Here is a 57671-nt window from a genome sequence, read left to right on the forward strand (position 1 = left end):
CAAAAACAAATCCAAGCTCGTAAAATTTATATGGAGGAGCTTCGTCAATCTAGCATCAATGAAATTGACAAAATGGATGGTCGACAATTTGAAGAATACTTAAGTTCCTTATATGAATCACTCGGATACCAAACAGAAGTTACAAAAGGATCTGGTGACTTTGGAGCAGACTTAGTTTTAAAAAACAATAACGAAACAATCATTGTGCAAGCGAAACGCTACAGTAATAAAGTTAGCCTTCAAGCCGTTCAAGAAATCGTCGCAGCAAAAGGTTACTATATCGCTAATCATGCATGGGTTGTAACTAATAACTATTTCACAGAGCCAGCTCGTAAACTAGCAGCTGCTAATGATGTATTACTTATTGACCGTGATCTATTAATTAAACTAAGTGCACAAGTTAATCGTCAGAATACCCAAAATCAATCAAACATGGAGCAGATCAGCCAGTAAAAGCTGACTGTTCTTTTTGTTTAAAATGAAATTTTTATAATCGATATCCTGAGCCGAAGCCCAGGACTAATATTTATTCAGCAATCTTTTCTCCATCAACAATCTTTAATTGACCAGGAACAACTTCCGTTGTCCCATCCGGTTTAACGTTGTACTCTACACCTTCATGCGGTTCTGTATAAAATTCATCCAGTGACATTTGCGAAGGATCAATAATGATAGAAACATTTTCACCGGCATATGGATAAAGTTTATTAATTTTACCTTTCGCATCGCGCTTCACATTGAATTTAAGTACGGTTTTCTTACTATCACGTTGGATAGATACAAATTCCGCACCAATCGGTTCAACTTCACTTTCTACCACAGTTAAAACAATAATTGTTCCTGGCATCTTTAATAGATCATCGGCATGTGGAAGCTCATCACTTAATACATGGAACATCAAAACTTCCTTTTTATCGTCCTTTTGCATTTTCTTGAATAAAACGTTCAATTTTACGTTTGTCATAGTTCAAGCTCCTTTTGTATTAGATTGATATTAGAACTAAAGTTTTCCTGTTATTTCTGTACGTTTCTAGCCTTAGAAAGTCTTTCAGTCGCTTTTAGTCTTTGCTCTTCCGTCATAACTCGTAAATTCTTCATTGTTACTTGTTTTTCTTGAAGAATACCTTTAACAGCTGTTTGCCTTCCATCCTCTTCTTCTAAGGTTTGTAATTCACATAGCTTACTAAGTTTCCTAATATGTTTAGGTACAGTAGAGTAAACGTTCCACTCGCCTGTACTATTATCGAAAACCAATGTAGTTTCTTGTTCTTCACGGGAATATGTCATATTAAAAAGATCCTGCTTTCAGATAGTGTCTTGCTTGATAATAAAAGTGATAATATATCCAGTTACCACTGTACTTGTTATCTAAATACACAATTTCAAAACCATATCTCGCTTTAAATGTATTGAGTCTTCCAAGTAACGCTAACGGGCTGTATTTCGAACGATACTGACCTTTTAACATTTTTTCATAGCCTTTAGGGTCTTCCACAATTAAAGTGAATGGAATATCTTTCGAACGAATCAATTCATTTTCAAACGCTGTTTGTTTATCCTTTTGTAAGTTCCCTGTGATCTCATCCATGTGGGCTTTTCGTTCTACTCGGCTATCTAAGTAAATATCACGTGGTATTCCTAACTCTTCATTTTTAGGAATCATACAACCATAATCGCCCGTATCTAATTTTTGGATTTTTACTGGTATATCCTTTTGATTTAAATAATCAAGGATATGACCATTTACATTTTCACGAGTATCAATCACGACTGTGAGTGTTTTAAGGATTTTTTCTATTTCTTTATCTGTGTAATGGAAACGGATCATTCTCATGCTCCTTTCTTTGAATATGTAACCGCACGTTCATATATCTTTCTTGCCATTGCATTTGATTCATCATTTTCAAATTTACGATAATCGTCATACATGTCTGTCCATCCGTTCTTAGCAAGAACAATCGTCCAGTCATAGAACATTTGTAATGAATCGGCATCAGCAAGCAACCATTCATATAATTTTTGATTATGTTTCCACCCACAGAAATGATGAAATATCTTCATTAACGTGATTTTCTCCGCACTTTCATCTTTCCAAGATTTAAACCAATCATAAATAGCTTGATAGTTTTGTTCGGCTGCTTGCATAATTTCCGTTGGAATTAAATCTTGTTTTTTTATCGCAACTTGATTATCTTTTTTATCAAGATAGATATCCGCACCTGATTTCCAAATCGAACTTAAAATTAATAAAACCTGCAAATCTATCACCTCTGTTATCAAAAGTTACTTAGAAGTGTTACTAAAAAACACCGAAAATTAGCATGTGTTACTTTTTAGTAACCCCCTTGAACCTTAGAGCCCCAAGGGATTGAGGCACTCAGGTTACTTTTGTTACCTATTTTGAGCATTAAGCCCCCTAATAGAATACTTATATATATATTTATTTTTTGTTTATATATATTTTTAGTAACAAAAGTAACAAAAAGAATATATAAAGTACCTTGATCCCTTATGTACCAAGGGTTTTAAGTAATTTTAAATGGGTTACTTTTAGTAACACTTTTGCTATTTTCATCGTTTTTCAGTAACTTTTGCTGCTGAAAAGTATTTTTTCGGTCTGTTAAAGTAACACCTTTGACGTAATACTTATTTTTGCTACCACGTTCTCTTTTGAATCCTTGCGATTCTAAAATTCGGTAAAACGCTCTATTTTTTAATTGGTGCTCACCATTCCTGAAACACCAATTGGAATAAACTTCATATAATTCTTTCGCTTCAATTTGAACATCTTCTCTTTTAAAACAACACTCGAACATGAACGGACCGAGAATATCCATTTCATCTTTGTAATCACCTGTTGCTTTCATTACAATTGCTGGATCGTTTAGTCCCGACTTCTGCCACTTCAAGCAACCCTCAATCGCCCAGTTCAGAATGCCAGGCATTTCAAGGCTTATCTTCTCTGGTAATTTCTTATCGCGCTTTTCTTTTGGAAGCTGTAAGTTAAATGGAATTAAGCGAATACGTCTCCAAATACCTTCATCGACACCTTTAATTACTGGCTTATGATTTGTAGTAAAGAAGACTTTAAACTCTGGTATGAACTCAAAATATTCTTTTCTAAGGAAACGAGCCAACACTGGTTCACCACCTGTAATTTGCTTTACAAAAGCTTCTGAGAGTTGTTCACCCTCTTCACTCTCGATAGCCGATACAAAACGGGCTCCCACTAATCTAGCGATATCATTATTGGCTCCTGTTTCTTTCTTCTTAATGAAAGTATCTGATTTAGCTTGTTTACCGTATTCACCCATAAGGTCCTTAATGGTATTAATAAAGGTCGATTTTCCGTTGGAACCTCCACCAATCAAGAAGACCATTATTTGTTCCGTAATTTCTCCTGTTAGGGAGTAACCAATTAACCGCTGCATATACTCAACCAGTTCTTTATCGCCTTGGAAAATTTGATCTAAGAAATTAAGCCATTCTGGACATTTTGCATTTTCATCAAAGGAAATATTAGTGATTTTAGTTAAACCAAGTTCCCGATCATGCTGCTGTAGCTTTCCTGTTTTCAAATCAACAATGCCATTTTCAACATTGAATAAATATTTATATCTATCAAAATCCTCACGTTCTCCAGGAACCAACGGCATAAGGTCCTTGATACTGTTCATTCGGATATTTCTACGCTCACACATTCGCGCCCATTTCGTTTCCGCTTCATCTTCTGACTTATATAAGCTGCGAAGTACTTTTGCTGTAATTCTTTCAATCTCTTTTTTTGTATCCAACTTCCATCGTTTTCCGTCCCATATGTACCAACCAATGTCACTAACATATTTAATTACATGTCCATATTCATAAGCGATACGTTCAGCATTTCCTAGTTCAGTTAGACGGAATTTCTTTTTCGGCTTGTCCTCCACAGATTCGACCGCATCTTCATTAATGAAATCGAAAGAAAACTCTTCGAATTGTTGCTTATTATCTAAAATAGTTGTGGATGTCGAGGAAATAGCCATTGCAATCGTTCTTTCACCGTACGTTTCATTTGTATCGCTAAAATGAATAACATCCCATTTATCACGAATTAAGCTAGTCTCGCGGAACATTGAATCCATTCGAGTTGCTGATTTTCCAGTCCAAAATGCTAAATGGTTACATAATGAAAGGTCACTTGCTGAATGATCGTCATTTATTAAACTGCCATTGTATAATGAACGGATTTCATCACCGTTTTTACTTCTAAACATCCTTTCCCATAAAGCATCATTTGAAATTTTAATTTCATCTTTTTCAAATTCCGCTAGATTCACACGTCCTTGAATGTCGCTATCATCAAAATATTTTTCGAATACTTCAGCTAGTTCATCCGTTCTCTCATATACATCATTGGAATTCTCACGATTTCCCGTGAAGGTAAAAAAACGACCGTATGAGTAAATTTCCAAACCATGCTTTGTATTTTTTCGTCCAGTTCCTAAAACAGATTGTGGAAGGTTCCCTTTGATAATGATGTGAATCCCATTTCCTGATGGTGAAAACTCTGTATAGCTGTCTAATGTATCTATAATTTCTGTTGAAAAAGCATTTGTTTTTCCTTCTGCAACACACTTATCAATATCGATTCCGATGTAATTATCCTGCCTACTAAATACAAAGCCAATTCCGTCATAGTCACCTTCTAAATAGAACTTGACTGCTGTCGCAAACGTTGACCAGGTACTTCTATTATTTGCCTGAGCCATTTCACCAGTGACTTGATATGGAACTTTTGTTGGTTTGCCATTTCTTTTTTCCTTACGCCATAAGATCCATTGCGGAAGGGCTTTTAACTCAGTAGGAATTTCATTAAAATTGTATGGATTTTCTTTCATTGTGCCCTCCAATTAGCTTTTTAGGGTATAAAAAAGAGAAGTCGGCAAAACCAACCTCTCTATTTAGTTATTTAGAATGGTAAATCATCGTCACCGACAGTAACTGGTGCACTTGTTTGCATTGGCGGGTTCACCTTTGAAGCACTATAACTTGACACTTTCGGGAATACACGTCCATCATCTTTTTTATCATGTGTTATATAAACGTTTAAGTGTTTATTGAAAACATCTTTCGCCATTTGTGCAGGACTTTGTGGGCTATAATTTTCAGGCATACCACAAGCTAAGAAAAATGATTTAGCAATACCTCTAGCTATTGGATGCTCAAAAGTAAATGTTGTATATTGGACTTTTTGACCTTGATGATCTTGCGGAACATCTGAACGAATTTCAAAATCCACTGTTAATTTAGCTTTATTATTTTGCGTTAAACCTTCGACAGCATTTAATACAACCGCTTCATAATTTCCTACTTCAATTAATGAAAATCCTTTTACTTCTTCTACTTCATCCATTTTGAAAAATGACATATTAATCTCTCCCTATTCTGTGTTTTATTTTAGTTTGTTGATACCAATATTAATTCTTCCTGTACGCAACCTTGACGCGCATCTAAATGATTCTTAGCGTAAACACTTTGATCACCTTCTAAGATAAATCCTCGTGTACCGTCTGCTTTTTTAACTAATCGTCCAACAACATGAACAATTCCCATAATATGATTAACGATTTTATCCCGAATATCAGGAATGAATTGTGTGTATTGCTGACCATCATCATGAGTAATATTTCTCGTTGTTTCCCAAGCTGTGAAAATAACATTTGCATCTAATGAGTTAAATGTTTCTACTAACTTTAAAAGATGGTTATCTAGTAAAGCGTAATCCTTTAATTCAGGCATACCGCTTTTTGTATTTTCACCTTTTTTAAGCAACCATAACTTTTGGTAATGCGTTAAGTTATCGATAAAGATATTGTCGTATTTACCGATATTCGCTTTCGCGAGTGCATAAAACTGTAGGATGCTATCATGTGGATTTTCACCATCAATTTTAGCTACATCTACATTTTCATAACCGGATAATACTTGGCTTGTCCCATCAATATCCAGGACTAATGTTTTACCTGGAAACAATCCAGCAACCGTTGTTTTGCCGTTACCTGGCTTTGAATACATAATAATTTTTGCCTTTTTACTTTTAGTAATATCAGCACCGTTTTTAATTTCCATTTTGTTTACACCTCCACACTATATGTAATAGATTCAGGTTTAACCGTCACCCCCGGAACAATTTGACCTGTATCATCAATCACAACCTTTTCTCCACTGACTTCCACAATCTTGAGTGACTTTTTCAAGTCGGCCCATTTAACACTATTTTTGATGAATTCGGCTAGATCATTTTGAATGACATAATCTAAAAGCAATGCTTCATCACCCTTATCAGGAGTTTCCTTGCTCTTACGAGTTTTGGATTTACCATAAGGTGTACTAATAGTTTTCTGCTTTGGATCCTCTGCAAGTTGTTCCGCATGATAACGTTGGATATGACCTTCAAAGAATGAAACACTATTGTGGATGGGCTTCAATTCGCTTTGTTCCCATTCAGTAATGCGCTCACGTTCAACATTTGCTAGCGTTGTAACTTGCTTTTCTTGCGCTTTAAGTGCTGAAATTTTACGGAATGCCCAATTTAATTGATTAATATCCTTAATTTCAAACTGTTGCTCCGCATCTTGTAATTCATCAACTTCCGCTAATTCAATTGCTTGTAATGAGTTCATCTATAAAACCTCCAAATTTATTTTTCATTTCCTGTGCGCTATACAGCGAATAATATGTAAAACCGTTATTATCAAAAGAAACTTCAAAAGGATAATCCTTAGATACGCGACTTACTATCATAGGCTGCACTTCCGCTTCCTGTAGCAAGAATTCAAATACCTTGTGAGTTACATGTACTTGATTATCACGAACACTGATAATCCCTTTGTCATATGCATTGTGGATGGCTTGTACACTTTCAGTGATTGTTTTAATATCCATCAATAAAACGCTCCTTTACATGAATTCAATTCATGCTATAATGACTGTGAATTTTGTTTTTCTAAATCACCTGTTGGCGCAGGTGGTTTTCTTTTTATACAGCTCGAAAGCATTCAACATTTTGTTGATCAATTAAATATTCCGTTAGATTTTCTTTAAGTACTACATTTTGACCAAACATAAAATACGTATCATCCTGTTTAATTTCACAACCATAGAAATCTTCAATTGGATGATCAGGTTCCTTAATCGATTCCTTTTCATTAACGTCTTCCACAAAGATTGCATCAATATTGCTTACACTAATGTGGAATGGTACTTTATTAGCGGCACCTTCATATTCGACTGCTGTTAAAGAACCAAAATTATTTTTAAACGTTTTAAATTGTTCAGCTGTAAAACTTGCTGTAGCACCGGATTTAAAAACTACTGTTACCTCTTTCAATTAACTCACCTCCCTTCGTTCTGAAACCTTACGGTTCATTGCATAAATTCTTTTCTTTGCTTCTAATTCAGTAATAAGCAACATCGCTGGGTTATTTCTCATTTCCTCACACTGTTTTACAACTTCTGATGCTTTCATTAATTTACTCGCGGATAATACTCCGTTCATGATTGGTCACCTTCCTTATCTATTTTTTAAAAAGAGTATCAACCGTTGTTTTAAAATGTTTAGCAAGTATTTTTGCTTCAGTAAGGCTAAAATCTCGTTTGCCACATTCTTTTAAGTGATAGCTTTGCTTTGTTATACTTATCACTTTGGCTGCTACTTCCTGTGTCATGCGTTGTTCTCTACGAGCAATAAAAAGATTTTGATACATGTTTCATATCACCTCGGTTCGAAAATTATTAATAAATAATACGTAATATCTTATTAATCACTAATTTACGACAGCATTTTTCGACATTTTATTTTTTTAAAAAAAAGCGAGACTTCCCCTCTAAAAATACTACCTTTAAACGGTAGTACTGTTCAAAAAAAAATCATCATCATAGTTCCCATCGTTTATTATAGGTAATCTAATATAATCAGACGGAATTTTGTATACAATAGATGCTTTTTGCAAAATATGACCTGGAATAGCAGTTATACCTTGTTCATAATTCCGTAGGGTTTTTCCTGTAATATCTAATATTCCAGCTGCTTCATCTTGTCTTAATCCTGCATTTACTCTAGCAGCTTTTAATGTTATCTGAAACATCAAGTTACCTCCTTTCGATAATTTCTAAACTTAATATACTACCTTTAAACGGTACAGTCAATACCAAGCATTATAAAAATTACCTTTAAACGGTATTTTATGTCTTTACATAACTACCGAAAAACGGTAAAATACTATTATAAAGTGAGGTGAGACAAATGGATGCACAGGAAATGAAAGAAATTTTTGCAGCTAACTTAAAAAAATTTTTAGAACGTAATGGTATCACACAGACTTATCTAGCAAATGACATAAATATCCCTGAAACAACTGTTTCAAACTGGATTAAGGCTAATACTTATCCAAGACCAGATAAAATACAGTTATTAGCTGATTATTTTAAGATTAATCGTTCTGACTTAACTGAAGATAAACCCTCTAATTTATATGATGCTAATGTTCATCTGGTTAAGGTGCCGAAATTAGGAAAAATTGCATGTGGCCTACCTATATGTGCTGAGGAAAACTTTGAAGGGTATCGTTATGAAACATCTGATATTTTACCACAAGGAGAAATATATTATTTAGAAGCCAAAGGGAATTCAATGGAACCAACTATACCTAATGGGGCTTTTGTATTAATTAGAAAGCAAGATGATGTGGAAAACGGAGAAATTGCAGCAGTTCTTGTTAATGGAGATACTGAAGCTACTTTAAAAAGAGTAAAAAAGCAGGGCAATGTTGTAATTTTAATGCCAGATAACCCTTCATACGAACCAATAATTATCACTCCAAATGTACCGGCACGAATTATTGGGAAAGCAATACGCTTTACAAGAGATCTTTAAATTTCTAGCGCTAGCAATTTAACATCGAGAGAGTAGACGACGGTCTACTCTTTTACTACAAGAAAGGAGATTCTTATGACAATTTATAAAGATGAAAAAAGAGGAACTTATTACTTTATCGCGAGAATCCGACAGTTTGATGGCACTTTGAAACAAGTAAAACGACGTGGCTTTAAAACACAAGAAGAAGCACGAATTGCAGAAGCAAAAGCTCTCATTCAAACAGAATCTAATTCCAGCCTAACCTTTTCACAATTAGCCGAAGAATATTTTGAATGGTACTGCCAGAGGAGAAAACAGTCTTCTATAAACACTATTAAAAATATGATATATAATCACTTACTAAAGGAATTTGGAAAAATGAAGATAGATAAGATTACAGCAAAACATGTCATGAATTATCAAAATAAGATAATGCATGACTATTCAGCTGAAACTTTAAAAAAGATTCATAACGTACTTTCCGCTATATTTAATTTTGCAATTAAGTTCCACGGCTTAAATCGTAATCCAGCTCGAATTGCAGGAAATTTTGAAATTGAGTCTAATAAAAGAATGAACTTCTGGGAATTTGAAGAATTCAAAAGGTTTATCAGTGTTGTAGACGAATCGATATATATAGCCTTTTTTTCAACACTCTATTATAGTGGAGCTAGAAAAGGAGAACTTTTAGCTTTAACTTGGGAGGATGTTAATTTTGAAGAAAAAACAATTGATATCAATAAAACAAGCTATAATAAACATATTACTAAACCAAAAACGAAAGCATCCAACCGAATCATTATGTTACCTACTATCGTAATGGATCTACTAAAAGAAATAAAAAATAATGCTACATTAAAAGTTCCTTTGAAAAAGGATTATGTTGTGTTTGGTGAGTTTTATGATAGTATAGCAACTACCACATTAGCTAGAAAATATAAAATCTTTTTAGCGGTATCAGGAGTGAAAAAGATTGTACTTCATGAATTCAGGCACTCTCATGCATCTTACCTCATTAATAAAGGTGTAAGTCCGCTTGTCGTAGCCCAACGCTTAGGTCATTCAAATGTAGCAACAACTTTAAACACTTATAGTCACTTGTATCCATCCAAACAAGCAGAAGTAGTGGCATTTATGGAAGAAGATTTGTTATAATCGTTACCAAAGCGTTACCACAACCGTCTAAACGGTTGGTATTACTAGCTTGATGTATATGTCGCAAGTAAAAACCAAAAGAGCTTAGGACGTTTTTTCATAAAGTGAATACCTTCAAACAATTGCTTCTTAAATGTCATCTTCCTTTTTACCATTTTTTTCTTTGTATACGGAATACATAAGAAAAGGAAAAATGCTCCTGCAAAAGTTAACATATCTACTAACAAGATCCATTTCAAAGAAATGATCTCAATTAAAAAGCTAGCAGCTGCACCTGAAATAACTTGCGTTAATTGTCCTTGTATTTCCATTGTGCCACTTAAACTTTTATAATGCTCTGCTTGAAATATCTCTTGGTTGAACGCAAAAATTGTAGGATAAAATAATAGATAATAGAAAGAACCTGCTATATAAATAATAATGTAATGAATAGAATTATAAGATTGCCCAGCAAATCCCCATATAGCCATCATTCCTATAACGGCTATCCCGATACCTTCGTTACATAACAATAAAGATTTTCTTGAAAAACGATCTATACTTTGGCCAATAAATGGCGTTAATAAAAACATTATGAGAGTTGCAACGATAGAAACATAACCAAATGTCGTCTCTCCTCCACTTTCCTTAATCAATAGCCATGGAATCGTAATCATAACAATCCCAGAGCCAATAGCGGATAAACTATTGGCTCCTAGAATGTAATACAAGCGAGAATCATGATAAAGAGAGGACATATCACTCAACTCCTAATTGTTTTTTCACCTCTTTATATACACTCATATATGCTTTTAATTCTTTAACTAAATCATGAATTAATGGTTTTGCATCTTCTCCAAGTTCACCATCTTGCACATGTAATCCATCAAGTACTACTTGTTTTGGGATTGCATTTGCGTAAACGCCTCTAGCGACAGTGCGCATACTATTTAATGCATTTATTCCCCCTTTGCCGCCTCCAGCAACAGCTAACAAAGCGACAGGTTTATGGATGAATTCACTGCTACTTAAATAATCTAACGAGTTTTTCAATGCTCCACTCATCGCATTATGATATTCTGGTGTACATAGTACTACACCGTCTGCTGCTTTCACTAAAGCTTTTAATTTTTTTACTGCTTCTAATTCACGTTGTGATTCTTCCCCATTATATAAAGGCAATTCCGCTACTGCTAAATCGTATAACTCCCCTTCAAATTGATCTGCAATATATTTTGCCACCACTCGAGTTCTACCGAATTTTCTTGGTGTACCGTTAATAACGACTAGTTTCATAATTATTTCTCCCCTTTGTTTTCAAATTCTACCTTTATATTATCAGAAATTTCTATACAAAATACAGTAAAAAGAGGTAAAAGCTTTCATAAAATAGTATGAGAAATAAAAAAGAACTCATACTTTCGTATGAGTTTAACAAAATCAGTTTTTTTCACCTTTATGTTTAAGTGTAAGCATGCTTTCTTTAGCTTCAAAATGGTTATACGCTTTTTCAGCTAATTTTGTCCGTTCTTCTGGTAATTCTATATATTTCATTACGTTTTCTATAATTTTTTCGTATGGTGTAAATACAATTCCTGGCCACTCTATTTCGTCCTCTGGATTGCTATTTTCCGAAATAATAAATTTCTTGTTTGCAACTGCATGAGAAACTCGAGGCGTTTCAAGAATTCCTGATAAATAAAAATGAATATTTAATATAATTTTAGACCTTGCAATTAATTCATTTCTAGTAATTCCCCACGCATTATTTTTAAAAACAATATTTAAATTTGGGGCAACTACTTTTAATTGATCGAAAATGGCTTGCCGTCTCGGATTGAGTGCACCTATAAACAGGATATCAATATCTTCCGAAACCTCATCCTCAAATGCATCTTTCTTTATTTCTAAAGTTGGGGCGTAGTTCATTCCTACATGCTTAATCTCTTTTCCTACCCCTTTTTGTTTTAACCATTCTATATTTTGTTTACTATAATCCCAAATCTCCCTATCTTTTAATAATATTAAATAAAGCGGATGTGCATAAGGACTACCTTCATATAACTGTTCTAAATTATAAATAATTGCATCTTTCGGAAGGGCATTCGGATTAAATGCATATGTATGCGCTCCGAAAACAATCGTCTTCTTTGTATTTTCTAATATTGTTTCTGATAGAATAACTGTATTGCCATCTTGCTCCAATCGCCATTTCAAAGCTCGCGCAACATCTATGAAACTACCATACGTATTCGGGCATATATATAGACAATAATCATATTCTTTGTTCAAATAGGCTTCCATTAACCTTAAATTGTTTTTATATAAATCTACATCAGGATGTTGAACTAACAACTGATTCGCATATTTTTTTGCTACTTTATGCAATCCAGCATAATAGGCAGCTATGCATCTTTTTAATTCAACTCTTTCCCGATGTTCTTTCGATAAATCCATATCTAAGAGAAGATTTGCGATAAAATAAGCTTTTAAATGATCACGATTGTAATAATAATCTAGTAGTGGGATCAATTCTTCAGAAGTATTACCATGTACCGCTTCCCCTAGTTCAATCGCCCATCGTATTAATTCCATGATTACTCCACTACTCCTTTAATCCAAAATTTATTTAATAAAATTTCGTATTATTCTCTACCGTGCTCGATATATGCACCGGTAACTCTTCTTTTTTCGATTCAAGATACTTTTGTGATTGTGCACCTAAATGTTTTTTATGCGGTATATAGTATCCACTTATAGAAATTTCATAGTCAAATAAGTAATCATACACATGATAATCTACAAATAAGAGATCCTCTGTTGGAAAAGGAATTTCTTTCCCTTGTAGTGCATACATCAAAGCTATATTATTTTGAGATCGTAGTCGATGCAATCTTGCAAGCTGATATAATGGTTCGGCTCGAGTTGGTCTGTATTCCCATGCTTTTTGAAAATAAAAAATAGCTAACGCTAAATATTGTTCTTCTTGCTTCTTAGCATGTTCTTTTTCCTTATCATCCTTTACTTCATGCTGATTATTTGAAGAACGATTCGCTAGCTGTTCATAACAAAACCCTATTCGCAATAACGAATAGAATACCTCTTCAACCCAACCTCCCGCTTCTACTCTTTTCGTATACCATTTAATTGAATCTTCAAATTGATTTAAATGAAAATAAGTTTGAGCTAAATAAAATAAATATCTTATGTGCAAATCTGGAGTCGTTTCTGGATCATTTATCCCTTGTAACAACAATCTCTCATCTCTTTCAAATTTATCACTTTTACTTCCGCCATCCCCTGGATCATTAACGACGAGAGTATCTAACCTAGCTACTCTCGTATTGTAATCCGCTCCGACTTTAGAACGATCAATATCCCAGTACTCATGAGTAACACCTACAGATTTCCATGGTAAAGAAGCTTTTAAAAGACGCGTAAGCCAATATTTAATATGAATATCATATTGCAGTGTAAGATAATGATCTTCAGTTAAGCTACTTTTATCAAAATTTGGTTCAACTTCTAAAATCATGTCCGCATCAAGTATTAATAAATAATCTGCTTCTGGGTATGTTTTTTGAGCTAATGACACAGCTAAACTTCTGTTATAACCAAAGTTTTTAAATGGTTCATGATGAACCGTTCCTTGTATATTATTCTCTTCACACCATCTTTCAATAATTTCTGGTGTATTATCTGTCGATCCTGTATCACAAATAGAAACAAAATCTACGATTGATTTTGTTGCATTTAAACATCTTTCCATAATCCTTGATTCATTTTTTACAATCATACAAAGACATAGCTTCTTTTCTTTCCTTACATTATTCGCCTGCTCATTTCCCATTTTACCACCTCATATTTTATTAACACGCTCTACTCATATGTAACACCGTTGCTTAGCTACACTGATGACATAATCATCCTTTTACTATTTATGAGAACTTCATTTTATTTATTCTTATTTTTATGTTGAGACATCTTTGATACTTCACTTTCTATTTGATACAATCGGTACAAAATGAACATACAGTACTTAATATAGAACTCAGTACATTTCATAGTTTAAGAGGAGGTTTTTAAAACAAAAAAGAAACTTGTACATAAGCACAAGTTTCTTTTCAAAAACATTCCCTATTTCTTTACAACCTCATGTCCACCAAATTGATTACGAAGTGCTGAAACAACTTTTCCGTGGAACGTATCATCTTCTTGAGAACGGTAGCGCATAAATAATGACATAGCGATAACTGGTGCCGCCGCTTGAAGTTCAAGTGCAGTTTCAACAGTCCATTTCCCTTCTCCGGAAGAGTTCATTACACCTTTAATGCCATCAAGTTTTGGATCATCTGCAAATGCCTTTTCAGTTAAGTCCATTAACCAACCACGGATAACTGATCCATTTGCCCATACTTTTGCAACATCTTCATAATTGAAATCAAAATCACTTTTATCTAACACTTCAAATCCTTCAGCGATTGCTTGCATCATTCCATATTCAATACCGTTATGAACCATTTTTAAGAAATGACCACTTCCAACGCGGCCCGCATAAGAATAACCGTTTTCTACTGCTAAGTCTTTAAATAAAGGTTCTAATTGATCATAAATTTCTTTTTCTCCACCAACCATTAAGCACGCACCGTATCTAGCTCCTTCTACACCGCCTGATGTACCGATATCTACGTAATGTAAGCCAAAGCTTTTCGCCTCTTCAGCACGGCGCAACGTATCCTTATAGAATGAATTTCCACCTTCAATAACGATATCACCTTCCTCTAATAATGGATATACATCTTTTAGTACTGACTCAACAACTTCTCCTGCAGGTACCATTACCCAAATTGTTCGAGGTGCTTCTAGTTCAGCGATCATTTCTTTTAATGTATGACGTGCAGTAACCCCTAGTTTTCCTGCCTTTTCAACAAGCTCATTATTTACATCGTATACAACTACTTCATGCTTGTCTTCATGTAAGTGTTCAGCTAATGGAAATCCCATTTTTCCTAATCCAATTAAACCTAGTTTCATATTAATCAATCTCCCATTCTATACAAATATATTTAATAACGAAATTAGTCCAAGTGCTACAACAGATAGTATTGTCTCCATTGCAGTCCATGTTAATAATGTTTCTTTCACAGTCATTCCGAAATATTCTTTAATCATCCAAAATCCAGAATCGTTCACATGTGATAATATTAATGACCCTGCTCCTGTTGCAAGTGCCAGTAACTCTACATTCACTCCTGGTGTACTTACCGCAATCGGTGCCACTATTCCTGCTGCTGTCATCATGGAAACAGTAGCAGAGCCAGTCGCGATTCGAATAAGTGCAGCAATTCCCCACCCTAATACTATTGGTGAAATATGTGATTCTTTCGCCATCTCCGCAATTGTAGTTCCGATCCCAGAATCTAATAACACTTTATTAAAGGCACCGCCTGCACCGATAACTAACAGTATGTTTGCAATTGGGCCTAAACAATCATTTGTTAATTGTAATACTTTGTCTTTAGAAAATCCTTTTGCATAGCCAAGACTAAAGAAAGAATATATCGTTGCAATTAATAATGCGACTATTGGATCTCCAATAAAGTGCAATACTTGTGCAAATTGGCTTGTTTTATTTAATGCTACTTCCGCTATCGATGCACCTAGCATAAGAAATACTGGAAGTAAAATAGTAAACAATGTATTTCCGAAGCTAGGAAGTTCCTTCTTCTTATCTCTTTCAATAAATTGCTCCGCTATATCTAATGGTACTTCTTTATGTATACGAGCACCGATCCATTTCCCGTAAAGCGGACCTGAAATTATTGCAGTTGGAAGTCCGACAATTAATGCATATAAAATTGTCTTCCCTACATCTGCTTTAAATATCCCTACCGCTGCCATAGCTGCCGGGTGCGGTGGAACAAGTCCGTGTACAACCGAAAGGCCTGCTACTAGCGGAATACCGATTGTAATAAGTGATACCCCTGTTTCTAACGCAATTGTAAATACTAACGGAATTAATAGTACAAATCCAACTTGGAAAAATACCGGAATCCCTACTATAAATGCAACGAACATCATTGCCCAGTGAACACGTTTTTTCCCAAAACGTCCAATTAATGTGTTAGCAATTCGTTCAGCACCGCCAGACTCAGCCATCATTTTTCCAAGCATTGTTCCTAAAGCTAAAACAATCGCTAAAAACCCTAACGTATTACCAAGACCTAATTTAATAGAATCGATAATCCCCGGATGTTGTGGTGAAGTTCCAATTAAGGGCATCCCCATTGCTAGCCCAACTCCGATTGCTGTTAAAATTAACGCGACAAATGGATGCCATTTTACTACCGTAATTAGTAAAAGTAATATGACAACAGCCGCTAGTACGATCCCAACTACCATTTCTCCCAATCCCCCTATTGTTTACGTTGGAAAGCAGCTATACAATCAAATTCTTCTTTCAAACGATTGTAAAGTCGTTCATACATATAAAACATCTCTAAATATAAAGCCGTATTTTCTTTATTCGGTACATGGTGATGGACAATATCAATCCAATCCTTCACCTCTTCAAGAGAATCAATTTTCCCAATTGCATACAAAGCAAGTGCCGCTGCCCCAAGCGCAGATGCTTCATGACTTTCTGGAACAAGCAATTCTTTCCCCATCATGTCAGATAACATTTGTCTCCAAAATGCTGACTTTGCAAAGCCTCCTGAAACACGTATTTCAGAAAGTGGACCCGTACAATCACGAATGGCAAGTGCAACTGAATACACACTCATACAAACTCCTTCCATGACAGCCCGTATGAAATGTTCACGTTTATGCTGAAGGTTAATTCCAAAGAATGTACCACGAGCATTTGCATTCCAGTAGGGTGCACGTTCTCCAGATAGAAACGGTAAAAATAGCAATCCATCTGCTCCAGCTGGTACACTTTCTGCATACTTAATTAATAAATCATAAGGATCAATCCCAAGCTTCCTTGCAACTTCTTGCTCCGGACTACCGAATTCATCACGTAGCCATCTTAATAAAATCCCGCCATTATTCGTCGGTCCACCGATTACCCAGTGCTCATCTGTTAATGCGTAACAAAAAGTTCTTCCTTTTTCATCTGTATTAACACTTGATGAAATTGTTCGAACTGCTCCACTTGTTCCAATCGTAATTGCAGCTGAGCCAGGTGTGATAGCACCGACACCTACATTTGCAAGAACACCATCACTTGCACCAATAACAACCGGAGTATCCTCACTAATCCCCATCTTTTGTGCTAATTCCGGCTTCATTCCCGATAAAATATATGTAGTTGGTACAGGTGTTGATAATTGTTCTGATGACATATTTAACATAGTTAAAACATCTTCATCCCAGTTTAATGTTTCTAAATTAAATAACCCAGTAGCAGATGCGATTGAATAATCAACTACATAGCGTGAGAATAATTGATAAATGACATACTCTTTAATGGAAATAAATTTATGAGCAGTTCTGAATAAATCCGTTTCTTCTTCTTTCATCCACAGTAATTTAGAAAGTGGTGACATCGGATGAATTGGTGTACCAGTTCTTCTATAAATGTCATGACCATTCATTTGTTGCAATAGTTTTTCTGATTGTTTTGTGCTTCGATTATCTGCCCAAATGATAGAGCGCGTTAACGGCGCACCGTTTTCATCTACTACAATTAAGGCATGCATTGCTGTACTAATCCCGATAGAAGAAATATCTTCCGGTAACACATTACCCCTCTCAATGGCAACGCTTACAGTTTTGTATACAGCAGCACATATTACATCAGGATCTTGCTCCGCCCATCCGACGTTCGGTTGAATGATTGGATAATCAATTGCATGTGATGCAACGACTTTTCCTTTTTCAGTGAATACAACCGTCTTCGTACTTGTGGTACCGATGTCAATCCCGATTACTCTCCCCCTTGTTTCCATGCGAATCTTCCCTTCGTTTCTAGCAAAATAAAATCTAGTAAACCGTTTACATGAATTAGTATATAAAATATTTTTTCATAAATCAATAATAAAAAAGAAAATTTTTTTCGTGATTAAATGTAAATCTCTCTTTCCGTTTCACGTGCATGCTAATTTTTGCTTTGCTGTACGGTAAGTTTGAATTACATTCTTTTTACGTGCAATCTAACTTCCTCTCATTAACACCACATACATATTCCTTCAATATTTTCTACGCATTACAGGTTATGGGACATTAAACAAGAGTTGGAGAACTCTATTCACTACTACTACAAACGGATTAAAGCAAAATTAAAAGGCATGAGTCCGGTATCGAACCGGACTCATGCCCAAAAATCTACCTTTTAATATTTAAAGAGATTCACACCGACGATGATTTAAAAAAAGTGAATTATTTACAATCGCAATTACACTTGTGTTGTTTAAAATCGATTACCATACGGCCCTGAATCCTACCTTGTTCCATTTCTTCGAATACATCTTGTACTTCATCTAGTGGACAAGTTTGAACCACCGGCACTACTTTTCCTTCTGCACCGAACATAAATGCCTCCTCTAGATCCTTACGAGTACCAACAAGAGAACCAACTACTTCTATTCCGTCTAGTACAAGTCGTGGAATGTTTAAATCCATAGTTTCTACTGGTAAACCTACCGCCACTACTTTACCGCAAGCACGTACTGCATCAACTGCTGAATTGAAGGCTACTTTAGAAACTGCTGTTACTACAGCAGCATAAGCGCCACCAAACGCCTCTTGAACAATCTTATCAGCAGGACCTTGAGTAATTGGATTGATAGTCATATCGGCACCAACTTCTTTTGCTAAGGCTAATTTGTCGTCATTGATATCTACTGCAATTACCTTTGCACCAAATACATTCTTAGCATATTGGATTGCTAGGTTACCCAATCCACCACAACCATAGATTACGATAGGTTGACCAGGTTTAATGTCTGATACTTTAATAGCTTTATATGTAGTTACGCCTGCACATGTGATTGATGATGCTTGAGCAGGATCTAATCCTTCTGGTACCGTCACCGCATAGTCAGCTGTAACGATACATTGTTCAGCCATACCACCATCTACTGTATAACCAGCATTTTTAACTTCACGACAGAATGTTTCTCTACCAGTTACGCAATATTCACAACGTCCACAAGATTGGAACATCCATGCAATACTTACACGGTCACCAAGCTTAAGTGAAGTTACATCATCAGCAATTTCAGTAACAATACCTACACCTTCATGACCAAGGATGCGGCCATCTGTATTACCAAAATCATGATTCGCAACGTGTAAGTCAGTGTGGCAAACTCCACAATACTCTACATCTACTAACGCTTCGCCTGAACGTAACGGACGTAATTCTTTTTCAATAACTTCGATGTTTGCTTTGCTGTTTTTATTAACCACTACTGCTTTCATATGTGATCTCCCCTTTAGTGTTTTAGAGTTTTAATGAGTTCATCTCACAAATTCTGTCCTCACTGTTTTGGCTAATTATTGTACCAAATTTAAGTGTTCAATCATCATTACAGGTTCATCATAACATGGAATTCCACAAACATATTTTGAAATATTGAACAATATTTGAATTATTACATAAAGGTTTTTTATGTATTAAAAGGAAAAAATCGAAACTTTATTATATCTATATTTGAATTTATTAAGCTATTCTTTTGATTTTAAATGTGAAGTATATAGAGGTTAGAAAAAATGAATGGTTGTGAAGATGGGAGACTATAAGTAAAACGTTTTATACAATTTTTTTGTAGTTCATCTTGGAGTATTTACTTTTCTTAGCTTGATTGAGATGGGATATCACCAATAAAGTGAAACTTTAATCAGAGGGGGTTTTGTCCATCCCCCTCTGATTATTAGCCCTCACCAATCGGGCTTTTACGGGCAGTTAATCTCCTACTTAACTTCCTCGTATGTGCCTAATTTTGAGGCGGGAGTCTTACTGCCCGCAAATAGCGGGATAAAACTAATTGAAACGCTAAAGATGAACATGTTGCTTATTTCTACGGGCAAGTAGATCTTGAGGATATATCAACAAACTAAAAAGCTCTTCATTTGAAGAGCTTTTTATATTCGCTTCATTGAAATTGTTTCACGTATGCTTTGTAAATTTTGCAGTGTTTCCTCCTGTCGTTGCAACGACAAACCCACATACAAAGTATCTAATAAACTAAGCTGCGCTAATCGTGATGAACTTGCTTCTGTACGAAATTCAGTCTCACGCGTCGAAGTATATAACGTTATATGAGCAAGTTGGCTTAATGCCGATTTTTGATAGCTCGTAATCGCAATAATTTTGGCCCCTCTTGCTTTCGCTACTTCTAACGCTTCAAGTAAACCTTTATTACTGCCCGAATGAGAAATTGCAATGACCACTGCTTCTTTTGTTAGCAAGCCAGCTCCCATAATTTGAAAATGAGAATCCGTATGAGCAATACAAGAAATACCCGTTCTCATAAACTTATGATAAGCATCCATCGCAATAATACCCGAACCACCATTTCCATAAAACTCAATTCGTTTCGCTTCATTCAGCGCACTTACTGCCTGTTCCAACGCGTTATCGTTTAACAAATGTAATGTATCTTGCAGTCCTGTAATATGTGAATGAAAAACTTTTTTAGCAACAGTGACCATATTATCTTCTACCGATACTTCCTCATGAATATTTTGCATTGGGGTATGTACAATCTCACGAGCTAATGTAATTTTCAAGTCTTGGAACCCTTGAAAACCTAAGTGTTTGCATAAGCGGAATATCGTTGCTTCGGAACTATTCGTAACTTCCGCTAATTCCGTAATCGATTTATGTACAACATCTTGTGGATGTTTCAAAATATGTTCGGCAATACTTCGTAATTTCGGTGATAAACCATTTAACGAAGCCTGAATCTTTCCAATCCCACTTTTTGTACCAGGCATAGCGTATCTTCCCCTTCCATAGTAGCTTTATTGTACCTAATTATTGAAAGAAGAAAAACCTCTATTTGGCGCATCACTATACATTTTATTTGCTCCTATGTATTCTACCGTAACATATGACACAATTATTCATACTTATTTCTAGTTTTCCCCATGCTTTACTGCGTATAATGCAGCTTGTGTACGATCATCTACTTCCAATTTAGCCAATACGTTAGAAACGTGTGTTTTCACAGTTTGTTCTGTAATATGAAGCTCTGCTGCAATCTCCTTATTGCTCCTTCCTTTCGCAATTTCACGAAGTACTTCTTGCTCCCTTTTCGTTAATATGGAAAAAGGATTCTCTTTTTCTTTCTTGACTGCTGACCGTCCTAATAGTGCAGGTGTTACTTTCGGGTGAAAATTCGCATTTCCTTGATATACCGCAACAATTGACGCAACGAGTTGATCTGGCTGCACCTCTTTTAATTGATAACCATCTGCCCCAGCTTCTAATGCTGGTAAAACGTAATCTTGTTCTGAAAAACTACTGAGCATAAGAATTTTTATTGTCTCATCGTATTGCTTTATACGTTTTGTCGCTTCAATACCATCCATTTTCGGCATTGATAAATCCATTAATACTACATCTGGCCTTTCTGTTTGGACGAACGTTAATGCTTCTTCACCATTTTCTGCTTCCCCAATAATTTCAAATTCTTCTCTCGTCTTCAAAAAGAATACGAGTCCTCTTCGAACGATATGATGATCTTCTACAAGTAATAATTTAATTTTCACTGACGTTCTCCCTCTCAAACCGGTAATTGAATTTCTATCTTTGTCCCCTTTTCCGGTTCTGCTTTTATTCGAAAAATTCCCCTCATTAATTCAATTCGTTCTTTCATACTTTTCAAACCAAGTGCTGACTCTCTGACTTGATCCTGTATAAATCCTATTCCGTTATCTTCTATGTAAAAGTGCAGCTTATTATCTTCAATCCTTAAATGAACACATACTTTTTCACACGAAGCATGCTTTTTACAATTATGTAATGCCTCTTGGCTTATACGCCATAAAACTTCTTCTATTTCATCTTCAATTAAAACCATTCCATCAATTCGAACTTCCACTTGAATCCCTAACAGTTTTCCGTAATTTTGAATCGCTTCTGCTAAACCTTTCTCTAATCCTTCAGGCCTTAATTGCCAAATCAAAAGTGTCATCTCTTGTAATGCTTCCTGTGATAATTCTCCAATATAACTTAACATCTCTTGCAAGTCTCTATCCTTCGTCATATTTAGAGTCCCTTTCGCTGTTAGCATAATTGAAAATAACAATTGTTTAACGGAATCATGTAAATCACGAGCTAATCGATTTCTTTCAGCTACAACTACATATTTTCGTTCTTTCTCAACTAATTGAATACGTTGTATTGTCGTTCCAATTTGAAATGCAATCGCTTCTAATAACGCTAACTCTTCCTCAGAAAAATGTGTTTTATGAGGCGAGGCTACATTTAATAGACCAAATTTCTCTGATCCAGATCTTAGCGGGATTGTCGCATGATGTGTAACATCTTCTGTCTCGCCCCAATTACATTCAATCGCATCCTCTATTCGTTTACATTCAATAATATTTGTCGCTTTTTCCAATCTTCCATTCACAAAACGTTCTACACACCAACAATCTCCTTCACACATCGGCTTCTTTTCCTGCCACGTAAGAGCGGGGGGTAAGTTTTGGTCTACAAGCATACGATGCTTTCCACTTTCATCAATAAAGAATATCCACCCTGTTTGTAAATTCATAACTTGTAATAATGTATGTAACACTTTCCCTAACATTTCCTGTAAGTTTGTTGCTTCATTTAGTAACTCAGCAATTTCTTTTAATGCTTCTAAACGATGCATCTCTTTTTCATCTATGTTCATTTTCATCACCAACTACCATTATAACATTAAGAAATTTCTAAATACTACAAACAAAAAAAGAACCGAATTCCTTCAGCTCTTTTTTAGGAGATATCCCATACAGTTCATTCAAATCTGATGATTTGCAAATCTAAATTCTAAACCAAAACAGAAATTAGCTAGTTTTCATTAACTGTCTGATAAAGATTGTCCCACATGGATATTTTGTAAACTTTCAGTGTTAACGAACATATTCGCTGCTGGCATTTGTACTTGATTTTTATGGAGCATAGACATTAATTCAAATCTTACTTGTCTAGAAGTTTCAAAATAATCTTCTGGCCTAATCAAACCTGTAATACAAAATTCATATCCAACATATTTAAGGTTAGGATTTAAGTCTGTAACCCCAACATATTTAAATGGTTCAACAGCTTCATCATCTACTCTATAAAGACTTTGATCCAATTTCCCATTACAAATAACACATACTTCTTCTAACAATTCCTTAACTCTTGTAGGATCTTCCTGATAACTTACCGTGATGCGTTCAATAACTCGCATCCATCCTTTATTAAAATTTTGTATCGTTCTAATCTCTCCGTGTGGTATGGTAAGGAGTTTTCCTGACCATTCACGAATTTGCATAAAACGAATACTAATTTCCTCAATGGTTCCTGAATTTGTTCCGTTAAAAGTAACAAAATCGCCAACACGAAACTCTTTGTCCGCTAATCTTGCAAAGCCTAATATTACATCTTTTAGCATCTGTTGTGCAGCAAAACCGATGACAACTCCCGCTATCCCTGCACCTGCAATAATACTTTTTATATCTACAAATTGACTAATTAAATATATGATCAGACTGATGATAATGATATACCTAAAAATAGATCGAATTACACTTTGAATCGTCTGCTCTACCTCTTCATCAAAAAAGCTTGATTTTCTAAAAAACCAATCAATAATGCGGTTTATGACAAAAGAAATAATCATAAGAACTAAAGCAAATAGTAAAAACCTTAAAAGTAAAAATTCCCTTACATAATTAAAAAACTCCTCAGTATACGTTAATAAACTCATCTATCCACTTCCTTACTAATGAAAATTTCATGCAGAGCTAATCTATTGTAAATACTTATTGATTATCTCAAAACTTGCTTTCGGAACCTCTTTTACCCTAACCTTTCATTTTACTTTCTTAACTATGTATTTGTATTCCTAGTTCATCTTCAACAATATAACCCTTTAATCAATCTTTCAACTTCAGATGTCCTTTTCTATTTACTATAAATATACCCTTTTTAATAATCTTAAGGGAGATAGCAACAGAAATTTTTATAAACGACTTTCTTTCAAGTCCTCAATACTCACCTCGTTACAAGGAAAATATTCACATAACACCGAATATTTCATTTGATACTTTTTTCTCACGGAGGTTACAAACAATGGGATATATTGAAGAACTAAGAGAGCTTGCTGGATCACGACCACTTAATCTAGCAGGAGTTGCTGTAGCTGTTTTTAATGAAGAAGGAAATATATTACTCCAACAAAGACGAAATGGCATTTGGGGTGTTCCTGGAGGTTTTGTGGAACTTGGTGAATCCACAGAAGAAGCTGGAAGACGAGAAGTACTTGAAGAAACAGGTATTGAAATTGGTACACTTCAGTTAGTAAGTGTATTTTCAGGTAAAGAGTTTTTTGTACAATTACCACATGGAGATGAATTTTATCCTATTACAATCGCATACCTTTGCCGAGACATTAAAAGCGGCTCGTTAAAAGCAGACGGAGTTGAATCATTTCATGTACAATTTTTCGATTTAAATGAACTACCAGAAAACATTAGTCCATTCATAAAAAAACTAATTCAGCAACAAGTCGTCTCTATTTAAATGTGAAAAAGAGACCTTTTTGAAGGCCTCTTTTTCACTTCACTTCTGCATTTAAACAAGATTTAAAATGTCCAAGCGCATATTCATGTCCTTGCGCATTAAAAGATGCAACCGCCTTTTCATAAACGACAATTTTAAATCCTTTATTATAAGCATCTACTGCCGTATGAAGAACACAGATGTCGGTACATACACCTACAAGATGCACTTCTTCTATTCCTCGTTCTCTTAACTTCATCTCTAAATCTGTTCCAGCAAATGCACTGTATCGCGTTTTGTCCATGTAATATACATTCTCAGCATTTTTATATTTTTCGTATACATCTTGTAATCCACCAAACAAGTCTCTTCCATTTGTACCTGCTATATTATGAAGTGGGAATAACTTCGCTTCAGGATGATATACATCATTGTCTTCATGTTTATCGATCGCAAATACTACGTAATCACCATTTTCAATAAATTGTTTCGTTACATTTACAAGTTCCTTCTCAATTTCTTGACCTGGTTTCCCACAAGTTAAAGCACCTTTTTCAGCTACAAAGTCATATGTATAATCAATATTTATAAGCGCTCTTTTCATAACTACAATCTCTCCTTCTTCTGTTTCACAGTAAACAATAGAAAATTTGTTATTACGACATCGTATGTACTATTCGACATTACAAATGAAATACCTACATTTCCCTCTCAATACTTACCTTAATCCGAGTTTATCATAAAGTGAAACTTTAATCAGAGGGGGTTTTGTCCATCCCCTCTGATTATTAGCCCACACCAATCGGGCTTTTACGGGCAGTTGATCTCCCACCTAACTTCCTCGCATGTGCCGAATTTTTAGGTGGGGTTCTTACTGCCCGTTAAAGCGGGATAAAACCGGTACCCAATGACAAAACATACAGCTCCAATTAACAAGTCATGAATTTGATAATTGAGCGTAACTTCAACCGCCTCTTGTAAAGTAAACCAAATGACCGAAAACATTATAATAAATAAGAAAATACGAATAACTCGTTTCAAACTTTCAATCCCTTTCTCTTACATGATAGTAAAGAATAAGTTCTTCCTATTCATACTAAAAAGTGAAACAAATTATTTTCAATGACATAATTCAATCCAAACTAAAAAGTACACTACTTTTGAGTAATGTACTTTTTTCCATATTAAGACGCAGGCTTCGTTTCAAACGTCGCTTGATTAAAGCTAATGACTTTTCCTTTTGGGTCATTGTTTTCAAACTGAGCTGCGGTAATCGTATGACTACCTGTCTCAAGCGTCTTTTCTTTTAATTGTACTGTTGTCTGTGTTGTACTAGTTACTTGATGTTTATCTGCAAATATTTGATCTACAAATACAAATGTTTCTTTATCATTTTGAAAATTGGAAAGTTCTAATTCGACTTGCTGAATTAAAGTATCCTTTTTTATGAATACAGTTGGTATATTGCCATTTTCAGAGGTACCATCTGGCGTAGTTACTTTTACTTTCCCTTCTCCGATTGGTACTGCTCCTTCAGGAAATACGACCATATTCTCATCACTTGCATTTACAACTTGTTCTTCCTGGTTTGACTGTGCATCTTCTTTTTCCTCTGGAGCACCACAGCCTACTAATAACAATACAGACAATCCAGTGATTATGAATTTCTTCAAAATTCATCCCCCCTGTTATTTCATTATAATTTATTATACAAAAATAACTTCTTAATTTTAAAACTAGTTTTTAACACTTTCATGAACAAATATTAGCTTGCTCACGATTACTGTACCATACTTTCATTTTAAGAACATTAATTTTTTAAAAGAAATAAATAGTAATTCCACTCTATTCATCATTTTAGCCCAATTCACTAAAGAAATATCCATTCAAAATAAAAAGACATTGTCATTTCAATGTCTTTTCTACATAACATTTAGAAAATAAATGTTGTAATCTCATCAACTTCTTTTCGCGAAAGTTTCTTCGGCTTATCTTTCGGAAACCCGAGTGAAATTACCATATTAATTTGTTTTTGAGGCTCAATTTGTAAATATTGTCGCAGTTCATCTTGAGCTAATAATACAGGTCCTGTCATTGGACAAGTACCCAGTCCTCTCGCATGTGCAGCCAGCATTAAGTTTTGTGCTGCTAAACAGCTACTCTTAATTCCTTCCTCTTCCCATACTGAATCAGGAACGAAGGCAATTGGATCAAATATCTTTTCACGAAACTTTGATTCATATGGTGTTGCTAAACATACGATTAATACTGGCGCCTCAGAGAAAGCTGTCGCATATGGACCGAAAGAACGTGTAAGTAATTTCCCTGCTTTCTCTTCTCCATTTTCTGCTGCTTTTGCCGCAAGTTTATGTAATGCATCCCATGTCATTTGTTCAATTTCTTTAATTTTCTCTCGGTTCATAATGACCAAGAACTCCCACGTTTGTGAGTTCGTATCACTCGGTGCATAACGAGCACAATCAATAATTTCTTTTATATCACTAGTGGATACTTCTTGTTCTGTAAACTTTCTAACACTTCGTCTACCGTGAATTACTTCTTTAAAATCTTCATAATTCATACATTAAATCCCCTTTTTACAGCGTTTTCAAAACTTGTCCTATGGTTGAATTATATCATGAAAAAAAGCTGGGGGAATACCAGCTTTTTTCCTCATTACTAATTTGTCACTTTAAACAAACTAATACTTTCTTCATATACAGCTTGTAGTTTTTTCGTAATTGGTCCTCTTTCGCCGCTTCCAAACTTCTCATCACCAATTTGAACAACAGGGAATATTTCAAGTGGTGTCGCTGTAAAGAAACATTCGTCAGCCTCATATACTTCTTGCAATGAGAATTCACGCTCTTCTACTTCAATATGTAAAGCTTTCGCTAATGTAATAACGTAGTGGCGAGTAATGCCGTGTAGAATGAAATTATCGGCCGGATGTGTAATTAATTTATTATTTTTCACCATAAAGAAATTCGAATGACACCCTTCTGTTACAACTCCATCTCGTACTAATATCGCTTCTTGATACCCTTGCTCGTTTATTTTATTTTTAATCATGATATTAGGTAGAAGGTTTAAAGATTTTATATGACAGAACTTCCAGCGTATATCCTCTTCTACAGTAACCTTTATTCCTTGTTCCATAGTAGCGGTAGGTCTTGGAAACGAAACAATATTCGCAAAATATGTTGGCTGTAAATCTTTTTCATACACATGATTTCGAGCTTGAGCTCCACGTGATATTTGAAGATACACATTCCCATCCTCTTGAAATTGATTTCTTTCAATCATTTGATGAAGTTCTTCAACTAACTCTTCCTTTGTAAACGGCGGAACAATATTTATTTCCCTCATAGATTTAAAAAAGCGTTCCAAATGTAAGTCTAATAAATGAGGCTTCCCATCGTATAGCCTAAATACTTCATATATGCCGTCACCAAATTGGAGTCCTCGCTCTTCTAACGCAACCATCGGCTGTTCTTCTTTCGTATTTACAATTCTTCCGTTAAACAAAATCCAATCTTTATGAGTAGCTTTCATTCCTTCCCACTCCTTTATTCCATGATTGGTTTTATTGTACAACTTATCCACACTTAAAAGAAGGAATTTTCTGTATTTAACTAAACAAAAAAGTACATCACCTATTTAAAGTGATGCACTCAACCATTCATTTATTTCAAAAAATATTTTTCAATATCATCTAGCATTAAGTTTGCAGCTTTAATACCGCCTGCTGTATTCCAAATTACTTCATCCACTTGGAATACTTTATTGTCTTTAGAAGCCTGTAGCTGCTTAAAGAGTGGGTCTTCTGTCCATTCTTTTGCTAACGTGGTTCCTTCGTTATTCTTATCTGCATCTTTATCAGATGTGAAGTAAAATAAGTAATCCCCATCCATATTCGGAATTTGCTCTTTTGTAATTCCTTTTATCGCAAATTCATCTTTATCTTGTAGTGTTGGTCGCTTAAATCCAATATCATTTAAAACAGCACCTGAGAATGAGTTTTTCTGATAAATCCGAACATCACCTGGTACGAAGCGAATGATAGAGACTTTAGAATTCAATTTATCTCCTAACTTCTCTTGCATTCCCTCAATACGTTTTTTATAATCTTCAAGAGCCTTTTGCCCTTCTTTTTCTTTATTTACAGCTTTTGTATAGAGCGTAAAGTTTTCTTTCCAATCCCCGCGCAACGTTTCAGCATAAACAGTTGGTGCGATTTCTTTTAACTGCTCATATATTTTTTCATGACGCATTTTATTCCCGATTATTAAATCCGGTTTAAGCTTCATAACTGCCTCTAAATTAATATCACGCTCAGTTCCTACAACTTTCGTATCTTTTAACTCTTTCGCTAAATGAGGATACCATTCATCACCAGCACGTGGTTTTGTAGTTCCAACTGGCGTTACTCCGACAGCTAAAAGAGCCTCCGCACCCTCATTTGTTAAAACGACAACTTTTTTCGGTGTACCATTTACTGTCGTTTCACCCATTGCATGCTTGATACTATATGAATCTTTTTCCTTTACTGATGCATCGTTTTCTTTCGTCTCTTCTTTACCACACCCTGCGATTATGATCATTAGTAACATAATGCAAAGTATAAGCATATTTTTAGTGCGTGTCATATGTCCTCCTAGTTGAAAGTGATTATCAATAACATTCAAAAGAATAATGTATATCTTACATATTGTCAATACATATATCAGAAAACTTTTTAAATACATATAATTTAGACACTCGTCCCCATTCGAAATACATATATATCCGTCTTTAACCCTCATTTTTTCATTCAAAACATTTGAAAAATCAATGACCATAAGAAAGTAATTATTATTCCAGTCAACAAATAACATAAGTAATACAAAAACATGTCTCCATCTTATCATTTCAGCAATAAGATGGAGACATGTTCAATTATACTTTTCAATATTGATTATATTTAATATATGATGGATCATTATACACCCACTGATTTCCACCAAGGTTCAACCAACCGTTTTGATTAATATATACTAAATAAGATTCCGGATTATTTAATTTACGAATAACTGAAGAAGATGTTGATGGACCACTTCTTAAATTCACATTCGTTCCTTATATATATGCGACACCAATTGCGCTTCCATCACTATTGCTCGTCTTTACAAAATTAATGTACGAAGGGTCATTATACACCCATTGTCCATTTCCTAAGTCTAACCATCCGTTACTTTCCTGATATACGACATACGATTCTGGGGAGTTTAGTTGACGAATAACTGAAGAAGACGTTGATGGACCACTTCTTAAATTCACATTTTTCCCAAGGATATAAGCAATCCCCTTCGTTTGTGGTGTTGGTTGAGGATTTGGAGGTTGTGGATTTGGAGGATTCGGATTTGGAGCTACTCCAAAAATAGCTGCTATTCCGTTTGCATATGCTTGACTTAAATCTTCAATAAATTGTGGGTTTTTCAATAAATTAGCATCAAACGTTGTATCAATAAAAGCAGTCTCAGTTAAAATTGCATCCATTGCAGTCTCTCTTAGTACCGCATAATTTGCTTTTTTTTCTCCTCGATCACGAAGGCCGTATTTTGTTAATACAGGATTGACTGCTGCATGCATTTTTTGTTGCTTTTCATATGCGGAACTACTATTAGATAGCGCGTTGTAAATATAACTTTCAAATCCAGTGCCACCGCCACTATTAATGTGAAATGAGATAAAATAATCTGCACCAAATGAATTAGCAATATTAGCACGTTCTGATAAAGAGATAAACACATCACTATCACGTGTCATTTTAATATTGATTGGATAATTTGCAGATAAAATATCTCGTACACGTCTAGCAATTTGAAGTGTTAACTCTTTTTCCACTAACCCATTACCAACAGCACCAGAATCATATCCACCATGCCCTGCGTCTATAACAAGTTTCATATATCTTTTTCGTTCCTTTCTTTATTGTAATAAGCTTTCATTTCTACTCGTCCTATTTTAGGTTAATTGTACAAGTTCCGTTACAAGTACAAATAAAAAAACCCCTTATGTAAGGGGGGTTCTATCACTTTTTTTTAACCAATTTAAAATGAATATGTATGATTGATAGTGGATGTAGCGTACGCAAAATAAAAGAAATAAAAGAAATATTCCAAAGCCGCTATATAGCAAACCAAACTTCAAAAAGATGTTCAAAAGAGGCGGGAAATGAGATGCGTTTTGTAATACAAATAACATGCAAAACAAAATTACAAACACAGGTATATATTGTAATTCATATGGCCTGCTCTTCTTATACATTCTTTTTCGAATGAAAATCTGGCATAACTCCGCTACAATAAAGCAACTTCCAACTAATGCAAGACCAGCAGTCATTGTCATACATTCACCTACCCCATATTCATTTCATCAAGTAATCAATATTCACTATATTTTCTTTACATATATTCCATTTTCCTCAATAAAACCAGATCCCTCTATGAAAGATTTAGCTTGTTCCGTAAATATCTCTTGCAATACTTTTATTTCTTTCACATTTCTCTGTTTCATCATTTCTTCAAATGTAAAATACGTATTTGTCCCGTATCCATAACCTTGATAATCAAAATGAATAATTAACTGTGACAAAATAGCACTCTCTTCTTGAATGCTATAATCTATTACACCAATATATGTATCATCAACTTTTACACAATACTGAACCTTTTTCTCATCTAAGCTGTGTGAATGAAACATTTCTTTTACAGCGCTTTCATTTTCTATATTTACTTTCTCAAACGTAATCATATGTTGTCCATCCTTTTACTATTATTGTATCAATAATAAATGCAATTTATGAAAAAAACCTTAAGATCGAATGCGACCTTAAGGTTTTTTATTAAACTAAGCTATACGCACGCTTTGTTTCTTCGTGGAACTTATTCGTATCGTATTTATGCTCAACATAAATTTGATGCCATACCATAAACGCAAGTACAGTCCAAATTTTACGGCTATAATCGCCTTTATCTGCACAATGTGCTTCCAGTAAGTTTAATACATACTGTTTTTCGATTAAATGCTCAGTTTTGCTTTCTTTAATAATATTTACAGCCCAATCGTGCATTTCATCTTTTAACCAATGACGAATTGGTACTGGGAATCCAAGCTTTTTACGATCTAACACGTGATCCGGAACAATTCCACGAGCAGCTTCACGTAATATAGCTTTCGTTGTTCCGTTTGCAATTTTAAATTCTGTCGGAATTTTAGATGCAACGTCAAATACTTCTTTATCTAAGAACGGTACACGAAGTTCTAATGAATTTGCCATCGTCATTTTATCAGCTTTTAATAAAATATCGCCGCGTAACCATGTGAACATATCAATGTACTGCATTTTACTTACATCATCATAATCTTTAATTTCGTTATACAATGGTTTCGTGATATCCATATAGTTAACACTTTCATCGTAATACTTCATTAATTCAGCTTTCTCTTCTTCACGGAAGATTTTCGCATTTCCATAGTAACGCTCTTCGATTGGCGTACATCCACGCTCTAAGAAGCTTTTTCCTTTAAACCCTTCTTTAAGAGCACCACTTAATGCCTTTAGAACACTCTTTCCTGGGCTAGGAATGTAAGAGAACATTTTTAAAGAGTTTGGCTCACGATAAATGTTATATCCACCAAATAGCTCGTCTGCACCTTCACCTGAAAGAACAACCGTTACATGTTTACGCGCTTCTTTCGCAACGAAATACAATGGTACAGCTGCTGGATCCGCTAAAGGATCATCCATATGCCAAATAATTTTTGGGAACTCATCCATAAATTCTTGCGCTGTAATGAATACGTTATGGTTTTTAACTCCTAATTTCTCAGCAGTTTCTTTCGCAACATCAACTTCACTGAAACCACGTTGTTCGAAACCAATAGAGAATGTTAATAGATTTGGATTCATTTCTCTTGCGATAGAAGCAATAATAGATGAATCGATACCACCAGATAAGAAAGAACCTACTGGTACATCACTACGCATATGTACTTTTACAGAATCGTATAATACATCACGAATTGCTTGGATATGCTCCTCTTTCGTTGCGCTTGAAGCGTTGAAATAAGGATTCCAGTAGCGATGGATTTCCATCTCTTTACCGATTTCTTTTACGAAGTAATGACCAGGCTCAATTTTGTTAACATCAATTGTTAATGTTTCTGGCTCTGGACCATATTGGTACGTAAAGTAGTGTTGTAATGACTTTGGGTTTACCCCTTTGTCTTCCATTACATGCATAATACTTTTCTTCTCAGATGCGAAGAATGTAGTATCACCTTGTTGTGCGATGTATAAAGGCTTAATACCGAAGTGGTCACGTGCACCGAAAAGTTTCTTTTCTTCACGATCCCAAATCATAAATGCGAACATACCACGAAGGTAGTCTACACATTTTTCTTTCATATGTGCATACAATGCAATAATAACTTCTGTATCAGATTGTGTAGCAAAAGTTGCACCTTTTTCAAGTAACATTTCACGTAGTTCTACATAATTGTAAATTTCACCATTAAAAATAATTACATATCGATCATTTTCATAAGTTAGCGGCTGATGTCCTGCCTCTAAGTCAATGATACTTAAACGGCGGAAGCCAAATTGTACATGTTCATCACGAAAATATCCTTCGTCATCTGGACCGCGGTGGAAAATCATCGTGTTCATATTTTCAAATTGATGTTTTTCTGTTTCTGAAAACTCTCTAGGGTTTTCACATAAACATCCTACAAAACCACACATACTTCTTACCCTCTTTCAGTTTTCATTCTGTCTCAATACTACTATATCAACCCTATTTATACTAGCATAATCAACTGAATATGGCGACCAAAAACTATAAAAAAATCACTCCATTTCACATTTTTAACATTTTTTTATGAAAACATGAAAACTAGGCACTCACCTTTCTCCGCTTTTGTCATATGATATTGCAAATTGATTTCTAGGAGGGAATACCATGAGTGAAGAAAAAAAAGATTCTTCTCGCCCACCGGTTCGTAATTATTTAAAGCAAATTGATGATTTTTTCGAACAAACACCTCTTCGTGGCGTAATTGCTGATTTAAATCATTTTTTCCAAAAAGGAAACCGTTTATTAACATTCCCAGTAGATTTATACGAAGTTGGTGACGAACTCGTCGTTACAGCCGAACTACCAGGTATACAAAAAGAACAAATTCAAATTGAAATACAAAGCGAGTACTTAAAAGTCTCTGTAAAAGAAGATATACTTGAAGAGCCAGAAGAAGAACAAACATCTCATAACTATTATCGCCGAGAACGTTCCATTTCAGAAGCGTCAAGAATTATTAAGTTACCATATTTAATTAATAAAAAAGCAGCGAAAGCTTCTTATCAAAACGGTGTGTTAGAAATTCGCGCACCGAAACTGCCACAACAGCATGACATTTTATCCATAGACTAAAAGAAAAAAAGAAGGGTGCTAAGCACCCTTCTTTTTAATCCACTAATCGCTTCATATCACGTATAATATCTTCGTATGGCGTATTACTAATACCACTATATTTCTTCATTACTTTTCCATTTTGATCAATTAAATAAAATGATGTACCATGCATTACTTGCCCATTCTCTGGTTTATCTACAAGCGATTGGAAGTTATCTTTTGCAAACTTTGTAATATCCTCCAGTGAATAACCTGTTAACAGGTTCCAGTTACTTGTATCTTCTGTAAACTTTTGAATGAAAGCTTTCAAATTTTCTGGTTTATCAAGGTCAGGGTCTACACTAAACGATACAAACTGAACGTCTAATTTCTCTTCCTTCGCCATCTTCTGTAATTTCGCCATATTAGCAGTCATTGGCGGACAAACTGTTTGACAGTTTGTAAACATGAAATCTGCAACCCATACTTTTCCTTTTAAATCTTTTGTACCAAACTGCTTTCCTTCTTGATTTGTAAATTGGAAAGTTTCTAAATCCCAGTTTAATGGTTTACGGAGTTTCGAGCCTGAATTACTACATCCAGCTAGTACAAAAAGACAAAAAACAACCATAAGACCAATTAACTTTTGATAACGCTTCATTGATTAAACCTCTTTTCTCTTACCATAATTTATGTAGGTTACGTATATCATACCCCAAGTAAACACTATGAGAAAATTGTTTACTTCATTTGTTCACGAAATCGTACGATTTTACGTATGTTACTTCTTATTATTAAGCGAATTACTAGACAAAAGTTCTATCGTTAACTACTATTATTTTTCTATACTTTATTTACAAACAAGAATCCAGTATAAAGTGAAATTTTGATCAGTTTTTTTGGGTTCATCCTCCGCTGATTATTAGCCTTCACTAATAGGGTTAAATTTTGTAAAGGTAATTATCTATTTTTTTTACAATTCCTTAAACATTAATCCATTTTACACACTGTTTTCCTTTACAACATTTCGGTACAATACAACTACAACGATTTTAAATGAGGTGATGTTCATGGCAAAGCGCTATGAAAATATGGATAATGTGAGTACAAAAAAGTCAATTCGCTCCTTCTTACGCTGGCGTAAAGAGAGAAAACAAAACAAAAAAGATTTTTCTTTTCTAGTAGAACACTCACCTGTTAAACAAAGTAAATTTCTGAAAAATAACTTTGAAAAAACGACTGTTACATGGATCGGTCACTCCACTTTTCTCATTCAAACGAACGGCTTAAACATTTTAACAGATCCAGTATGGGCAAATAAATTAAAGCTAGTTCCAAGACTTACACAGCCAGGTCTCGCTATAGATGAACTACCTAAAATTGATATTGTGCTTATTTCACACGGCCATTATGACCATTTAGACTTTTCATCTCTTCGTCAACTGAATGATGATGTTTTATACCTCGTGCCAAGTGGATTTAAAAAATTATTTACTCGTAAAAAATTCATCAATGTAGAAGAATACAGCTGGTGGGACAGTACAACAATTGATGAAGTTGCTTTTCACTTCGTACCTGCCCAGCACTGGACGAGAAGATCATTATTTGATATGAATACCTCTCACTGGGGAGGATGGATTATCGATAATAAGACTACTTCAGAAACCATTTATTTTTGCGGTGATAGTGGTTATTTCAAAGGATTTAAAGAAATTGGCAAACGTTTTTCAATTGATATTGCACTCATGCCAATTGGTGCCTATGAACCAGAATGGTTTATGAAAGTATCCCATGTTTCACCAGAAGAAGCCGTGCAAGCCTATTTAGATATAAACGCTACGCATTTTATTCCAATGCATTACGGAACTTTTGCGTTAGCAGATGAAACGCCAAGAGAAGCTGTAACACGGCTTCGTAATAACTGGAATTTACGAATGCTACCGTGGGAACAACTACATGTTCTTTTTTTAGGTCAGACTTTCACTTATAGCCCTACTACACTAGAGAAAGAGCCAGAAAAAATTATTGAAACCTCTCATGTATAACAGAGCTACTTTTTCGAATAATTTATCATATACTATAGAAAATCGAAAAGGGTGTTTTCCATGAAAGATTACTTACAGACTCGCTATATCATTAGCGGAAGCGCCTGTATTGCCCTTCTCATTTCTTATTTCATTTACACATAAAAAAACTACTTGAAAATATATTTCAAGTAGTTTTTTTTATTCTGCTAAATACATAAAACCAATTGCGCCTGGCCCTGTATGAGTACTGATAATTGGTGTTGTAAAGAAAATTTCCGATTCAGTGAATCCACTCACTTTTTCAACAGCAGCTTTTACACTTTCTGCTAAAGGAATTGCTTTTGCATGTGGAACAGCAACAGCCTTAATAACTTTTCCTGCTGTATCTTGCTCAAATAATTTAGCTAAAGTTTTAACAACTTGCCCTTGACTACGAACTTTTGTCACTGGATTGTATGCTCCACCATCGAGGTTTGCAATCGGTTTGATGTTCAGTAAAGAACCGATAAACGCTTTCCCTTTACCGATACGTCCACCTTTCACTAAATTTTCTAATGTATCTACGACTACATATAAACGTGTATTTTTCCTAACTTCATCAATTCGTTTTAAAATATCTTCTAGTGAGCGTTCTTCTTTTGCCATTTTCGCAGCTTCAATTACTTGATATGCTAAAGCGTGGCTAATGAATTGAGAGTCAACAACCGTTACTTTCGTATCTGTCATTGATGCAGCACTATTTGCTGTTGCAACAGTACCACTCATTCCACCTGTCATATGGATGGAAAGTACTTCACTTCCATCTTCCCCTAACTTTTCATACATTTCTATAAATGTACCCATAGCTGGTTGTGATGTTTTTGGTAATTCTTTTGATTTCGCCATTTCTTCAATAAATTCATCTGGTTGTAAATCAACGCGATCTAAGTATGTTTGTCCATTTACAGAAATAGATAATGGTAAAACATGAATATCATACTTCGCAATCACTTCTTGAGATAAATCTGCAGTTGAATCTGTTACAATTTTAATTTTTTGCATATTATATTCTTCCCTTTCCAATACGCTCTCCTTGTTATTATACTAGCATTCCCATTGCTTTCAACAATTTCGAACAAATTTCACCAAATTAATTATATTTTTATATCTAAAATGAAAAAGACAGAGCTTACCCACTCTGTCCTTACTGTATATTATGCATTCTTTTCAAGAGTATTTGTTTTATATACATTTGAATAATCACTCCACTTCAAACAACTTTGTAAATATTCACGGAAAGAGTACGAGAATCTTGGGTTTTTATGTTTTTGAATTTTCGCAATAAACAATTGAAGACGAGACTGAATTAGAAACGCTAATGGATGTTGTGCTTGTAGGACAGGAATTTCAAATATTTTAATACAATCCCCTGTTGAATGAGTGAAATAAAAACTTTTCGTAATCACAATATCAATCCTCTTTTTCGTTGGATTTTTGAACTTCCTCCACTTCACGCTTCGACACGTTGTTTAAAGTGAAGGTTTCCTACGAATACTAAAGTATCCTTAGGCGAACCCCGTAGTCCCTACGGTTAGAAGCTTTAGGCTCCATTCATCTCCGCCTAATCCAGACCCTGTCCTATATATCCCTTGAGACGGGAGTCTTATTACCCGTAAATAGCTAGATAAATCCAGTATAAACTTATAAAAGTGAAAAGTTTGTCTAAATTTTGGAGATTCTATAATTTTTTTCTTCTATATATTGTATACGATTTTAGCTAGAGTATAACAAATAAAGTGAAACTTTAATTAATGGGGGTATCCACCCCCCACTGATTATTAACCAACACCAAGTGAAATAAATAAAAAAGTGCCTTTATAACGAGGCACTTTTCGACTGTATTTCTTCCCTTTTCTTTTTTCGCTTACTAACAATCTTTGATAAGGCGATACTAATTTCATAAATACAAATAAGCGGTACCGCAACTAAACTATGAGATAAAAAATCAGGCGGTGATATACACGATGCAATGATAATCAATGTTACGTAAGCATACCTTCTTATTTTTATTAGAAATTCTGCCGTAAGTATGCCAATGCTCGTTAAAAACATAACAACTACAGGTAATTCAAATATAACAGCAAACGGAACTGTTAAATTTAATACGAACTGAAAATATTTTTCCGTCGTAAACATCGTATTAAACATTTCATTACCAATTTTCGTTAAAAAATGAAACAGAAACGGCATTACAATGAAATATCCGAAACATAAACCCGCAATAAATAATATAGATAGTACCGGTATATACATTACTGTCATTTTTTGTTCATTCGGATGTAAACCAGGTTTTACGAATAACCAAATTTGTATCGCAGCAAAAGGAATCGTACAAACGATAGCAAATACTGTAGCAATCGAGAAAAAAATCCACAATACATCACTCGGACCGAGAACTGTTAACTTCATCGGCAAATCTTTTACGAGCCAAAAATATATATCCTTCGTAAAAGTAAATCCAATAATTAAAAACAATACAAATGATAAGACTGTATATATTACTCGTTTACGAAGCTCAACAATATGTTCTACTACGCTCATTTCCCGATCTTCCATCTCGTTCACCACACTTTATTTATCCATTCCGAGGAAAACTCATCACATTTTAATTACTTCTTTTCCTTCTCTTGAAATGCCTCATCAGTCAATTCTTTCGTTGATTTCTTAAATTCTTTTAACGTTTCCCCTAAAGCCTTTCCGATTTCCGGCAATTTTTTAGGCCCAAATAAAATTAGTACAGCTACTAAGATTAAAATTAACCCTGGAAAGCCAATATTTGAAAACATTTCCCCATCTCCTTTTAAAGTAGATTTCTTGTCCTACTATTACTTAATTTTATTTTGTCAAAAAAGTTTGAAAACGTCAATGAATCCATCGTCTTTTGTCAAAAAAATTCAAAAATATAATCAATTATACAAATTTCATTTTCTATTTCACTTGTGTATGATATGGTAAGTAAAACAGCATATTATTTCATAATAATAGGAAGGATTTTCAAAATGACAGAAAAAATGACACGTATGACGCAATTTATGAAAGAAGAAGTCGCAAATGCAATTACTCATGGTATCGGTGCCATTTTAAGCATCCCTGCCTTAATCATATTAATTATCCATGCCTCTAAACACGGTACAGCATCTGCTGTCTTTGCATTTACTGTTTACGGTGTAAGCATGTTCTTACTGTACTTGTTTTCTACTTTGTTACATAGTATTCATCATCCAAAAGTAGAAAAGTTATTTACCATTTTAGATCACTCAGCCATTTATTTATTAATCGCAGGCACATATACTCCTTTTCTACTTATTACACTACGCGGACCACTTGGCTGGACGTTACTTGCAATTATTTGGACACTTGCAATCGGCGGAATTATCTTCAAAGTTTTCTTTGTACGTCGTTTTATCAAAATGTCAACATTATGCTATATCATAATGGGATGGCTCATTATCGTTGCTATTAAACCGCTATATGAAAATTTAACTGGTCATGGTTTTTCACTACTATTAGCAGGTGGAATTTTATATTCTGTCGGTGCTATATTCTTCCTTTGGGAAAAGCTACCTTTCAATCATGCCATTTGGCATCTTTTCGTATTAGGTGGTAGTGCAATGATGTTTTTCTGCGTACTATTTTATGTATTACCAGCAGCATAAAAAAAGTTTCAGCTTAAATTAAGCTGAAACTTTTTTATCACTTATGTAATTGAGATGCAATAACGTCTTGTGTATGTTTTGTTAATTCTTTAATATCCATACTTGCATATTCTTCTGGTGTAATTGGCTTAGAAATTGTTACCGTTGCATGTGCTGGCTTCATACGGTTTCCATTTGCCTCAAACATTTTATATGTACCGTCTAACGTTACTGGTAAAATAGCTACGCCAGATTTTACTGCAAGGTGAAAACTACCAGCTTTAAACTCTCCTATTTCGCCGCCCTTACTTCTTGTTCCTTCTGGAAAAATTACGATAGAATGCCCGTTCTTTAATAGCTCGATTCCATCCTTAATTGCTTTAAGAGATTGACGACGATCGTTACGTTCCATAAACACACAATTCATTAGTTCCATCCAAGTTGGTACAACCGGAAACTTTTTAATTTCTGCTTTTGAAACGAATCCAATTGGCTTATTTAAGTAACCAAGTAAAACAGGAATATCCATATTACTTTGATGATTACTTACAACTAGTACTGGCTTGTCTTTCGGAACATTTTCAAGTCCCTTTACTTCTACAGTCGACCCGGCTACACGCACCATCTTCTTACCAAACCAGTTTGTTGTTTTATACACAACACTATCTTTTTCTTGCGGTGACATCGTATTTACTTTTCTTTTAATACGCCACAGCCTTGGTGTAATCGCAATTACGATTAAAATTAAATAAAAGATTTTAAAAAACGTTTGAATCATACAGAACCCCCACCTATTATCATTCCGACCTTCATTATACTAGACAAACGAAGGAAAAAGAAGAAAAAATGTCCAAACAACAAGTGTTTGGACATTTTTAAAGTATTCTATATTAGAAACGTTTTGCTAATTCACGTGCATTAGCAATTGCTGCTTCTTTAATTTCTTGTGCTTTTTCAGGGTTTGCATTCATTCCCTCAACTGCAATATATTCAGTATCATTTACACCGATGAATCCTAATACTGTTTTCAAGTGATTGCGACCGAAGTCCACAGCTGCGTATGCTCCTTCAGAATAAACGCCACCTGTAGCTTGAATGTGAAGTGCTTTTTTGCCTTCTAATAAGCCAACTGGACCATTTTCAGTATATTTGAATGTTTTACCTGCGATTGCTACGTTATCTAAGTATGCCTTTACTACTGGTGGATAGCTAAAGTTCCACATTGGAGTTACGAATACATAACGATCGGCATGCATAAATGTTTCTAGGTTTGTGTTCATTGCTGCGACTTTTTGTTGTTGAACTTCCGTTAAAGTTTCAAAACCTTCACCTGCTGCAAATTTACCCCAAGCAGCAAATACATCTGCATCAATTGCTGGTACAGTAGTATTGAATAAATCAATTGTTACTACTTCGTCTTGTGGATGCTCATTTTTATAAGCTTCGATGAAAGCTTCGCCTACTGCTACTCCGAAAGAACCTTCTGCTGAATTTGGATTTGCTGTAATAAATAGTACTTTTGTCATTGTATTCTCTCCCTTTTTACATTTTATCTTCAATTCAAGATTTATAATTCGAAAGTAAATAACTTATCTTATGTAAGTATAATACAAAAAGCCATACGTAATGTCAATAAAAATAGCTACTTTTTTTTCGTAAGTTAATAAGAATTATATTGTTTATTTTTTTGTATATAAGCATTAGGATTTTAACCAATAAAAAAACTACCTCCATATTTCATGGAGATAGTCTTTATCAATTACTACTTTTGAAAAACATGTTTCACTTTTTCAGCCGGAATATTACTTCCACCTCTACCTTTTACATCTTCAATCATCATTGTAATGACCATATCCGGTGAATTTAAATCAAACGCAGCGAACCAACCTAGTTCTTTTCCTTCTGCCTCTTTTGATACTTTTAATTCTGCTGTACCTGTTTTACCAGCAAGGGTCATACCATCAATTTTTGCAATTTTCCCCGTACCATCTGGATCATTAATTACTTTCGTTAAAGCCGTTTTCAATATATCTTGAGTTCCTTTAGAAATCACATTTTCTTTCCAGGCCTTTGGTTGTTTATCTGTTTTAATAAGATATGGCGACGGAATCGTTCCATCATTTACAATCGGTGCATACGTTAAAGCTAAATGAAGAGGAGTCATTAAGACTTGTCCTTGTCCATATCCTGTATCTGCCATTTGGATATCATTTTTTATGCCATCATTTGCGATTTTAGAAGCTGGGAATCCGTATTCAATTGGTAATTTCTCATCAAATCCGAATTTTTTTGCCTCAGCCATAAATTTATCTTTTCCAATTTTCAAAGCTTCTTGTGCGAAATAAATATTATCCGAGTATTTCATTGCCTTATCAAAATCAATCGGATTTGCATCTTTTACACGTGTTACGTAATAATTACCCCAAGAAGAATCTTTCGTCCATTTCAGTCCTTCAATTTTCAATTCTTCTTTTGGATCGATTGTTTTTGTTTCAAGTCCAATTGCACCTGTAATCGGCTTAAATACAGAACCCGGAACCGATAATTGTGTAAATCGATTCGTCATTGGTTTTTTCGGGTCATTATTCCAAGCTTCACGTTGTGCTTTCGATGTCCCTCGCACAATTAAGTTAGGATCATATGCTGGACTACTTACAAGTGCAATCGTTTCTCCACTTTTCGGATTAATTGCCGCACTTGAACCAGCTTCTCCCTTCATTTCATTATAAGTTTTTTCTTGAACTGTACTATCGATAGTTAAAGTTACATTTTCTCCATCAACAGCATCTGTTTTTGCTAAATTTTTAATTTCTTTTCCTTGTGCATCTTCTACAAAGACACGGCCACCTTTTTTACCGCGCAGCTTTTCTTCCAATACTTGCTCTAATCCAGCCTTACCAACTGGATCATCAGCTTGATAACCTTTCTTTTGTAGCATTTTTAAATCTTCAGCATTTACCTTTCCGATATAACCAGTTAGATGAGCTGCCGCTTCCCCTAACGGATATGTACGAACATTTACAGGTTTTGTTGCAACACCTGGTAAATCAATGTACGTATTTTGCGTTGCTCCCTCAGGCAAAATTCCAATTGGTACGAGATACCCTGGTTTTACCCATTTAGCAGCTAGTTTTTGATCAATCTCTTCTACAGACATATTTAACAACTTCGCTACTGTTTCTTTCGTTTGTGGAGCAGTAGCATCTAATTTTTCTGGAATGATTCCAATTTCAGAAGCTTTCCCATTCGTTGCAAGACCTTTTCCATTACGATCGTAAACTTCACCACGTTTTGGTTGTGTTGTTTGCATACGCACTTTACTATCTTTTGTCATGCCAGGGAAAATGAAATCAGGAGTCCAATCTATTTTCCAAGATTCTTTATCTCCATCTTTTTCTTTCACCATTTTTGCTTCATGGCCAAAAGTGATTTTACCACCAACTGTATCCATGCTTACCTTAAAAGGAACAGGGCCTTCATCTTTTTTATCTTCTTTTACTTCCCCTATTTCTACCTTTAAGTCTTTCACTTCGATACCAGAATAAATCTTTTCATATTTCTCAGTAAACTCTTTCTTTGAAATATCTTTTTTTGCATTTTCTGATAATTGATCATACATATCTGCAAATTTTTGTTTATTCCATGCTTTTACATATGTATCAAACGCTTCTTGTGGTTTTTCTTCTTTACCGCATCCAACTAACATGAATGTTAAGCAAAGAAAAAGAATCCCCCATATTTTTCTCAACCGATTCTCCTCCTCTTTCTATATAGCATACTTCTAAAGATTTTAGCATTTTTTATATGCTAGCTCTCATTATAGCACTACCGAATCACATCTATAAAGATACATCTAATAATACAAATAAAAAGGTTGATGTGAATATTCACATCAACCTTTTTCCTATTGTTGCTTCTCATATATATGGTAATAGTACGTATACGGATTTTTTTCATCCGTAACACCCTGCTCGACAAAAACTTCTTTCCAATTCGTCATATCCATTTCCGGGAAGAACGTATCCCCATCAAACGCATGATGAATCTTTGTTATATACAATTTCTCCACATACGGTAAGAATAAATCATAAATTTGCGCTCCTCCAAAAATAAAGATTTCTTCTTCATCTTTGCATAGCTCAAACACTTCTTCCACAGAATGTGCAACTTCACAACCTTCAACATGATACCCTTCATTACGAGTTACGATAATATTACGTCTTCCTGGGAGCGGTCTACCAATCGCTTCATAGTTCTTTCTTCCCATAATAAGCGGGTGACCCATCGTTGTTTTCTTCACATACTGTAATTCACTTGGCAAATGCCACGGTAATTTATTATCTTTACCAATTACTCTATTTTCGTCCATTGCGACCATAAATGAAATAATCATTTTTTCATCTCCTCTACAATTATACTGCAACTGGTGCTTTAATTGCTGGGTGTGGATCATATCCTTCTATTGTTAAATCGTCCATTTCAAAATCAAACACAGATTTCACATCTGGATTTAATGTAAGTTTCGGGAACGGACGTGGCTCACGTGCCAACTGCTTTTCTACTTGTTCAAAATGATTTGTATAAATATGCGCATCACCAATTGTATGAACAAATTCTCCTACCTCAAGACCACATTCATGTGCAATTAAATGTGTTAGAAGTGAATAGCTTGCAATGTTAAATGGAATGCCAAGGAAAATATCACCGCTTCTTTGATATAACTGACAAGAAAGTTTTCCATCTGCTACATAAAATTGGAATAGCGTATGACAAGGTGGCAATGCCATACTTGGTACATCTTCAGGATTCCAAGCAGAAACAATTAGGCGGCGTGAATCTGGTGTTTTCTTAATCATTTCAATTACATCTTTTAATTGATCAAGTGTCTCACCAGCTGTCGTTTTCCAAGCACGCCACTGCTTTCCGTATACGTCTCCTAAATAACCATATTTATTCGAAAAATCATCATCTTCTAGAACGTTCTTTTTAAACAATTCCATTTGCTCATCGTATTGCTTCTTAAATTCCTCATCTTGTTGAGAGCGAAGACCGAAATCTGTCATATCGGGACCATTATACTCGTCACTTTCTGCCCAGCTCTTAAAAGCCCATTCATTCCAAATATTATTATTATGTTGCAATAAATAACGAATATTTGTATCACCTTTCATAAACCAAAGCAGTTCACTTGCTACAAGGCGAAATGGGACTCTCTTTGTCGTTAATAAAGGAAATCCTTTACTTAGATCGAAACGCATTTGATATCCAAATACAGATACAGTACCAGTTCCCGTACGATCTTCTTTCTTCGTACCGTGCTCCATTACATGACGGCATAAATTTAAGTATTCATATTCAGCATGTTTCATATGTAGGAAAACCTTCTTTCAATCTTATATGAGATTTATCATAACATGAAAAACAGCGAATTTAATAATCCAAATTAATAAAAATTCTTTCAATATTTCTTACAAAATTATTAACTTTCAATATTAAAAAAGGTTTTCACTTTTCTATTACAGAAAGTATAGTGCGGAACATAAAAATTATATTTGGAGGTTGGAGGCATGTCTAAAATCAAAACTCCTGTTTTAAGTACGTTACAACATAAGGTTGAGAAGATGATGAAGGATTTACACGTTCCTGGCGCTGCTATAGCTGTTATAAAAGATGGTGAGGTCATTGTTTCTGAAGGTTTCGGTTATCGTAGCATAGAGAAAAAAGAGGCTGTTACTCCGCAGACACGATTCGCAATCGGTTCCGCAACGAAAGCATTCGGTACACTTTCATTAAGCTTATTAGCACAGCAAAAAAAGTTTAATTGGGATACTCCTGTCCAAACTTACGTACCTAACTTCTCTTTCTCCGATATGCTCGCTAACTCGCAAGTTACAGGACGAGATTTAGCTTCTCATCGTACTGGGGTAAGTCGTCACGATGCTCTTTGGTACAGCTCTTCCTTATCTCGAAAAGATATCGTAGAAAAAATAAAACATTTATCACTTGATGCACCGTTCCGCACAGCATTTCTTTATAACAACTTAATGTATGCGACAATTAGTTATATTGTGGAAAACATTACGAATCAAACGTGGGAGCAATACGTTACAGAACATATTTTAGAACCTTTAAATATGAGGCATACAAACTTCTCTGTTACAGACTCACAAAATACAGATGATTATGCTTTACCTTACGCTGAAGATGATGGTGAAATAAAAGAAATTCCATTCCGAAATATCGATACGGTTGGAGCGGCTGGATGTATAAACTCTACTATTGAAGATATGGCAAATTGGGTACTTCTGCATTTAAATGCAGGAAAAACAGAAAATCATGATTTGATTTCTACTGAACTACTCCAAGAAATGTATACACCGCATACTCCAATACCGGATCAGCCAATGTTATCAACGAGTGAATCACCATTAAATAGCTACGGACTAGGTTGGTTTATTAGCGCTTACCGTGGTTATAAACTTATTCATCACGGTGGTAATATTGATGGATTTTCTGCACTTGCGTCATTTATGCCAAACGAAAATATCGGTATTATCGTACTAATAAATTCCGGGCAAACTTTACTCCCTACTTATATTACAAAACATATTTACGACGAACTTCTCGGACTAGAATATATCGACTGGCATGAACGTGCTATAGAAGATAGTGAAAAAATGAAAGAAATGATGAAAGAGGCAACTGAATCACTTCCTGAAGCAATAAATGGGACTATCCCTTCTCATACATTAGATCACTACGCTGGAACTTTTGAGCACCCTGCTTATGGAACACTGAAAATATACAAACAAGATGATTCCTTACATGTACAATTCATGGATACGGAAATTAAACTACAGCACCATCATTACGACATCTTCTCAACATCCATTAGTTTGTTCCAAATGAAGATGGGGCTTTTATTCGCTTATGATATGAATGTAAATGGTGAATTCCCGGCTCTTCAATTACATGTACCTGCAATGTTAAGTACTCAACCCCTTACATTTACGAAAATTAAATAGTTAATTTAATAGAGGGAAGATTGCGCTTCCCTCTATTATTTTGGAATTAGAAATACATCCTGCAACCTATAATCCAATTATTGAATTTAATAAATAAAATGAGAATAACCCAAATGCTAACTTATTTATCAAAACAGCTTAATGGACAAGCCATGCATTAATTATTATATATTCCCTCAAAGGAAAAGACTTTCTTATCACCGATTCAATGAATGTGGAAGAACATCATTATTATTGATGCGTTTATTTTTCTTATCCTTCCAAATCAATTTTTTCAAACACATAAAAACAGTAACTGAAATAGCGACTCCAGCTGTAACATCTGAAGCAAAATGAGCTCCTACCATAATACGACTCATTGGTACTAGTATCATCCATAAAAGAATGAGAATCCAAACACCTATTTTTTTTCTTTTCAGTGAAGCAAAATATTCTGGTAATAAACTAAACCAAATGACCAACGCTGCATTAGCACTATGGCCTGAAGGGAATGACATAAACTCATCACTTTTAGCAATCCCTTGAGGTATAAACCATTTTGAAAACCCTTCAAAAGATCCAATAGAAATCATATGCCGATAGCGTTCTCTACCCCATCCTAGTTTTATTAGATTAAATGTAATTAACACAATAACTACACTTAATAATCCAACTAATGCAATATCTCTCAATCTTGCATCATCATATTTACTCCATGATTTAGAAATCATATAACAAGTTACAATAAAACAAAGCATAAAAATTGGAATCAATAATTTTGAAATAGTTAAATAATGTACTAGCATAAATGCAGCTGCAAAAGCGAACAAAAGAATGATTACTCCATAGCCAATTCCAGATAGATAATACCCTCTTGAACCTTTATTCTTTCTAGCTTTAAATAAATACATACTAGAAAATAAGGCAATAAGCATTGCTGGAATTTCTCCTATAGCTTGTAAAAAAAGAGCGATCTTATTAGTTGGTTCATATAGACTATGGGATATCTGTAGGTCTGTAAATGCAAAGATACATAATAAAATAGCGAAACTTGAAATTAATATCACTTTTCTATTTTTCATCATTCCTCCTACTTCCCACTATGTTTTAATATAAAATTCCCCATCTCAATTGCTAAATCTTCACTTTGAGGATAGACACCTACATTATCTCCATAAGCGTGCCCTAAACCACGATAAAGAACTGTTTCAGTATCAACTCCTTTTTTAGTTAATTTAGCTGCATACGCTAAACATTCTATCATTAAAAAATCATGCTCTCCTACCGTAATAAATGTACTTGGATAGTCTGGGGATACATCAACATATGGACTTAAATACTTAGAATTAATTTCTTTCGTACCAAGTACTTCTGACATACCCCCAACCATTGAATGCATTATATTAAGCATTTTTTCTAATCCTTTTTTATACTTAGGAGCAATTTCATATTTGTCTATACTCCAAGAATAAAATTCATCTTCATAGTCACACATATTAAGTGTAGGATATAGAAGTAGTTGTCCCTTAACGAGATTTCTACCATCTTCCATATCTCTAGTAGTACAATACTGCGTTAAGTTACCTCCTGCACTATCACCAGCAACAAAGATATTATTCTTATCACCGCCTAATGTGTCAGCATTCTCATAAATCCACTTTAAAGTAGTGTAACAATCTGTATGCCCAGTTGGAAAAGGATTTTCCGGAGCTAATCGATAATCCACAGAAACGGCTAGTATATCTGTTTTCTCTACTATCAATTTCACAAGTTCTTCTACCACATCTGGTGATCCTGCCATAAATCCTCCGCCATGAATAAAGTATAAAATTGGTGCATTCTCTCGTTTAGAAATACTATTATAAATTCTTATCGGAATATCAAATCCATTTTCTGCTTTAACAGTTTTATGCATAATATTAATGTCTTTAGTGACAATGGGAACACTTTTAATACCATTAAATTGTTTTCGCATATTCTTTACTGATTTTTCAGAAGCATCCATTTTCATCATATTTTTAGGCATAAACCTCATTACATTCATTTGAACCTTTGTGTCCTTATAAAGGCGTGGATCCATAGCCCCTTTTTCATCGCAATCTGGTATGTTTTTTACTACAACTTTTGCCCCCTGTACGTTGATAGTTTCTTGTTTTTCTTGAATTTTCCCTAAAAGGTCTAAGTCATACTTTCTAGTCATCCAGTATTCATCCTCTCTTATTTTAAGCGCTTTCATTTATTCGAATTATATAAATCACATTTGAATCTTACTTCATCTGCTATCACTAAATTAAAAACGTTCCATGTACAAAATGTAACATGGAACGTTTTTTTATTGTTGTTCATATTTGATTCGATTATTGTCATTTTTTGATATGATATTTTTCCTATACTGTAATGGTGTATATCCATATTTCTCTTTAAACTGTGAAATAAATGATTTCACATTTGGAAATCCATGTTTTATTGCTATATCTTGTATAGAATTTGTACTTCTAATAATATCTTCATAAGCTTTATAGAGCCTGTATCTCGTTAAAAAAGTGGTGAAATTTGATCCGAAAGATTTTTTGAACATACGTGAAAAATGTTCTTCACTTACAAAAAAATGTTTAGCTACATCTTTCAGTTTAAGTTCTTCATCATAATGTTTATAAATATACGTAATTATTTCTTTCTGTTTATTTCCAAGTTGATAATTATTGTCTATACTCTCTCCATCTTTGCAATATCGCAATAGAATATAAACAATTTCATAAATTAAACTATTAATTTTTATGTAACTTAAATCATCAGAATTTGTGACTAACTCCTTTAATTCATAAAATATTTGCTGGAGGTTAGTTTTCTGAACAACTGATTCTTTTATATTAAATCTATATTTATCAAGATCTCCATTTACCTCTTTAAGAAATTCATAAGAAATAATTAACATCATTACTGCACAACTTGTATTTTCAACTTTTTCGAATTCATGAACATCTCCACTATTCACAAAAATAAATTCGCCAGCGGATACTTTCTTTTTTTGCCCATTCACATACAAGAAAACTTCTCCATATACGACTAGGCTAATTTCAATACTTCTATGCCAGTGAGGAGGAATATAATAGTGAAAACCAGTAGGTAACATTGTATCCTCTATATATTCAACCATTCCTGGAATTCTATCGCGTAATTTTATTTCTTCATATTTTCCTTGCCTGGTTTTCAATAGTCCACCCCCCTTTTATATTATAAAGTAGACGTCCGAATGATGATTCATTTCAATAGGACCACGTATAACCTTCACCTTATTACCAGCAAGAAACTTTGCTACCCAAAATTCAATATGATGAATACCTGCTCAAAGTTTATTTATATTAAGAATGTGCCTCCTGTACTACTTGCACAATTTCCCCTGGCGTATTAACCATATAATCTGGCGCGTCTCCTTTTACCGTCTCAATTACGTCATACCCCCACGAAACCCAAATGACATTCACACCAGCTTTTTTACAAGCTGCAATATCACGTTGTTCATCACCGACATACAACATATCTTGTTCTGTTAGCTTTTTCGACTTTAAAAATCTTTTTATCATTTTATCTTTACCAAACAAATTTTTAGAACAATACACTTCTTGAATATTTTCTATGCCATTATTATGTAAAAATGCCCTAATATGCTCTTCTGAGTTCGAAGATATAACCGCGATCCCGTAGCCTTTTTTATGTAATTCATCTAATACATCCTTCATCCCATGGAATAAAACGAGATCTTTTATGGCAGGTTGATATAATTTATAAAACTCTAGCGCCAATATAGGAAGTTTATAAAGTGGTACATCGAGTTTTTTACATCTTTCAGAAATAGTCAATTTTCGTAAAGGCTCAATCTCTTTCTCACTAACTGTCTTATATCCATGCTTTTCAGCAAGTTGATTATAAATTAGTACAAATATATTTTGTGAATCTACTAATGTGCCATCAAAGTCAAAAACAATGTATTTTTGCATTCCCATACTCCCTTTGTTTTTTTTCCTAAACCTATGTTATTCAACAACATAAATGTCTTACCCTTTCATACACATAAAAAAAGAACAAGATTTTCTCTTGTTCTTCATTAAGACAACCATTTCGGCGGTACATTCGTATTCCAATAAATATTTCCTAACTCATGGTGTCCTGAGTATCCATCATCAAAACGATGATAATGGAAATTAAAATAATATCCATCTTGCGGTGGATGATCTCTCCTCACATGAAATCGCAGTAAGTCATTTCCTGATTTCGTGTCATAAACATGAAAAATCTTTTCATTATTTCCGCCAGCTGGTCTTTGAGAAATCGCTAATGATTGCAACGATTCTTCTGGCACATCATTTGCAAGTTCCGCAATTGCCTCTTCAATTTTAGGTAATACAACATCTTTAAATTCATCTTCAATTACAGGCCCAATTTTAGAGCCGAATTTTTGCATAGATTGCTTCTCTGCTTCTTGCATCGCATAGTTAACAAAAGTATCGGTGGTTAACCTATCATTCGTTTCTTCATATGTATAGGACGTACTCTCCAAATTTTGTTGCCCAGCTGTGCTCGTAGGCTTGTCCGCAGCTTTGGCATTATCAAGTAATATGGAAGGAGGCGTCACTAAACCAAACGTAAATACGGTAATTAATGCGACTAAGGTTTTTCTAAACCAATTTGGCATTTATGTTCCCTCCCCTTTCACTCATTATATTTTATATAACGGTTGTTTCTTCTATTATACAAAATGATTGTAATTTTTGCACTTTACAAATTTGTTAACGTTCACATATTTTTCACTTGAATATGAAATTGTAAGATTTCATACACTATAAATACAACAACAATGAGGAGGCGATCAGATGACTTTAGATGTCATGTACTCCGCCGCAAGCATACTCGTTTTAGTATATTTTATTTATCAGTGTGTTACAGACTAGAAAAAGAGCCCTTTCCGGCTCCTTTTCTATGGTAAAAATACAATCCAACCAATGAATACTATAAAAATAACTCCAATAATTACTGCTGGCAATAAATAAAACTGTGAGAGGATGACTGTTCCGTACATAAATACGACTGGAAGGAGCAAATAACGATCCGCCTTCCATCTTAATAATAGTAATTCTCCCTCGTCACAATATAAATGTAGAAACATTTTCTTCGTAAATTCATTCCAATAATCACGCGCATAGCGAGAAATAGCAACTATAGCAAATACAAGAATAATAGCTGTTATCCACTGCGGAGTCACGATAATACTTACAGTACTTATACATACAATTTGAACATAAAACATTAAAGCACTACTTGTACGCAAAAGTTCTTTTAAAAAAGATTCTACAATACGCGAATCAGAATTTTTTCCTAATATCTTTTTAGACCGAGGGAACATCCACGGTTTTTTATTCGAACTACTTGGTTTAGCTGCATGACCACCAACTTGCATAATCCCTACAGTCCAGCGCATACTTTCTTCTTTTTCTTTCTCAACTTCTTTAAAAAAGAAATTTTTATAATTCATCTTTTCTTTTACTAAGACTACAGTAAGTACAGCTACTAGGCCGGTAAATAATATGAAATACAATGGATTTTTAAAAATGAAAAATACACTGATTCCAAAATAGACTAAACTTAAAGAAAATATAACATCTTTTATAATCAATAAAACCCATCGTTTCCCCACACGTACATTTATGAATCTCGTCAACAACGATAGCATAAATCGAAAAACAGTAAAGAAAATCCAAAACAGTATAATTTGTATAATTGTTGCTCCCATACTTTTCATCAATATAGGTAACATAATGAATACTATACATACGTTCGTTATTGCAATCCGAATTAATGTATATATAATGCCAATCTTCATTAATTTTCGCATATGATTTGGGTACGAAATTAAAAATAAGCTATCTGCTTGTTCAAAAAATGAGCGAACTCCTCTTGAAAATGTAACAAAATAAAACGCGAGTAAACCTAAGCCAAAATAAACGGTCTCTTCCATCGACAATTCTTTCATCCATAGTGAACGATAGTAGATCCCTGCAAATATAATTGCTGGAATAATAACATATAATGCTACTGTCCAATCTGTTACAGAACGAATCGCCTTCCATTTTCTTTGCAATTCATGACGTAACCTCTTATTAAACTGATGTTTAATCATGTTGTTCCCGCCTTACAATTGCATCGAAACAATCTAACAGTGGTGTACTTCCTGGCATTTCTGCTAACGATTGTATCGCCTCTAAATGCCCGTCTGCTACTAACGTACCCTGCGAAATGAGTAAAAATCTTTCACAAATTCTTTCAGCTGTATCCAGTACGTGCGTACAAAGTAAAATTCCGGCTCCTCGCTCTTTTTCTTTATATAAGTAATTCAAAAATTCTTTCGTAGCTACTGGATCTAAACCGATAAAAGGCTCATCAATAATATAAAAATCTGGCTCTGTTAAAAATGCTAATATAAGCATCGATTTTTGTTTCATACCTTTTGAAAACTTTGATATGTATTCGTGTATATGTTTTTCCATTCGAAACGTATGTAATAATTCCCTTGCCTTAGCCTCCCAATTTCCTACTTCATTTCCACGAGCAGCCATTAACAATTCAATATGCTCCCATAAAGTTAGATAATCATAATAAGTGGGATGCTCCGGTACATATGCATATGGATTTTTCTTTTCACCATACGAAATTTCACCATCCATATTGACAAGTAGACCGAGTATCGACTTAATTGTCGTACTCTTTCCTGCACCATTTGCGCCAATAAGAGCAACTAACTCTCCTTTTTCAATTGCAAATGCAATATCGTGAACTGTCTTTTCACCTACTTCATATCCGGCTGAGCGAATATTCACTTCTAGCATACATCCCCCTTCTTTCCATTTACAATACAATCAAGGAAAATGATAACATATCCCTCTTAATATAGTATTATATCATTTCTAAAATGTTTGTTTCGGTAGCAGGAAAAAACACACTTTAACAGAATATTTAATGTTTGAAGATTTTAAAGTAAATGGGGTTGATCATATGTCAGTTCAAATTCGTGAAGCGACTATAGATGATATAGATTCACTTTGTTCTCTTACAAAAGAATTAAAAGGGTCCTCTATCTCTAATGAAGATATGAACAATCGTTTACAATTCGTAAAAATGAGTCCTTTTGATTTTTTATATGTATATGAAGAAGAGAATACTATTTTGGGATTACTAGGATTTCGCATACGTGAGAATTTAGAAGATGTAACTCGTTATGGAGAGATTTCAATTATTAGTGTTGATTCTACAATACGTCGTAAAGGTATTGGACAAGTGTTAATGGACTACGCAGAACAATTAGCAAAAGAGCATAACTGTATTGGTACTTGGCTTGTTAGTGGAATGAACCGAAAAGAAGCACACCCCTTCTATGAAAAATTGGGCTATGAAGTAAATGGGTATCGATTTGTAAAACATTTTTAAACTACTGGTACAAAGAAAGGACTATAACTATGACAAACATTGAAGCAATATTCATTGATCGTGACGGAACAATTGGCGGTGATACTACAATACATTATCCAGGTTCTTTCACATTATTTCCTTTTACAAAGGCATCTTTACAAAAGTTAAAAGCTCAAAATATTAAACTATTCTCTTTTACGAATCAACCAGGTATCGCGGATGGAAAAGCAGCTGCGAATGATTTTGTGCAAGAATTAAAAGGGTTTGGTTTTGATGATATTTACCTTTGTCCTCATAGACATGGTGATGGCTGTGAATGCCGCAAACCGAGCACAGGTATGCTCCTGCAAGCAGCGGAAAAACATGGGCTTGATTTAACAAAATGTGCTGTAATTGGTGATCGCTGGACTGATATTGTTGCTGGTGCAAAAGTAAATGCAACAACAATATTAGTTCAAACTGGCGCTGGATATGACGCTTTACATACGTACCGAGATAAATGGGCACATATTGAGCCGAATTACATTGCAGAAAACTTTGAGGATGCTACGAATTGGATATTAAATCAATGATGGTATAAATTAAATGAGACGCCTTCACTTTGAAAGCGTCTCATTTATCCTCTATTAAAATTACATATACCAAAGAAGCTCCCTCTCTAACTTCTTACCTGTTTTATAGTTAATTTCGACCACTTTCCACTCATCATTTTCTTTTTCCACAGTGTATACTACATTTCGTCCATCAGCTCTTTTAAAAAGAATGTAACCTTGATTTCCTTTAACAAAACTTATAGGCGTAATTATATTTTTATATGGTGAAGAAATATCTGCCTTCAAAATTTCAGTTGTAATCCTTACTATACTATTCGAAAGTGATTTATAATTATTCTGCTGATCCGCCTTATAAAGAAGTTGCTCGTTATTATATTTTTTATATGTTTCCAATTGCAAATTAAAAGCCCTCGCTATTTCAAAAATGACCCTATTATAAAATGTATTTATTTTCTTTTCCCACTCATCTCCTTCATGCTGAAATGAAATGACGCTGACTCCTTCACCATCCATCTTAAAAGTAATCGTTTCTTTCCCGTACGGTGGATTGTGAGCATCATTAAATGTATGAACCCTCATCTTTATAATAAATGTCCCGTTCACTTTTTCAATATTTACAATTTCAGTATCATATAAAGAATACTGCTTCACTTCTCCATAATAATTAAAAATAGTTTTTTCTATTTCATGATTTAATGTTAACAGTAAAGTTTCTTTAATAAGTTTATGCTTCAATTGTTGCTCCTTGGCATAAACAGAATGCAATGGATATACTTGAAAAATTAATAAAGTCATTACAATTATTTCATATATTTTCCTCATATCTTTCTCCTTTTGACTATTCTTTTCCTAAATGCCAAAAGGTATGAAAAATAATAAAAGCTCAACCTACGAAAAAAGTAGGCCGAGCTTTTATAGATTAGTTTAAAAAGTTAATTCATAATGGAAATAACGATTATCTCTCAAATATCCATTTTCAGCATATAATCGCTGTGCTGATAAGTTATCAATTTCTGTTTGTAGCTTTAAACCTTTTGCACCATTTTCTAAAGCGAACGCTTTAGCAGCTTCTAACAATTTTTTACCCGTTCCCGCCCCGCGTTTCTTCGCTTGTACAAATAAGTCATTTAATATCCATAATTCCTTCATCGAAATAGATGAGAATGATGGATATAATTGTGTGAAACCAATGTATTCCCCGTCTTCCACCGCTACAAAAATGACTGATTCTTTTCGCTCAATTCGATTTCGTAAAAATGCTTTTGCTCCTTCAATATCGGAGTCTTGTCGATAAAATACGCGATAGTTATTAAAAACAGATGCTAGTCCGTCTAAATCTGCAATTGTTGCTTCATATATTCTCATTTTACTTTATTCCCCTTCCAATATTGTTTCATAATATCCGTTGCCCATTCAGGCTGTTTTATTTCTTCTCTCGGTATAAATTCATTCATAACTGGCTTTATATCCAAAATAGGCGTGCCATCGATTGCGTCTAATCCTTCAACAACAATTGTCTTTCCATCTCTTCTTATCACTTTAACAATTGTTGCTCCTAGTCGATTCGGACGATTTTTTCCACGTTGTGCAAAAACCCCTACCTTTGGAAAATCACTATTATTTCTAGGGTGTCTAGCAGAATACTGAATTTGTTCATCTGTTACTTTATGAAAATAGAAAATAACCTCAATATGAGAAAAATCTTCAATCCCTTGTATACTTTCCTCTGCAAACGAATCTCTTAAAGTAATAAGTGATCTTATTTCTCCCCAATCATCATCTACTATTTCCGTTCTTTCATTATGTACAAATGCGATTGGTTGAACTGAAAACATCCGCATTCCCCCTTAAATGTAACCACTTACATTATAAAATATTTTCTGAATGTTTTCCACATATACGAATATTGTTTACATAATAAAATTATATCCTATCTTGTAAGGCTATATTTACAGCTTCAATAGCGTGTATGCGGGCTGTATCAAATAAAGGAACTATTGAATCTTCCTGTTTTACTAATAGCCCTATTTCCGTACACCCTAATATAATGCCCTTTGCTCCTCTTTGTGCCAAATCTTCCATTACACTTTTAAAATAATCCCTTGATTGTGGGTTTATTTTTCCTAAGCATAATTCGTTATATATTATTTTATTTACTCTCTCTCTATCCTCTTCTTTCGGTACAATTACTCTTATATCATTTTCTTCTATACGTAATTTATAGAAATCCTGTTCCATCGTGTATTTTGTCCCAAGTAGACCAACTGATTGAATCCCATGTTGTTTTATTTCCTTCGCTGTTGCATCAGCAATATGTAATATTGGAATACTGATTCTATTTTTTACATGCTTAATAACTTTATGCATTGTATTTGTACAAATGATTATAAAATCAGCACCCCCCTTCTCCAAAGAAGAAGCTGCATTTCCCAATACCTCTCCCGCTTTATCCCAATCCCCTTCAGATTGATATCGCTCAATTTCTTCGAAGTCAACGCTATAAAGTAGACATTTTGCTGAATGCAATCCACCTAATCTCATTTTTACTTCTTCATTTATCATTTTGTAGTACTCAGTAGATGATTCCCAGCTCATACCGCCAATAAGACCTATTAATTTCATATATTCTCCTTCAAAATAATATTTTAAAACGCTCAATTTATACTATAATTTATACATAATAAATAATATTTATATCCTATAAAAAAATAATCTTCCTCCAATTAACTTAACTATTACATTTATAATAATTCTTTTTCATTTCCGCGGAA

General features: G+C 34.3%; 64 protein-coding genes and 2 pseudogenes. 10 read left to right on the forward strand and 56 right to left on the reverse strand.

Going from position 1 to position 57671, the window contains the following annotated elements; genetic code table 11:
• A partial coding sequence (locus tag MR071_RS13225; RefSeq protein WP_255833997.1) for a restriction endonuclease occupies nucleotides 1-453 on the forward strand: 453 nt, incomplete at its 5' end.
• Nucleotides 454-526: 73 nt separating this feature from the next.
• On the opposite strand, the gene MR071_RS13230 is transcribed toward MR071_RS13225, so the two are convergent.
• The 13 genes from MR071_RS13230 to MR071_RS13290 form a co-directional block, all read right to left on the reverse strand.
• Complete coding sequence (locus MR071_RS13230) at nucleotides 527-964, reverse strand: hypothetical protein (protein WP_105586324.1); 438 nt, start codon at nucleotides 962-964, stop codon at nucleotides 527-529.
• 50 nt (nucleotides 965-1014) lie between these two features.
• Complete coding sequence (locus tag MR071_RS13235; RefSeq protein ID WP_105586325.1) at nucleotides 1015-1287, reverse strand: hypothetical protein; 273 nt, start codon at nucleotides 1285-1287, stop codon at nucleotides 1015-1017.
• A 1-nt stretch (nucleotide 1288) separates the two neighbouring features.
• Nucleotides 1289-1828, reverse strand: a complete 540-nt coding sequence (locus tag MR071_RS13240; protein WP_105586326.1) for an ERCC4 domain-containing protein — start codon at nucleotides 1826-1828, stop codon at nucleotides 1289-1291.
• Nucleotides 1829-1830: 2 nt separating this feature from the next.
• Nucleotides 1831-2259 carry a hypothetical protein gene (locus tag MR071_RS13245; RefSeq protein ID WP_105586327.1) on the reverse strand — a complete coding sequence of 143 codons (429 nt, stop codon included), beginning with the start codon at nucleotides 2257-2259 and terminating at the stop codon, nucleotides 1831-1833.
• A 266-nt stretch (nucleotides 2260-2525) separates the two neighbouring features.
• Nucleotides 2526-4880, reverse strand: coding sequence for a phage/plasmid primase, P4 family (locus tag MR071_RS13250; protein WP_105586328.1), 2355 nt, complete (start codon nucleotides 4878-4880; stop codon nucleotides 2526-2528).
• Nucleotides 4881-4951: 71 nt separating this feature from the next.
• Entirely contained in the window at nucleotides 4952-5410 is a 459-nt protein-coding gene (locus MR071_RS13255; RefSeq protein ID WP_105586329.1) for a DUF669 domain-containing protein, read from the reverse strand.
• Nucleotides 5411-5439: 29 nt separating this feature from the next.
• Complete coding sequence (locus MR071_RS13260) at nucleotides 5440-6111, reverse strand: AAA family ATPase (protein WP_105586330.1); 672 nt, start codon at nucleotides 6109-6111, stop codon at nucleotides 5440-5442.
• A gap of 5 nt (nucleotides 6112-6116) precedes the next feature.
• Entirely contained in the window at nucleotides 6117-6665 is a 549-nt protein-coding gene (locus tag MR071_RS13265; RefSeq protein WP_105586331.1) for a host-nuclease inhibitor Gam family protein, read from the reverse strand.
• A complete protein-coding gene (locus MR071_RS13270; protein ID WP_105586332.1) occupies nucleotides 6643-6927 on the reverse strand; it encodes a hypothetical protein in 285 nt (94 codons plus the stop codon). The genes MR071_RS13265 and MR071_RS13270 overlap by 23 nt, the downstream gene beginning before the upstream one ends.
• A gap of 94 nt (nucleotides 6928-7021) precedes the next feature.
• A complete protein-coding gene (locus tag MR071_RS13275) occupies nucleotides 7022-7372 on the reverse strand; it encodes a YqaI family protein (protein WP_105586333.1) in 351 nt (116 codons plus the stop codon).
• A complete protein-coding gene (locus tag MR071_RS13280) occupies nucleotides 7373-7540 on the reverse strand; it encodes a hypothetical protein (protein ID WP_181149517.1) in 168 nt (55 codons plus the stop codon).
• A gap of 19 nt (nucleotides 7541-7559) precedes the next feature.
• Nucleotides 7560-7748, reverse strand: a complete 189-nt coding sequence (locus tag MR071_RS13285) for a helix-turn-helix transcriptional regulator (RefSeq protein ID WP_105586334.1) — start codon at nucleotides 7746-7748, stop codon at nucleotides 7560-7562.
• A gap of 135 nt (nucleotides 7749-7883) precedes the next feature.
• Nucleotides 7884-8129 carry a helix-turn-helix domain-containing protein gene (locus MR071_RS13290; RefSeq protein ID WP_105586335.1) on the reverse strand — a complete coding sequence of 82 codons (246 nt, stop codon included), beginning with the start codon at nucleotides 8127-8129 and terminating at the stop codon, nucleotides 7884-7886.
• Between the two features lie 158 nt (nucleotides 8130-8287).
• Between MR071_RS13290 and MR071_RS13295 the strand changes: the two genes are divergently transcribed.
• Both MR071_RS13295 and MR071_RS13300 read left to right on the forward strand, forming a co-directional pair.
• A complete protein-coding gene (locus tag MR071_RS13295; protein ID WP_105586336.1) occupies nucleotides 8288-8917 on the forward strand; it encodes a LexA family protein in 630 nt (209 codons plus the stop codon).
• Nucleotides 8918-8992: 75 nt separating this feature from the next.
• Nucleotides 8993-10054 (forward strand): tyrosine-type recombinase/integrase, encoded by a 1062-nt coding sequence (locus tag MR071_RS13300; RefSeq protein WP_105586337.1) that lies wholly within the window; start codon nucleotides 8993-8995, stop codon nucleotides 10052-10054.
• A gap of 56 nt (nucleotides 10055-10110) precedes the next feature.
• On the opposite strand, the pseudogene MR071_RS13305 reads toward MR071_RS13300, so the two are convergent.
• From MR071_RS13305 to MR071_RS13360, 12 genes and pseudogenes are all read right to left on the reverse strand, one after another.
• Nucleotides 10111-10791: pseudogene (locus MR071_RS13305) on the reverse strand (MFS transporter); the annotation flags it as partial.
• 1 nt (nucleotide 10792) lies between these two features.
• Complete coding sequence (locus tag MR071_RS13310; protein WP_016092676.1) at nucleotides 10793-11329, reverse strand: NADPH-dependent FMN reductase; 537 nt, start codon at nucleotides 11327-11329, stop codon at nucleotides 10793-10795.
• 144 nt (nucleotides 11330-11473) lie between these two features.
• Nucleotides 11474-12628 carry a CgeB family protein gene (locus MR071_RS13315; RefSeq protein ID WP_242236353.1) on the reverse strand — a complete coding sequence of 385 codons (1155 nt, stop codon included), beginning with the start codon at nucleotides 12626-12628 and terminating at the stop codon, nucleotides 11474-11476.
• A 34-nt stretch (nucleotides 12629-12662) separates the two neighbouring features.
• Nucleotides 12663-13883 (reverse strand): tetratricopeptide repeat-containing glycosyltransferase, encoded by a 1221-nt coding sequence (locus MR071_RS13320; RefSeq protein ID WP_105586340.1) that lies wholly within the window; start codon nucleotides 13881-13883, stop codon nucleotides 12663-12665.
• Between the two features lie 287 nt (nucleotides 13884-14170).
• On the reverse strand, nucleotides 14171-15067 hold the full coding sequence (gnd, locus tag MR071_RS13325) for a phosphogluconate dehydrogenase (NAD(+)-dependent, decarboxylating) (protein ID WP_105586341.1): 897 nt from the start codon (nucleotides 15065-15067) through the stop codon (nucleotides 14171-14173).
• Nucleotides 15068-15085: 18 nt separating this feature from the next.
• Nucleotides 15086-16435: a GntP family permease gene (locus MR071_RS13330; protein WP_142395858.1), complete on the reverse strand. Its 1350-nt coding sequence runs from the start codon at nucleotides 16433-16435 to the stop codon at nucleotides 15086-15088.
• 14 nt (nucleotides 16436-16449) lie between these two features.
• A complete protein-coding gene (gene gntK, locus MR071_RS13335; RefSeq protein WP_105586343.1) occupies nucleotides 16450-17988 on the reverse strand; it encodes a gluconokinase in 1539 nt (512 codons plus the stop codon).
• 430 nt (nucleotides 17989-18418) lie between these two features.
• A complete protein-coding gene (gene adhP, locus MR071_RS13340; RefSeq protein WP_105586344.1) occupies nucleotides 18419-19462 on the reverse strand; it encodes an alcohol dehydrogenase AdhP in 1044 nt (347 codons plus the stop codon).
• 663 nt (nucleotides 19463-20125) lie between these two features.
• The gene (locus MR071_RS13345) at nucleotides 20126-20980 is read right to left on the reverse strand and encodes a MurR/RpiR family transcriptional regulator (protein WP_002136112.1); all 855 of its coding nucleotides are present in this window, start codon (nucleotides 20978-20980) and stop codon (nucleotides 20126-20128) included.
• A gap of 141 nt (nucleotides 20981-21121) precedes the next feature.
• Nucleotides 21122-21757: a response regulator gene (locus MR071_RS13350; RefSeq protein WP_105586345.1), complete on the reverse strand. Its 636-nt coding sequence runs from the start codon at nucleotides 21755-21757 to the stop codon at nucleotides 21122-21124.
• A gap of 14 nt (nucleotides 21758-21771) precedes the next feature.
• Nucleotides 21772-22890 carry a GAF domain-containing sensor histidine kinase gene (locus tag MR071_RS13355; protein WP_002202134.1) on the reverse strand — a complete coding sequence of 373 codons (1119 nt, stop codon included), beginning with the start codon at nucleotides 22888-22890 and terminating at the stop codon, nucleotides 21772-21774.
• 168 nt (nucleotides 22891-23058) lie between these two features.
• On the reverse strand, nucleotides 23059-23952 hold the full coding sequence (locus tag MR071_RS13360; protein ID WP_105586347.1) for a mechanosensitive ion channel family protein: 894 nt from the start codon (nucleotides 23950-23952) through the stop codon (nucleotides 23059-23061).
• Between the two features lie 365 nt (nucleotides 23953-24317).
• Between MR071_RS13360 and MR071_RS13365 the strand changes: the two genes are divergently transcribed.
• Entirely contained in the window at nucleotides 24318-24767 is a 450-nt protein-coding gene (locus MR071_RS13365; RefSeq protein ID WP_105586348.1) for an NUDIX hydrolase, read from the forward strand.
• Between the two features lie 34 nt (nucleotides 24768-24801).
• Here the strand turns inward: MR071_RS13365 and MR071_RS13370 are convergent, their stop codons facing one another.
• The 10 genes and pseudogenes from MR071_RS13370 to asnB form a co-directional block, all read right to left on the reverse strand.
• Entirely contained in the window at nucleotides 24802-25350 is a 549-nt protein-coding gene (locus MR071_RS13370; protein ID WP_105586349.1) for a cysteine hydrolase family protein, read from the reverse strand.
• Nucleotides 25351-25604: 254 nt separating this feature from the next.
• Nucleotides 25605-25787 carry a hypothetical protein gene (locus MR071_RS13375; protein WP_255834012.1) on the reverse strand — a complete coding sequence of 61 codons (183 nt, stop codon included), beginning with the start codon at nucleotides 25785-25787 and terminating at the stop codon, nucleotides 25605-25607.
• A gap of 143 nt (nucleotides 25788-25930) precedes the next feature.
• On the reverse strand, nucleotides 25931-26419 hold the full coding sequence (locus tag MR071_RS13380) for a putative periplasmic lipoprotein (RefSeq protein WP_105586350.1): 489 nt from the start codon (nucleotides 26417-26419) through the stop codon (nucleotides 25931-25933).
• Nucleotides 26420-26679: 260 nt separating this feature from the next.
• Nucleotides 26680-27327 carry a nitroreductase family protein gene (locus MR071_RS13385; RefSeq protein ID WP_002012699.1) on the reverse strand — a complete coding sequence of 216 codons (648 nt, stop codon included), beginning with the start codon at nucleotides 27325-27327 and terminating at the stop codon, nucleotides 26680-26682.
• Nucleotides 27328-27425: 98 nt separating this feature from the next.
• Nucleotides 27426-28301, reverse strand: a complete 876-nt coding sequence (dat, locus tag MR071_RS13390; RefSeq protein ID WP_105586351.1) for a D-amino-acid transaminase — start codon at nucleotides 28299-28301, stop codon at nucleotides 27426-27428.
• 131 nt (nucleotides 28302-28432) lie between these two features.
• Nucleotides 28433-29395, reverse strand: a complete 963-nt coding sequence (locus MR071_RS13395; protein WP_105586352.1) for an ABC transporter substrate-binding protein — start codon at nucleotides 29393-29395, stop codon at nucleotides 28433-28435.
• Nucleotides 29396-29693: 298 nt separating this feature from the next.
• Nucleotides 29694-30695: pseudogene (locus MR071_RS13400) on the reverse strand (N-acetylmuramoyl-L-alanine amidase).
• A 105-nt stretch (nucleotides 30696-30800) separates the two neighbouring features.
• Nucleotides 30801-31136: a hypothetical protein gene (locus MR071_RS13405; protein WP_105586353.1), complete on the reverse strand. Its 336-nt coding sequence runs from the start codon at nucleotides 31134-31136 to the stop codon at nucleotides 30801-30803.
• Nucleotides 31137-31181: 45 nt separating this feature from the next.
• Nucleotides 31182-31541, reverse strand: coding sequence for a GNAT family N-acetyltransferase (locus tag MR071_RS13410; RefSeq protein ID WP_105586354.1), 360 nt, complete (start codon nucleotides 31539-31541; stop codon nucleotides 31182-31184).
• 91 nt (nucleotides 31542-31632) lie between these two features.
• Nucleotides 31633-33534 (reverse strand): asparagine synthase (glutamine-hydrolyzing), encoded by a 1902-nt coding sequence (gene asnB, locus MR071_RS13415; protein WP_002158005.1) that lies wholly within the window; start codon nucleotides 33532-33534, stop codon nucleotides 31633-31635.
• Between the two features lie 217 nt (nucleotides 33535-33751).
• Between asnB and MR071_RS13420 the strand changes: the two genes are divergently transcribed.
• Nucleotides 33752-34219, forward strand: a complete 468-nt coding sequence (locus MR071_RS13420; protein WP_105586355.1) for an Hsp20/alpha crystallin family protein — start codon at nucleotides 33752-33754, stop codon at nucleotides 34217-34219.
• Nucleotides 34220-34253: 34 nt separating this feature from the next.
• Here MR071_RS13420 and MR071_RS13425 read toward each other — a convergent pair whose 3' ends face one another.
• A complete protein-coding gene (locus MR071_RS13425) occupies nucleotides 34254-34841 on the reverse strand; it encodes an SCO family protein (protein ID WP_105586356.1) in 588 nt (195 codons plus the stop codon).
• A 409-nt stretch (nucleotides 34842-35250) separates the two neighbouring features.
• On the opposite strand from MR071_RS13425, the gene MR071_RS13430 reads away from it, so the two are divergent.
• Nucleotides 35251-36225 (forward strand): MBL fold metallo-hydrolase, encoded by a 975-nt coding sequence (locus MR071_RS13430; protein WP_242236356.1) that lies wholly within the window; start codon nucleotides 35251-35253, stop codon nucleotides 36223-36225.
• A gap of 180 nt (nucleotides 36226-36405) precedes the next feature.
• Here the strand turns inward: MR071_RS13430 and MR071_RS13435 are convergent, their stop codons facing one another.
• The 4 genes from MR071_RS13435 to MR071_RS13450 form a co-directional block, all read right to left on the reverse strand.
• Entirely contained in the window at nucleotides 36406-37248 is an 843-nt protein-coding gene (locus tag MR071_RS13435; protein WP_105586410.1) for a DegV family protein, read from the reverse strand.
• Nucleotides 37249-37400: 152 nt separating this feature from the next.
• Complete coding sequence (locus tag MR071_RS13440; protein ID WP_105586358.1) at nucleotides 37401-37652, reverse strand: DUF2535 family protein; 252 nt, start codon at nucleotides 37650-37652, stop codon at nucleotides 37401-37403.
• A 409-nt stretch (nucleotides 37653-38061) separates the two neighbouring features.
• On the reverse strand, nucleotides 38062-38802 hold the full coding sequence (gene tatC, locus MR071_RS13445; RefSeq protein WP_242236358.1) for a twin-arginine translocase subunit TatC: 741 nt from the start codon (nucleotides 38800-38802) through the stop codon (nucleotides 38062-38064).
• A gap of 53 nt (nucleotides 38803-38855) precedes the next feature.
• Nucleotides 38856-39032 carry a twin-arginine translocase TatA/TatE family subunit gene (locus tag MR071_RS13450; protein ID WP_002141629.1) on the reverse strand — a complete coding sequence of 59 codons (177 nt, stop codon included), beginning with the start codon at nucleotides 39030-39032 and terminating at the stop codon, nucleotides 38856-38858.
• 213 nt (nucleotides 39033-39245) lie between these two features.
• Here MR071_RS13450 and trhA point away from each other — a divergent pair, with 213 nt between their 5' ends.
• Nucleotides 39246-39902, forward strand: coding sequence for a PAQR family membrane homeostasis protein TrhA (gene trhA / locus MR071_RS13455; RefSeq protein WP_105586360.1), 657 nt, complete (start codon nucleotides 39246-39248; stop codon nucleotides 39900-39902).
• A gap of 37 nt (nucleotides 39903-39939) precedes the next feature.
• Here the strand turns inward: trhA and MR071_RS13460 are convergent, their stop codons facing one another.
• The 5 genes from MR071_RS13460 to MR071_RS13480 all read right to left on the reverse strand — a co-directional run bounded on the left by MR071_RS13460 (nucleotide 39940) and on the right by MR071_RS13480 (nucleotide 45250).
• On the reverse strand, nucleotides 39940-40659 hold the full coding sequence (locus tag MR071_RS13460) for a lysophospholipid acyltransferase family protein (protein ID WP_105586361.1): 720 nt from the start codon (nucleotides 40657-40659) through the stop codon (nucleotides 39940-39942).
• A gap of 112 nt (nucleotides 40660-40771) precedes the next feature.
• On the reverse strand, nucleotides 40772-41407 hold the full coding sequence (locus MR071_RS13465) for an FMN-dependent NADH-azoreductase (protein WP_105586362.1): 636 nt from the start codon (nucleotides 41405-41407) through the stop codon (nucleotides 40772-40774).
• A gap of 236 nt (nucleotides 41408-41643) precedes the next feature.
• Nucleotides 41644-43629, reverse strand: coding sequence for a penicillin-binding protein 3 (pbpC, locus tag MR071_RS13470; protein WP_242236360.1), 1986 nt, complete (start codon nucleotides 43627-43629; stop codon nucleotides 41644-41646).
• 156 nt (nucleotides 43630-43785) lie between these two features.
• Entirely contained in the window at nucleotides 43786-44274 is a 489-nt protein-coding gene (locus MR071_RS13475) for a dihydrofolate reductase (RefSeq protein WP_105586364.1), read from the reverse strand.
• Between the two features lie 19 nt (nucleotides 44275-44293).
• Complete coding sequence (locus MR071_RS13480) at nucleotides 44294-45250, reverse strand: thymidylate synthase (protein WP_105586365.1); 957 nt, start codon at nucleotides 45248-45250, stop codon at nucleotides 44294-44296.
• Nucleotides 45251-45448: 198 nt separating this feature from the next.
• On the opposite strand from MR071_RS13480, the gene MR071_RS13485 reads away from it, so the two are divergent.
• Complete coding sequence (locus tag MR071_RS13485) at nucleotides 45449-46906, forward strand: serine hydrolase (RefSeq protein ID WP_242236363.1); 1458 nt, start codon at nucleotides 45449-45451, stop codon at nucleotides 46904-46906.
• A gap of 197 nt (nucleotides 46907-47103) precedes the next feature.
• Here MR071_RS13485 and MR071_RS13490 read toward each other — a convergent pair whose 3' ends face one another.
• The 7 genes from MR071_RS13490 to MR071_RS13520 form a co-directional block, all read right to left on the reverse strand.
• Nucleotides 47104-47967: a phosphatase PAP2 family protein gene (locus MR071_RS13490; RefSeq protein ID WP_105586367.1), complete on the reverse strand. Its 864-nt coding sequence runs from the start codon at nucleotides 47965-47967 to the stop codon at nucleotides 47104-47106.
• An 8-nt stretch (nucleotides 47968-47975) separates the two neighbouring features.
• A complete protein-coding gene (locus MR071_RS13495; RefSeq protein WP_242236365.1) occupies nucleotides 47976-49085 on the reverse strand; it encodes an alpha/beta hydrolase in 1110 nt (369 codons plus the stop codon).
• A gap of 132 nt (nucleotides 49086-49217) precedes the next feature.
• Nucleotides 49218-50099, reverse strand: a complete 882-nt coding sequence (locus MR071_RS13500; RefSeq protein WP_105586369.1) for an AraC family transcriptional regulator — start codon at nucleotides 50097-50099, stop codon at nucleotides 49218-49220.
• A gap of 148 nt (nucleotides 50100-50247) precedes the next feature.
• The gene (locus MR071_RS13505; RefSeq protein WP_242236367.1) at nucleotides 50248-50883 is read right to left on the reverse strand and encodes an HAD family hydrolase; all 636 of its coding nucleotides are present in this window, start codon (nucleotides 50881-50883) and stop codon (nucleotides 50248-50250) included.
• A 107-nt stretch (nucleotides 50884-50990) separates the two neighbouring features.
• Complete coding sequence (locus tag MR071_RS13510) at nucleotides 50991-51578, reverse strand: YpjP family protein (RefSeq protein WP_002031682.1); 588 nt, start codon at nucleotides 51576-51578, stop codon at nucleotides 50991-50993.
• Nucleotides 51579-51860: 282 nt separating this feature from the next.
• Nucleotides 51861-53060, reverse strand: a complete 1200-nt coding sequence (locus tag MR071_RS13515; protein ID WP_242236370.1) for an ABC transporter permease — start codon at nucleotides 53058-53060, stop codon at nucleotides 51861-51863.
• Complete coding sequence (locus tag MR071_RS13520; protein WP_242236372.1) at nucleotides 53053-53766, reverse strand: ABC transporter ATP-binding protein; 714 nt, start codon at nucleotides 53764-53766, stop codon at nucleotides 53053-53055. Before MR071_RS13520 ends, MR071_RS13515 begins: the two co-directional genes overlap by 8 nt.
• 166 nt (nucleotides 53767-53932) lie before the next feature.
• On the opposite strand from MR071_RS13520, the gene MR071_RS13525 reads away from it, so the two are divergent.
• Nucleotides 53933-54364 carry a GNAT family N-acetyltransferase gene (locus MR071_RS13525; protein ID WP_105586373.1) on the forward strand — a complete coding sequence of 144 codons (432 nt, stop codon included), beginning with the start codon at nucleotides 53933-53935 and terminating at the stop codon, nucleotides 54362-54364.
• A 29-nt stretch (nucleotides 54365-54393) separates the two neighbouring features.
• Nucleotides 54394-54918, forward strand: coding sequence for an HAD-IIIA family hydrolase (locus tag MR071_RS13530; protein ID WP_242236374.1), 525 nt, complete (start codon nucleotides 54394-54396; stop codon nucleotides 54916-54918).
• Between the two features lie 60 nt (nucleotides 54919-54978).
• Here MR071_RS13530 and MR071_RS13535 read toward each other — a convergent pair whose 3' ends face one another.
• The 4 genes from MR071_RS13535 to MR071_RS13550 form a co-directional block, all read right to left on the reverse strand.
• Entirely contained in the window at nucleotides 54979-55722 is a 744-nt protein-coding gene (locus MR071_RS13535) for a DUF3888 domain-containing protein (protein ID WP_105586374.1), read from the reverse strand.
• 102 nt (nucleotides 55723-55824) lie between these two features.
• The gene (locus MR071_RS13540; protein WP_060750294.1) at nucleotides 55825-56265 is read right to left on the reverse strand and encodes a GNAT family N-acetyltransferase; all 441 of its coding nucleotides are present in this window, start codon (nucleotides 56263-56265) and stop codon (nucleotides 55825-55827) included.
• The gene (locus MR071_RS13545) at nucleotides 56262-56735 is read right to left on the reverse strand and encodes an SAM-dependent methyltransferase (protein ID WP_105586375.1); all 474 of its coding nucleotides are present in this window, start codon (nucleotides 56733-56735) and stop codon (nucleotides 56262-56264) included. The genes MR071_RS13540 and MR071_RS13545 overlap by 4 nt, the downstream gene beginning before the upstream one ends.
• Nucleotides 56736-56823: 88 nt before the next feature.
• On the reverse strand, nucleotides 56824-57522 hold the full coding sequence (locus MR071_RS13550) for an aspartate/glutamate racemase family protein (protein ID WP_242236376.1): 699 nt from the start codon (nucleotides 57520-57522) through the stop codon (nucleotides 56824-56826).
• Nucleotides 57523-57671: the final 149 nt, after the last annotated feature.

The sequence above is a fragment of the Bacillus cereus group sp. BfR-BA-01316 genome, assembly GCF_022664195.1.
Taxonomy (GTDB): domain Bacteria; phylum Bacillota; class Bacilli; order Bacillales; family Bacillaceae_G; genus Bacillus_A.

Excerpts from the sequence above, each read along its gene's own strand:
- MR071_RS13230 (WP_105586324.1), bottom strand. The coding sequence starts at position 964 with ATGACAAACGTAAAATTGAACGTTTTATTCAAGAAAATGCAAAAGGAC.
- MR071_RS13235 (WP_105586325.1), bottom strand. The coding sequence starts at position 1,287 with ATGACATATTCCCGTGAAGAACAAGAAACTACATTGGTTTTCGATAAT.
- MR071_RS13240 (WP_105586326.1), bottom strand. The coding sequence starts at position 1,828 with ATGATCCGTTTCCATTACACAGATAAAGAAATAGAAAAAATCCTTAAA.
- MR071_RS13250 (WP_105586328.1), bottom strand. The coding sequence starts at position 4,880 with ATGAAAGAAAATCCATACAATTTTAATGAAATTCCTACTGAGTTAAAA.
- MR071_RS13255 (WP_105586329.1), bottom strand. The coding sequence starts at position 5,410 with ATGTCATTTTTCAAAATGGATGAAGTAGAAGAAGTAAAAGGATTTTCA.
- MR071_RS13260 (WP_105586330.1), bottom strand. The coding sequence starts at position 6,111 with ATGGAAATTAAAAACGGTGCTGATATTACTAAAAGTAAAAAGGCAAAA.
- MR071_RS13265 (WP_105586331.1), bottom strand. The coding sequence starts at position 6,665 with ATGAACTCATTACAAGCAATTGAATTAGCGGAAGTTGATGAATTACAA.
- MR071_RS13270 (WP_105586332.1), bottom strand. The coding sequence starts at position 6,927 with ATGGATATTAAAACAATCACTGAAAGTGTACAAGCCATCCACAATGCA.
- MR071_RS13280 (WP_181149517.1), bottom strand. The coding sequence starts at position 7,540 with ATGAACGGAGTATTATCCGCGAGTAAATTAATGAAAGCATCAGAAGTT.
- MR071_RS13285 (WP_105586334.1), bottom strand. The coding sequence starts at position 7,748 with ATGTATCAAAATCTTTTTATTGCTCGTAGAGAACAACGCATGACACAG.
- MR071_RS13290 (WP_105586335.1), bottom strand. The coding sequence starts at position 8,129 with ATGTTTCAGATAACATTAAAAGCTGCTAGAGTAAATGCAGGATTAAGA.
- MR071_RS13295 (WP_105586336.1), top strand. The coding sequence starts at position 8,288 with ATGGATGCACAGGAAATGAAAGAAATTTTTGCAGCTAACTTAAAAAAA.
- MR071_RS13300 (WP_105586337.1), top strand. The coding sequence starts at position 8,993 with ATGACAATTTATAAAGATGAAAAAAGAGGAACTTATTACTTTATCGCG.
- MR071_RS13310 (WP_016092676.1), bottom strand. The coding sequence starts at position 11,329 with ATGAAACTAGTCGTTATTAACGGTACACCAAGAAAATTCGGTAGAACT.
- MR071_RS13315 (WP_242236353.1), bottom strand. The coding sequence starts at position 12,628 with ATGGAATTAATACGATGGGCGATTGAACTAGGGGAAGCGGTACATGGT.
- MR071_RS13320 (WP_105586340.1), bottom strand. The coding sequence starts at position 13,883 with ATGGGAAATGAGCAGGCGAATAATGTAAGGAAAGAAAAGAAGCTATGT.
- gnd (WP_105586341.1), bottom strand. The coding sequence starts at position 15,067 with ATGAAACTAGGTTTAATTGGATTAGGAAAAATGGGATTTCCATTAGCT.
- MR071_RS13330 (WP_142395858.1), bottom strand. The coding sequence starts at position 16,435 with ATGGTAGTTGGGATCGTACTAGCGGCTGTTGTCATATTACTTTTACTA.
- gntK (WP_105586343.1), bottom strand. The coding sequence starts at position 17,988 with ATGGAAACAAGGGGGAGAGTAATCGGGATTGACATCGGTACCACAAGT.
- adhP (WP_105586344.1), bottom strand. The coding sequence starts at position 19,462 with ATGAAAGCAGTAGTGGTTAATAAAAACAGCAAAGCAAACATCGAAGTT.
- MR071_RS13345 (WP_002136112.1), bottom strand. The coding sequence starts at position 20,980 with ATGCCTGGTACAAAAAGTGGGATTGGAAAGATTCAGGCTTCGTTAAAT.
- MR071_RS13355 (WP_002202134.1), bottom strand. The coding sequence starts at position 22,890 with ATGAACATAGATGAAAAAGAGATGCATCGTTTAGAAGCATTAAAAGAA.
- MR071_RS13360 (WP_105586347.1), bottom strand. The coding sequence starts at position 23,952 with ATGAGTTTATTAACGTATACTGAGGAGTTTTTTAATTATGTAAGGGAA.
- MR071_RS13365 (WP_105586348.1), top strand. The coding sequence starts at position 24,318 with ATGGGATATATTGAAGAACTAAGAGAGCTTGCTGGATCACGACCACTT.
- MR071_RS13370 (WP_105586349.1), bottom strand. The coding sequence starts at position 25,350 with ATGAAAAGAGCGCTTATAAATATTGATTATACATATGACTTTGTAGCT.
- MR071_RS13385 (WP_002012699.1), bottom strand. The coding sequence starts at position 27,327 with ATGAATTATGAAGATTTTAAAGAAGTAATTCACGGTAGACGAAGTGTT.
- dat (WP_105586351.1), bottom strand. The coding sequence starts at position 28,301 with ATGAAAGCTACTCATAAAGATTGGATTTTGTTTAACGGAAGAATTGTA.
- MR071_RS13395 (WP_105586352.1), bottom strand. The coding sequence starts at position 29,395 with ATGACACGCACTAAAAATATGCTTATACTTTGCATTATGTTACTAATG.
- MR071_RS13405 (WP_105586353.1), bottom strand. The coding sequence starts at position 31,136 with ATGACAATGACTGCTGGTCTTGCATTAGTTGGAAGTTGCTTTATTGTA.
- MR071_RS13410 (WP_105586354.1), bottom strand. The coding sequence starts at position 31,541 with ATGATTACGTTTGAGAAAGTAAATATAGAAAATGAAAGCGCTGTAAAA.
- asnB (WP_002158005.1), bottom strand. The coding sequence starts at position 33,534 with ATGTGTGGTTTTGTAGGATGTTTATGTGAAAACCCTAGAGAGTTTTCA.
- MR071_RS13420 (WP_105586355.1), top strand. The coding sequence starts at position 33,752 with ATGAGTGAAGAAAAAAAAGATTCTTCTCGCCCACCGGTTCGTAATTAT.
- MR071_RS13425 (WP_105586356.1), bottom strand. The coding sequence starts at position 34,841 with ATGAAGCGTTATCAAAAGTTAATTGGTCTTATGGTTGTTTTTTGTCTT.
- MR071_RS13430 (WP_242236356.1), top strand. The coding sequence starts at position 35,251 with ATGGCAAAGCGCTATGAAAATATGGATAATGTGAGTACAAAAAAGTCA.
- MR071_RS13435 (WP_105586410.1), bottom strand. The coding sequence starts at position 37,248 with ATGCAAAAAATTAAAATTGTAACAGATTCAACTGCAGATTTATCTCAA.
- tatC (WP_242236358.1), bottom strand. The coding sequence starts at position 38,802 with ATGGAAGATCGGGAAATGAGCGTAGTAGAACATATTGTTGAGCTTCGT.
- MR071_RS13450 (WP_002141629.1), bottom strand. The coding sequence starts at position 39,032 with ATGTTTTCAAATATTGGCTTTCCAGGGTTAATTTTAATCTTAGTAGCT.
- trhA (WP_105586360.1), top strand. The coding sequence starts at position 39,246 with ATGACAGAAAAAATGACACGTATGACGCAATTTATGAAAGAAGAAGTC.
- MR071_RS13460 (WP_105586361.1), bottom strand. The coding sequence starts at position 40,659 with ATGATTCAAACGTTTTTTAAAATCTTTTATTTAATTTTAATCGTAATT.
- MR071_RS13465 (WP_105586362.1), bottom strand. The coding sequence starts at position 41,407 with ATGACAAAAGTACTATTTATTACAGCAAATCCAAATTCAGCAGAAGGT.
- MR071_RS13475 (WP_105586364.1), bottom strand. The coding sequence starts at position 44,274 with ATGATTATTTCATTTATGGTCGCAATGGACGAAAATAGAGTAATTGGT.
- MR071_RS13480 (WP_105586365.1), bottom strand. The coding sequence starts at position 45,250 with ATGAAACATGCTGAATATGAATACTTAAATTTATGCCGTCATGTAATG.
- MR071_RS13485 (WP_242236363.1), top strand. The coding sequence starts at position 45,449 with ATGTCTAAAATCAAAACTCCTGTTTTAAGTACGTTACAACATAAGGTT.
- MR071_RS13490 (WP_105586367.1), bottom strand. The coding sequence starts at position 47,967 with ATGAAAAATAGAAAAGTGATATTAATTTCAAGTTTCGCTATTTTATTA.
- MR071_RS13495 (WP_242236365.1), bottom strand. The coding sequence starts at position 49,085 with ATGACTAGAAAGTATGACTTAGACCTTTTAGGGAAAATTCAAGAAAAA.
- MR071_RS13505 (WP_242236367.1), bottom strand. The coding sequence starts at position 50,883 with ATGCAAAAATACATTGTTTTTGACTTTGATGGCACATTAGTAGATTCA.
- MR071_RS13510 (WP_002031682.1), bottom strand. The coding sequence starts at position 51,578 with ATGCCAAATTGGTTTAGAAAAACCTTAGTCGCATTAATTACCGTATTT.
- MR071_RS13515 (WP_242236370.1), bottom strand. The coding sequence starts at position 53,060 with ATGATTAAACATCAGTTTAATAAGAGGTTACGTCATGAATTGCAAAGA.
- MR071_RS13520 (WP_242236372.1), bottom strand. The coding sequence starts at position 53,766 with ATGCTAGAAGTGAATATTCGCTCAGCCGGATATGAAGTAGGTGAAAAG.
- MR071_RS13525 (WP_105586373.1), top strand. The coding sequence starts at position 53,933 with ATGTCAGTTCAAATTCGTGAAGCGACTATAGATGATATAGATTCACTT.
- MR071_RS13530 (WP_242236374.1), top strand. The coding sequence starts at position 54,394 with ATGACAAACATTGAAGCAATATTCATTGATCGTGACGGAACAATTGGC.
- MR071_RS13535 (WP_105586374.1), bottom strand. The coding sequence starts at position 55,722 with ATGAGGAAAATATATGAAATAATTGTAATGACTTTATTAATTTTTCAA.
- MR071_RS13540 (WP_060750294.1), bottom strand. The coding sequence starts at position 56,265 with ATGAGAATATATGAAGCAACAATTGCAGATTTAGACGGACTAGCATCT.
- MR071_RS13545 (WP_105586375.1), bottom strand. The coding sequence starts at position 56,735 with ATGTTTTCAGTTCAACCAATCGCATTTGTACATAATGAAAGAACGGAA.
- MR071_RS13550 (WP_242236376.1), bottom strand. The coding sequence starts at position 57,522 with ATGAAATTAATAGGTCTTATTGGCGGTATGAGCTGGGAATCATCTACT.